Raw genomic sequence first — 54,307 nt, forward strand, 5'->3', positions numbered from 1 at the left:
CGTTACGGCCCCCCCCCCACCCCTCGCTCTGTGCGCGGCCGCCCCCTCCACCCCGCCGGGGGGCGCCCCCGCCCCCCCGGGGGGGGGCGGCCGCCGCCGCCGTTTCGTTCCGGCGGTTCGGCCGTCAGCTCGTGAGCTTCTCGATGATCAGCTCACGGGCCCGGCCGGCGTCGGCCTGACCGCGCGTCGCCTTCATGACCGCGCCGACGAGCGCGCCCGCCGCCGCGATCTTGCCGCCACGGATCTTGTCCGCGATGTCCGGGTTGGCGGCGATGACCTCGTCGATGACCGAGCCGAGCTGGCCCTCGTCGCTGACGACCTTCAGGCCGCGCTTCTCGACGACCTCGTCCGGCGTGCCCTCGCCGGCGAGCACGCCGTCGAACACCTGCCGGGCCAGCTTGTCGTTGATGCTGCCCTCGGCGACGAGCGCGCTCACCCGCGCGACGTCGGCCGCGGTGACCGGCAGCGAGGCCAGGTCGACACCCTGCTCGGTGGCCCGCCGGGACAGCTCGTTCATCCACCACTTGCGGGCCGCGGCCGGGTCGGCGCCCGCGCGCACGGTGTCCTCGATCAGGTCGAGGGCACCGGCGTTGACGATGTCCTGCAGCTCCTTGTCGGCGACGCCCCACTCGTCCTGCACCCGGCGGCGGCGGGCGGCGGGCAGCTCCGGAAGGCCGGCGCGCAGTTGCTCGACCCACTCGCGCGACGGCGCCATCGGCACCAGGTCGGGCTCGGGGAAGTAGCGGTAGTCCTGCGCCTCCTCCTTGCTGCGCCCGCTCGTCGTCGTGCCGGTGCCCTCCTGGAAGTGCCGGGTCTCCTGGATCACCTTGCCGCCCGCCTCCAGGACGCCGGCCTGCCGCTCGATCTCGAACCGGACGGCGCGCTCGACGGAGCGCAGCGAGTTGACGTTCTTGGTCTCGGTGCGGGTGCCCCACTCGGACGCGCCCTTGGGCATCAACGAGACGTTCACGTCGCAGCGCATCGAGCCCTGCTCCATGCGCACGTCCGAGACGCCGACCGCGCGTACGAGCTCACGCAGCTCGGTGGCGTACGCCCGCGCGACCAGCGGCGCCTTGTCGCCCGTCGCGACGATCGGCTTGGTCACGATCTCAACGAGCGGGATACCGGCCCGGTTGTAGTCGACGAGAGAGTGGTCGGCCCCGTGGATCCGGCCGGTGGCGCCGCCGACGTGCAGCGACTTGCCGGTGTCCTCCTCCATGTGGACCCGCTCGATCTCGATGCGGTACGTCTCCCCCTCGACCTCGACGTCGAGGTAGCCGTCGACGCAGAGCGGCTCGTCGTACTGCGAGATCTGGAAGTCCTTCGGCATGTCCGGATAGAAGTAGTTCTTCCGGGCGAAGCGGCACCACTCGACGATCGTGCAGTTCAGCGCCAGACCGATCTTGATGATGCCCTCGATCGCGGAGCGGTTCGTGACCGGCAGCGACCCGGGCAGGCCCAGGCAGACGGGACAGACCTGGGTGTTCGGCTCCGCGCCGAACTCGGTCGCGCACCCGCAGAACATCTTCGTCTTCGTGCCCAGCTCGATGTGGGTCTCGATGCCCAGCACCGGCTCGTATTTCGCCAGCGCCTCGTCGTACGGCACGAGCGTCGTCGTGTCAGCCATGCTGGTATCCCAGCCTCTCCAGTGCTTCTATCATCTCGTCCCACCAGTCCTTGAAGGCGGGAACCCTTCGCAGTACATCGATCTGGACGGTCGCGCCGACACGGATCACATAGTCGCGTACGCCATGCTCACCAGTGGCCTTCCGGCCGGCGACCTGCCGGACGATCGCCTCGAACTCCTCTTTCGGCCGGAGCACGGAGTGCACGCGCTCCGGTTCGAATCCGGGCTCGGGAAGCTTACGGACGCGGCTACGCATCAGACCGGCTCCTCGACCCCGGCCCGGAAGCGACGCAACTCGGACTCGGTGATCCGCGCCCAGCGCTCGCCAGACCCGCTCGCCGGGCCACCTGGCTCTCGCCTCCAGCGGGCGCGCGTCACATGACTCGCCACCCCGCCTTCCAGGACGGTGGTCGTGTCCAGGAAAACGACCCTGTCGCGCTCAACCGCATCGAGGATTACGGGAGAATGGCTGGTCACCAGGGCCTGCCTGAGCGGTACGGGCACCGTCACACCGGGTTCGAATTTGTGCTCCGGGTCCGCGTTGAGATCGGTGACCAACTCCTGCATCAGCCCCAGAAGATGCCGTAGGCGCTCTGGGAAGACGCCGTTCTCTGGCTCTTCCACCACCACAAAGCCCTTCTGCGGGTCGTGGATAGCCGCCAATATCGCGAGCATCCGGAGCGTGCCGTCTGAGGCGAACTCAGCCGCGATCGGTCCGGTGTATGGAGACGAGAACTCGAGTCTGACGTCCCGTCGGCGCTCATCCTCGACGATCTCGAATCCGCTGACCTCACGTACGAGCCCGACGAGGTGTGTCTCGATGTCGGCGACCACGCCGAGCGGCCGGTTCTCGTCCCCGGTGACGCGACTAAGCCAGCGCAGGAAGTTCGGCAGGTGACGTCCATGAACGTCCATGAACGCTTGGCCACCGACTTCGCTGGCCGCTCGAAGCGCCTCGCCTTCGAGATGAAGCGTTTGGACCGCGCTGAACTCCGCTCCAATCGACACCATGTCATCGAGCGCATCCGATGCCTGCCAGAACCTCAGCAGGGATTCATCACGAGCGCGGGAAGCGCCTTCGCCCAGGACGGGTTCTGGCGCATAGCGGAAACGGGCGCGCTGCCATTGCTCGGGTACGTTGAAGCGAGCGGGCCATGAATCCACCCGCCGATCCAGCGTGAGCAGTCGCTCCGCCTCGACCACCAGGCCTTCCAACTGACCGGGCGGCGCTCCCCACGACAGCTCGAGTTCGTACCGCCAGCGAGTTGATTGAGATCGGCGACCTGGTCGAATCTCATCCGATGCGCGCCCCAAGAGGAATTCAGCCGCGAAGCGGATCCTCTCGCAGCGAGACCCGTCCCCACGCTGCCGGAACAGTCCGCGTGCGTCACCGCGAACGGCAGCAACCGCGGCATCCAGCCCTTCGTTGGCCGCGAGCGCCAGGAAGGTCAGCGCTTCGACAAGGTTGGACTTGCCGCTGGCGTTGGTGCCGATGATGGCGAGGAACGGCGGCAGGTCCAGGCTGAAGTCCGAGAAGGACTTGAAGCCGTCGATCTCGATGCGGGTGATCATGCCGCCGTTCCTCCCCCCTACAGTTCGGGGGCCTTGGCCAGGAGCGGGCCGCCCCAGCGGTCCTGCAGGGCCCGCTCGACGGCCGCGCCGACGCGGTAGACCCGGTCGTCGGCGAGGACCGGCGCCATGATCTGCAGGCCGACCGGCAGGGAGTCCTCGTCCGCCAGGCCGCACGGCACCGAGATCGCGGCGTTGCCGGCGAGGTTGGACGGGATCGTGCACAGGTCGGCGAGGTACATCGCCATCGGGTCGTCGGCGCGCTCGCCGATCGGGAACGCGGTCGTCGGCGTCGTCGGCGAGATCAGCACGTCGACCTGCTCGAACGCGGCGTCGAAGTCGCGTGCGATCAGCGTGCGGACCTGCTGGGCCTTGCCGTAGTAGGCGTCGTAGTAGCCGCTGGACAGGGCGTAGGTGCCGAGCATGATCCGGCGCTTGACCTCCGGCCCGAAGCCCGCGGCGCGGGTGAGCGCCATCACCTCCTCGGCCGAGCGGGTCTCGTCGTCGCCGACGCGCAGGCCGTAGCGCATGCCGTCGAACCGGGCCAGGTTGGACGAGCACTCCGACGGCGCGATCAGGTAGTACGCCGGCAGCGCGTAGGTGAAGTGCGGGCAGGACACCTCGACGACCTTGGCGCCGAGCGACTCGAGCAGCTCCACCGCCTCGTGGAACCGCGCCAGCACGCCCGGCTGGTAGCCCTCGCCGCCGAACTCCTTGACGACGCCGACCCGCAGGCCCGCGACCTCGGCGCGGCGCGCCGCCTCGACGACGGGCGGCACCGGCTGGTCGATCGAGGTGGAGTCCATCGGGTCGTGCCCGGAGAACGCCTCGTGCAGCAGCGCGGCGTCCAGCACCGTACGGGCCAGCGGGCCCGGCGTGTCCAGCGAGGACGCGAACGCGATCAGGCCGTACCGGGAGGACCCGCCGTAGGTCGGCTTCATGCCGACGAGGCCGGTGACCGCGGCGGGCTGGCGGATCGAGCCGCCGGTGTCGGTGCCGGTCGCCAGGGGCGCCTCGTACGCGGCGACGGCCGCGGAGGAGCCACCGGACGAGCCGCCGGGGATCTTGTTCAGGTCCCACGGGTTGTGCGTGGCGCCGAACGCGCTGTTCTCCGTGGAGGAGCCCATCGCGAACTCGTCCATGTTGGTCTTGCCGAGGATGACCAGCCCGGCCTCGCGCAGCCGCCGCGTGACGGTCGCGTCGTACGGCGGGCGCCAGCCCTCCAGGATCTTGGAGGAGGCGGTCGTCGGCATGTCCGTGGTCGTGAAGACGTCCTTGTGCGCGATCGGCACCCCGGCCAGCGGGCCCAGCGCCTCCCCCGCCGCGCGGCGCTCGTCGACCGTGCGGGCCTGCGCGAGCGCGGTCTCCGGGTCGACGTGCACGAACGCCTTGACGGACTCCTCGACGGCGGCGATCCGGTCGAGGTGCGCCTGGGTGACCTCGACCGCCGACGCCTCGCCGGAGGAGAGCAGCTCGGCCAGCTCGGCCGCGCTCTTCTTGATGATTTCCATGCTCACGCCTCCTCGTCGAGAATCCGCGGGACCTTGAAACGCTGCTCCTCGGCGGCGGGCGCGCCGGACAGCGCCTGGTCGGGCGTGAGCGAGGGCCGCACTTCGTCGGTGCGGAAGACGTTGGTCAGCGGCAGCGCGTGCGAGGTCGGCGGAATGTCCTCGGCGGCGACCTCCTGGACGCGCGCGACCGCGGAGATGATGTCATCGAGCTGGGTGGCGAGGTGGTCGAGCTCGTCCTCGCGCAGCGCCAGCCGGGACAGCCGGGCGAGGTGCGCGACCTCATCGCGGGTGATGGCTCCGCCGCCGCGGGCCTGGCCCGCGGCGGCGGAGCCTTGGGCGGCGTGCTCGTTAAGCATGTCGAAACCGTTTCTGCGATCGATGGGTTCCCAGCCATCCTAGAGGGCGGCTGGAACCGGCCACGACCGGTTAACAAGCGGTTTACGCAGGCCTGGCGAGGAGGCGGCTCAGAGCGCCGCGCCCTCGGGCGCCTGGAGCTTCGTGACGTGCTCGCGCAGCCAGTCGGTCGCCTCCGCCGCGGTCATCGGCGGCTGGAAGTGGTAGCCCTGGCCGGCGTCGCAGCCCAGGTTGCGCAGGAGGTGCTCGGTCTCGGGGTTCTCGACGCCCTCGGCGACCGAGCGCAGGCCGAGCGTGCGGGCCAGATCGATGATCGACCGGACGATGACGGCGTCGTCGCCCGCCTCGCGGAGCCGGCTGACGAAGGAGGCATCGATCTTGATCTCCTCGACCGGCAGGCTCTTCAGCCGGACGAGCGAGGAGTAGCCGGTGCCGAAGTCGTCCAGGCTGAGCGGGATGCCCAGTGCGGCGAGCGCCTGGACGGTGTCGGCGGCGTAGGCCGGTTCGTTCATCAGGATCCGCTCGGTGATCTCCAGCTGCAACGCCTGTGGCGGCACCTCGTGCCGGAGCAGCCCGGCCGCGATCATCTCGGTGAGCGCCGAGTCGAGCAGGTCGCGGCCGGAGGCGTTGATGGCGACCTGGACGCGCAGCCCGGCCTTCCACCAGCGCGCGACCTGGGTCAGCGCGGCGTCCACCACGAAGTCGGTGATGCCGCGCATGAGATAGGTCTGCTCGGCGATCGGCAGGAACTGCTCCGGAGTCAGCAGACCCTTCTGCGGGTGCCGCCAGCGCAGCAGCGCCTCCATGCCGACCGGGCGGCCGTTGCCCAGGAACAGTTTGGGCTGGAAGAACAGCTCCAGCTCGCGGCGGTCGATGGCGCGGCGGAGCTGACCCTGGCGGCCGAGGCGTTCGGGCGAGTTGCGGTCCCGATCGGGTGAATAGATCTCAACCCCGGTGCGGTTTTCCTTCGCCACGTACATCGCGACGTCGGCGCGCTGCAGCAGCAGCTCGAAGTCGGGCGCGTGGTCGGGGTGGAGGGCGATGCCGACGCTGGCCTCCAGGTCGAACGACATCCCGTCGAGGCGCACCGGTTCGTTCAGCGCGGCCCGGAGCCGCGCCGCGACCTCGCGGGCGCCGCGCGCGTCACGCACGGTGGGCAGCAGGACCGCGAACTCGTCACCGCCGAGCCGTGCGACCAGGTCACCGGGCCGCACGCTGTGAGTGAGACGGTGCGCGACGAGCTGCAGGAGGCGGTCGCCGGTCGGGTGCCCGAGCGTGTCGTTGACCTCCTTGAACCGGTCGAGGTCGAGGAGGAACAGGCCGACCCGCCGGGGCGGCTCGTGGTCCCGGCCCCGCGCGGTGAGGGCCCGCTCGGCCTCATGGCGCGCCTGTGCAAGCGCTTCCTCGGTGCGCATGATGAGGAGCTTGCGGTTCGGCAGGCCGGTGAGGCCGTCGTGCAGGGCCTGGTACTCGCGGCTGACCGACACCGAGGCGTTGATGTAGACCGCGATGAACGGCAGGACGAACAGCGGGACGAACGCCGCCGACCAGCTCATCGCCACGACGACCAGGGGCGCCAACCCGAGCAGCGCGCTGTGCACGAGGAGTTGCAGGCCGAGGTTCCAGCGCATGGTCTTGAGCACGGAGGTGCGCTCGTGCAGCGCGATCGCGGCGTTGACCAGCACGAGGTTGACCAGGAAGTACGCGACCCCGGCCAGCAGCGTGACCGGCAGGTCGAAGGCGTGCGGCGTCCACGGGTCCGTCGGCGACGCCGTGACGCCGGACATCAGCAGCACCAGCCCCGCCGCGGCGAAGCTCAGGGTGTACTGCCCGACGTTGAAGGCGGTGCGGTGCAGGGCCCGCCGGCGCAGCATGCCGGTCGCCACCGTGGCGATGGCGTGCAGGAGCAGCGCGGTCGGCAGGCCGGCGTAGATCAGCGTGGCGAAGGTGAAGGTCGTGGAGACGGTCGCGCCGGTGGTCTCCGTGGAGCCCGGTGTGATGATCGGCTTGAGCTCGCCGGACACGATCAGCAACGCCAGGATCCAGAAGAGCGGGGCGCCGACCAGCGTCCGAAGGTCGCCGACGCTCAGGTAGGCGAGCGAGGTGGCAAGGGCCGCGACGCCGACCACCGTGACACAGACGACGTAGCTCCACAGCGGGGAGCCACGTCGCGGGACCGTGTCCCGCGTGTTATTCGGGTCCTTCATCACGTCCTCGGGGGGTTACACCCAAACCTTGCGCTTTGGGGGGAGGCGATGGTGTTTGGACGGACACAAGTAGTGCTGAGGGGAGACTACGACGTCCGAGCAACTTCGCGGAACCGATTGCGCACGTTGCGTTACGCCTGCACTCAGCCGCCGAACCACCCCTCAGTAATCAATCGATACCGTACAGTATCGCCTCGCAGGTCAGCATGACCAGATTCTGGGGACAATCACTCCTCTCCGACGGCCGCGATTTCCTTGGCCGCATCCGGCCCCTTCTCCAGCAGCACCTGGAAGCCCGCCTCGTCCAGCAGCGGAACCCCCAGCTTGACCGCCTTGTCGTACTTCGACCCCGGGCTCTCCCCGTAGACGACGAACCCGGTCTTCTTCGACACCGAGCTGGACACCTTGCCGCCGAGATTCTGCACGGCCTCGGTCGCGGAGTCGCGGCTGAAGCCCTCCAGCGACCCGGTGATGACGACGGTCACGCCCTCCAGCGGCCGCGGGCCCTCCGCGGCGCCCTCGTCCTCCATCCGCACGCCCGCCCGGCGCCACTTCTCGACGATCTCGCGGTGCCAGTCGACGGCGAACCACTCCTTGACCGACGCGGCGATCGTCGGCCCGACGTCCTCGACCGCCGTCAGCTCCTCCTCCGACGCCTCGGCGATCCGGTCCAGCGAACGGAACTCCCGCGCCAGCGCCTGGGCGGCCGTCGGCCCGACGTGCCGGATCGACAGCGCGACCAGCACCCGCCACAGCGGCTGCTTCTTGGCCTTCTCCAGCTCCTCGAAGAGCTTCTCGACCGTCTTCTTCGGCTCACCGGACTTGTTCGCGAAGAAGGTGACGACCTTCTCCTCGCCCGTCTTCTCGTCGATCTTCGGCAGGCCGGTGCGCTGCTCGCGGACCACCGACTTGATCGGCAGCAGTTGCTCGACGGTCAGGTGGAACAGGTCGCCCTCGTTCCTGACCGGCGGGTCCTCCGGCTCCAGCGGCTGGGTGAGCGCGGTCGCCGCGACGTAGCCGAGCGCCTCGATGTCGAGCGCGCCCCGGCCGGCCACGAAGTAGAGCCGCTCCCGGAGCTGCGCCGGGCACTCCTTGGCGTTCGGGCAGCGGATGTCGACGTCGCCCTCCTTCTGCGCGCGCAGCTCGGTGCCGCACTCCGGGCACGCGCTCGGCATGACGAACTCCCGCTCGGTGCCGTCGCGCAGGCCGTCCACCGGGCCGACGATCTCCGGGATGACGTCGCCCGCCTTGCGCAGGACCACCATGTCGCCGATCCGCACGCCCTTGCGCTTGACCTCGTCGGCGTTGTGCAACGTGGCGTACGCGACCGTGGAACCCGCCACCTTGATCGGCTCCATCACGCCGTACGGTGTCACCCGCCCGGTGCGCCCGACCCCGACCTTGATGTCGAGGAGCCGGGTGTTGACCTCCTCCGGCGGGTACTTGAACGCGATCGCCCAGCGCGGCCACCGGCTGGTCGAGCCCAGCCGCCGCTGCAGCGCGAGCTGGTCGACCTTGACCACGACGCCGTCGATCTCGTACGCGGGCTCGTGCCGGTGCTCGCCGTAGTACTCGATGAACTCCCGTACGTCGTCGAGGCCGTCGACGACCTTGTACCGGTCGCTGACCGGCAGCCCGAACGACCGCATGATCTCGTAGGAGTCCGACTGGCTGTCCGGCTGCCTACCACCGCGCCACGCGCCGAACCCGTGCACGATCATGCTCAGCGGACGCCGCGCCGTGACCCGCGGGTCCTTCTGCCGCAGCGAGCCGGCCGCGGCGTTGCGCGGGTTGGCGAACGGCGCCTTCCCCGCCTCGACCAGCCCCTCGTTCAGCTTCTCGAACGCCTCGACCGGCAGGTAGACCTCACCGCGCACCTCCAGCAGCTCCGGAACGTCGTCGCCCTCGAGCTGGAGCGGCACGGCGTCGATCGTGCGGATGTTGTTGGTGACGTCCTCACCCGTACGCCCGTCGCCGCGCGTCGCCCCCCGTACGAGCCGGCCGTTCTCGTACGTCAGATTGACCGCCAGCCCGTCGATCTTCAGCTCGCACAGGAAGTTGGCGACGGAGCCGACCTCCTTCTCCGCGCGGGTCAGCCACGCCGACAGGTCATCGGTGCTGAACGCGTTGTCCAGGCTCTGCATCCGCTCGAGGTGCTCGACCGTCGCGAAGTCGGTCGTGATCGGCGCGCCGACCTTCTGCGTCGGCGAGTCCGGCGTGACGAGCTCGGGATGCTCGTCCTCGATCGCACGGATCTCCCGCATCAGCCGGTCGTAGTCCGCGTCGCTGATCGTCGGGGAGTCGAGGACGTAATAGCGGTAGTTGGCCTCGTCGAGCTCCTGAGCCAGCTCCGCATGACGCTGCTGAACCGCGTCGGGTACGCCTGTCGCCACGTGTCTCTCCCTGCCTGCGACTGCCACTGCCTCTTAGTGTCTCGCGCGCCACCGACACTTCTGACCTGCGGTTCGGAGTCCGGCGCGGCCCCGCGCGCGGACTTCGTCCGCCTCCGTCACGCGGCCCCTAAGAGAAGATCGCCTGGCCGATCCGAGCAGGATGGCGGCGACGAAGGACCGCGCCGGCGAACCCGGCGAACGACCAGCCGGGCGAGAGCAGCAGTGTCCCCCAGGGACGCGGGTTCGAGCGGACCGGCACGCCGGATTCGCTCCGGACCCGTCTCGGCAGGGAAGCGGACGGCCCGCTCCTCGGACGACGCCGCGCGAAGACTCGGTAATCGCCGTCGCGAAGCGGGACAAACGACGCAGAAGCCCGGCCCGTCCCGCCGCCTTCGCCGAGCCTTCGGCTCGGACCACCGCAGGGAAGGCCGCCATCCCGGCGGGGCCGCCGCCGACCGGCGCCTGTACCACTCGGGACATGACGGGAAAATCGGAGAGCGCCGCGCGGGGCGCCCGTACGTTGGGTCCGTGACCAAACTGAACGAGACGGTGCGCGCCCTGATCGATGACGCGAACCCGGCGGTCCTGGGGACCATCAACACCGACGGCAGTCCGCAGACCTCGGTCGTCTGGGTGGGCCGGGACGGCGACGACCTGCTCATCTCCACCGCCGCGGGACGGCGCAAGGAGACGAACCTGCGCCGTGATCCACGCGCCAGCCTCACCGTCTTCGACCGGAACGACCCACTGCGGTACGCCGAGGTGCGCGGCACGGCCGTGATCACCGAGGACGTCGGCCGGCGGCTGGCCGTCGAGTTGGCCGAGCAGTACGAAGGGCCCGGCGCCGGCCAGGAGTACCTCGACCTGCCACCAGAGGTGATCCGCGTGGTCGTCCGCATCACCCCTCACAGGGTGGTCGGCACCGCCACCGACTGACCCGCGAGCCTCGACCGGCCCGATCACCTGTCCCCGGCTGCACGAAAGGCTCGGGGATCGCCGTCGCGAAGCGGGACGAACGAAGCAGAAATCGCCCCGCCCCGCCGCCTTCACCGAGCTTTCCGGTCGGCATCACGGCCGGGGAGGGGCGGCTGTGAGCGGCGGGCCGTCAGAAGATGAGCGCGAGCAGGTGGCCGAGAAGAGCGGACAGGGCGGCCAACACCAAGGAGGCGCCGAACAACGGGACGAAGATGGACAACAGCGTTCCCCAGGGCGGGGGGTTCTGCCGCAGCCGCTTCAAGCCGCCGACCTTGATGTTCTTCGGCGCCACGCAGAGCACGACGAGCAGGAACGCGGCGAGGGCGACGATTCCGAAGGCGGTCGCGAGGTTGGTCCCGGCGTTCGCCGCACCCGGCCGGACGTACCCGCCGTCGGTCTTGCGACGCACCGTGACGGGCTTGCCGACCTCGATCCGGGCGTCGCGGACCCGCGCGGACGAATCGACCGATCCGCCCTTGGCCGGCACGAACGTCCCCGTGCAGACGCGCGAGCCGTCCTTGCCGGATCCCGTGGCGTGGCACCGTACGGCCGTGAACGTGCCCTGGGTACCGGACAGCCCCGACGAGTAGCGGAAGTCGTCCAGCGGGAAGGTCAGCAGCCAGCCCGCGAGAGCGATGACTCCCATCGCGACGAGCACGCCGACCGAGACGAGCAGCACGCTCAACGGAGACCCCGCCGTGGCGTGCCTGATCCGCTTCTCCTTGGTCGCGGACCGCTTTCGCCGGGTGGCGGGCCTGGTCGTCTTGCGCGCGCCCGCCGCACCGCTCTTCTTCCGCGCGCCCGCCGCACCGCTCTTCTTGCGCCCGCCCGCGGCAGTGCTCCTCTTCCGCCCGGCGGCGGGCCGGCTCTTCGCTCCCCCGGCGCTGGAGCCGCGCTTCTTCCCCCCGTCGGCGGGCTCTTCCTCGGCGTCCCGTACCGCTCGCGACGGCGCCATGGCAGCTACCTCTCCCTGTTCTGTTGTGATCCGGCCGAACCTTCGTCGTCTGAGACGCGCGGTCGGTTCCGCTCAGTCCTCGGCGGTCTCGGCCAGGACCCGCGCCGCCTCGCCGCAATGTTTCAGCGCGGCCCGTACGTAGCCGGGGCTCGCTCCGGCCAGGCCGCAGGCGGGGGTGACGACGACGCCTTCGGCGAGGACCCGCGGGGAGAAGCCGAGCCGCCGCCACAGTTCCTGGACGCGGCTCAGCGACCGCTTCGGTGCCGGCAGGCGGGTGTCTGTACCGGGAACGATGCCGAGGAGGAACCCGGTGCCCGCCTCGACGGCCTCGCCGATCGCGTCCTCGTCCGCGCCGCGCAGCAACGCGGCGTCGACCGAGATCGCCTTCGCGCCCGCGCCCCGCAGCAGGCCGTACGGGGTGCGCGGCGCGCAGGAGTGCACGATCGGGAAGGCGTCCGTCGCCTCGATCACCCGTCGCAGACCGTCCTCGGCCAGCGGGGCCTCGACGGCGGGGAGCCGGGAGAACCCGCTCGCGGTCGGCACGGTTCCGGCGAGGACGCCGGGCAGGCCGGGCTCGTCGAGTTGCAGCAGGATCGTCGCGCGCGGGAGCCTGCGGCGTACGTCGGCGACGTGCGCGGCGACGCCCTCGGCGAGCGAGGCGATCAGGTCGCGTACGGCCCCGGGATCGCGGAGCGCTCGGTCGCCGTGCCTGAGCTCGATCGAGGCGGCGAGGGTCCACGGCCCGGCGATCTGGATCTTGAACGGCCCCTCGTACTCCCCCGCCTGCTCTTCCAGGGTGTCGAGGTCGCGGGCGAGCATGCTGTGGGCGCGGACCGTGTCCCGGCCCGGCCGGTCGGCGAACCGCCACCCTGACGGCTGCAGCGCGACGGCCAGTTCGACGAGCAGTCCGGCGGCACGTCCGATCATGTCCGCGCCGGGCCCGCGCGCGGGCAGCTCCGGGAGGTACGGCAGGTCGGGAAGCTCGCCGAGGACGATCCGCAGCGCCTCGGCGGGATCGTCGCCCGGGTGGGAGCCGACACCGGTCGCGGTCCCGATGGTCCACGGAAGATCAGGCACAGCAGAAGCCTAGAGCCTGAAGACTGGATCTTCGGCCGCCGCCGACCGCGTCCGCTCCCACGGCGGGGACGGCGGTCGGCCCGCGCGTCAGGCGGGCAGTGGCTGGAGGAGGCGGGCGGGTGTGACCTCCTCGGTGTGAATGACGACGTCGTTTCCCCGGCTTGCCGGGGAAACGCATTCCTCGTACCGGCGATTACTCACAACGACTGCGATCGACCGCAGATCACGTCCGGAGCGATGGCCTGGGCGCCGCCTCTTCGATGATCGGCTCCTGAGGTGCCGTCGACTCGATCGCCTGCTTCATCTCCATCGCGCCGCGTTCGACCCGGATCCCGATCTCGGGTTCGAGTGCGTGTGGCAGCACGTCGGTGGTGCCTCGACGTGCTCGCGCCACCTCGGCAGCGGACGAAGTGGTCTTGGACGAATCGGGTCTGTCCTACGGGCTTGACCTTGACGCTGCGTCAACCCTTCATTCTGGCTGTCATGAGCGCCCCACCGGCAACCGATCAGGCCCAGGGACCTGCGATCCATGTGCAGGGCCTGGAGAAGTCTTACAAGAAGCTATGTGTGCTGCGCGGCGTGGACTTCGACGTGAAGCGTGGCAGCGTTTTCGCTCTGCTCGGCTCGAACGGGGCGGGCAAGACCACGGTTATCAGAATCCTCTCCACGCTGCTGAAGGCGGACGCGGGCACGGTCAACGTGAACGGCTTCGACGTCACCGAGCAGCCGGCCAAGGTGCGGGAGTCCTTCAACCTCACCGGGCAGTTCGCCGCCGTGGACGAGATCCTCACCGGGCGAGAGAACCTCGTGCTGGTCGCGAAGCTGCGGCATCTCAAGAACCCCGGCGCAGTCGCAGACACCCTGCTGCAGCGTTTCGCGCTGACCGATGCGGCCACACGGAAGGTGGCGACGTATTCGGGTGGCATGCGTCGCCGCCTGGACATCGCGATGAGCCTTATCGGCAACCCGCCGGTGATCTTCCTCGACGAGCCGACGACCGGGCTGGATCCGCAGGCACGCGTCGAGGTGTGGCGAACCGTGAAGGAGCTCGCCGAGTACGGCACGACGGTGCTGCTGACGACCCAGTATCTCGACGAGGCGGAAGAGCTCGCAGACTGGATCGCGATCCTGCACAAGGGCCGGATCATCGTCAACGGCACCCTGGACGAGCTGAGGAGGCTCCTGCCGCCCGCCAAGGTCGAATACGTCGAGAAGCAGCCCACTTTGGAGGATGTCTTCTTCGCCGTTGTCGGCGAGAACTGGAAGAACGACGAGAACGTCATCGCCGATAAGAGTGACAAAGACCGCAAGGCCCCGTCGAAGGCGAAGGAAGAACGATGACCACGCACTTCTTCGGCGACACCGCCGTCCTCACCGGGCGTTCCCTCAAGCACGTCACTCGCAGCGTGGACACCATCATCACCACCGCGATCGTCCCGGTGGCCATGATGCTGATGTTCGTCTACGTGTTCGGCGGCGCGATCCGACACGGGTCGGGCACCTACGTGTCCTACATGCTGCCCGGCATCCTGCTCATCACGATCTCGTCGGGCATCTCCTACACCGCGTTCCGACTCTTCACGGACATGCAGGCCGGCATCTTCGAGCGCTTCCAGTCCATGCCGATCGTCCGCTCCGGCGTGCTGTGGGCGCACGTGCTGACCTCTCTGATCGCCAACCTCATCTCGCTCGCGATCGTCGTCGGCGTCGCCTTCCTCATGGGCTTCCGCACCGGTGCGAACGTGGGAGCCTGGCTCGCGGTCGTCGGCATCCTGATCCTGTTCACCCTCGCGCTGACGTGGATCGCCGTCATCCCGGGCCTCACCGCGAGCAGCGTGTCCGGTGCGAGCGCCTTCTCCTACCCGCTCATCTTCCTGCCGTTCATCAGTTCCGCGTTCGTGCCCACCGACACGATGCCCGGCCCGGTGCGCTGGTTCGCCGACCACCAGCCGGTCACGCCGATCGTGAACACGCTCCGCGACCTGTTCGGCCGGCATCCGGTCGGCGCGGACATCTGGACCGCCCTCGCCTGGTGCGTCGGCATCCTCGCCGTCGCCTACATCGTCGCCGGCATCTCCTACCGTCGCAGGATCTCCTGAGCCGGCGTCGACCGGGTCTGGGCGAGTCGAGGCAGGATCACGGCATGCTGACGATCGGTCAACTGGCGGCGTATGCCGGCGTCACGACGCGGGCGGTGCGGCACTATCACCAGATCGGCCTACTGCCCGAGCCGGAGCGGGACGCTTCGGGTTACCGGCGGTATGGCGCGAAGGCCGTCGTGGCCCTCATCAAGATCCGCACCCTCGCCAACGCCGGCGTGCCGCTATCTCAGATCGGTCAGATGCTCGAAGCCGACGCCTCGACCTTCGCCGAAGCGGTCCGAAGGATCGACAGCCACCTGCGCGACGAGATCGAACGGCTTGAGACCAGCCGCAGGCAGGTCGCGCAGCTCGCTGCCGGAGACAGTCTGGCGCTCCCACCAGAGGTGGTCTTCTATCTCGATCGGCTTCGAGAGATCGGGGTGTCAGAGCGGATGGTGGAGGCTGAGCGGGACGGGTGGATCCTGGTTGTGGCTCGCTGGCCCGATCGCGTCCGCGAGTTCATGCCCGGGAAACTCGCACAGCTCGATGACCCGCAACTCGTTCGGCTCTATGAGGTCCTGTCGGAGCTCGTGGAAAGCGACGAAGGTGACGACGACCCGCGTCTGCGGGAAGCCGCCGACATCATGGCCGCCATGGCCGAGCAGGCATACGCCGCCGGCGAGATCAACCTCGGCGAGATGGCGCACGACGATCTATCGTTCGACCTCCTGGACGCACTCGCCGTCGAGTCCGACCCGCGGGCTCAGCGGATGCTGGACCTGATGCGCGAGCGTGGCTGGGCCGGTTGGACCCGGCTGGAGCGGCTGGCGGAGCCGCCCGACTCCTGATCAAGCTAGTGCGGTGACCACAGACGTGCGCCTGGTCCGGTGGCACCCCGGCCTAACCCTCCCCTGCCCCAAGCGACTCGACGCCGCCACGTCAGCAGGGACAAATCCCTGCTGAGGTGACAGGGCCGATGACGAACCCGCCCCCGGCTGCGAAGGACACGACCGGCCACTCGCTCGCTCCCACCCACTCCCATGGTCCGCACGGCCGACGGCGCCGGCCCAAGACAGCGACGGGAACCTCAGCCGCGTCCGGCGAACGTCGTCGTCATCGCACTAGCGGGTTCAGGTGGAGGTCAGGTCCGGGAGCGAGTTCGCGCCCACGTAGTCGCGGAAGAGGACGATCCGGCCGTCGCGGATCCGGAAGACCTGGATGCAGGGCACCTCGAACGTCTCCCCCGTGGTGGTGAGCCTTGCGGCGGTGACCAGCTCGATGATCACCACCTCGGGGTCCGAGGTCCGATGGATCTGCACGGTACGCAGGTCGGTGATCTCGACCGGCATCCGGTCGGCGCGCGCCGAGAACTCCCGGATCGTCTCCCGGCCCTCCAGCCGAGCCGGAAAGCCGTCGACCGCGAACGGCATCTCCAGCACCGCGTCCTCCGCGAAGAGATCGGCGAACTCCGCCAAGTCGCCGGCGACGAGCAGACGCCGACGCCGCTCCAGGACCTCCAGTGGATCTTTCACGCCAAGCCTCCCATTGAACGATCGTTGAACGACTGGTTCAACGACTGTAGAACGAGCCTGGCCTGTTGTTCAACCGCCGTAGAATGATTTGTGTGAGCAGCCGGGCCGAACAGCGACGCAACACCGAGGCCCGGATCTTGACGCAGGCCCGCCGGCTGTTCGCCGAGACCGGCTACGACCGAACCACGATTCGTGCCGTGGCGACGGCCGCCGAAGTGGACCCGGGCCTGGTCATGCACTACTTCGGCAGCAAGGAGAAGCTCTTCGCGCGGGTCACCGAGGGCGGGACTCCCCCGATTCCCGGCGGCACGCCAGACCAGGTGGCCGAGCAACTACTCGCTCATCTCCGCAGTTCACTGGCGGACGAACCCGTCGAGTCGCTGGCCATCCTGCGGTCGATGCTCACCCACCCCGAGGCCACCCACGAGGTACGGGCCGCGTCCCGCGGCCACCGGGACCGGATCAGCGAGGCCATCCCCGACGATCAGGCCGACCTGCGCGCGGCCGTGGTCAGCGCGGTCCTGATCGGCCTCGCCGTCGGCCGGCACCTGATCAAGCTCGACCCTCTGGCCGACGCCGACCCGGATCAGATCGTCGAGATCCTGCGCCCCTCGATCCGCTCCCTCACCAAAGCCGACGACTGACCGACACCGACGTCCGCGAAGTCATCGCCACCGTGCCGTCGGCGTGGCCGGTTTCGATGCCCGTATCGTCGCTTTTTGCCCGTCAAGAGCGCCGGCAAGGTCCTTTGGCGCCTGGCCTCGACGCGGGCATGGGGGCTCGAGGGCGTGCAAGTGTTCGGTGAAACGGGGTCGGTTCGCCTTGGGAAAGGGGCGAAATCCTGCAACCCGGGCGGTCGCGGTCGGGTTCTCCGAGACTTTTGGACGTGGCGAAACTGGGGCCGCCGTCAACGCCCCAGATCGCCGTTGCTCGCGGCACCAAAATTCTCGGCGTTACGGGAAGGGCCGGGAGCGATGCCACCTCGACGCACTCGGTTGCCCCTCAGCCTCCGGTGGTCTAGCTGCTTCTACGCCATATGGTCATGGACCTTCGCTCGAGAGCCGTGTCACTTCGACGCAGTCGGTGGTTCCCCCAGCGCCGGTGCTGTAGCTGCTCTTACGCCATGCCGTCATAGATCTTCAGCCGCCCTCTTCAGAAGGTCACGAGTCTGGTCCTCATTCAACGCCTGGGCAGCGATCCGGTCGAATCGGACGGACACGGCGGCCGCCTCCGCCTGCTCGTCGATCATTCGTCCCACATCCAGCGTCGCTCCCGCGAACGCGGCCAAGTGCCGCCCCGGAAGCTCGAAGAAAGTGAACCAGCCATCGATACCGACATGTGGCGCGGCCGTCAGCGGGACTATCCGGAGGGATACGTGCGATAGTTCGCTGCACTCGATCAAATGCTCGAACTGCGCCTTCATGACAGATGGGGCACCCATCGGGCGTAATGCGGCCTCGTCGAGAACCGCCCAGATCAGCGGAGGTACGGGCCGCCGCTGGAGGATCGCTGCCTGATGCTTCAGCCGCCGCGCAAGGGCCGTGTCAAGGTCTTCCACGAGCCCGGCCGCATGCCCCGCGGACAGCAGTCCTCGCGCGTAATCCTCGGTCTGAAAAGGGATCGGGATGAAGCTGTTATGGAAGATCTTGAGCTGATCTGACTCGCGTTGGCATCGGTCTACGCGGGCCGGCCAGTCGGGGTTGTGGCTTAGTACTCCAGTGACACTTCGCGATCTTGAGGCGTTGGGGTCACATGGCAACGGCCACCGCGTGATCATTCGGAGTTTGTGAGGACAACGAAAGATCGTGCGGTGGCCGCGAGCCACAGCGTAGACCCTGACCGCTGGATGGTCATCTTCAACGAGCTGATGGCCCGGATCGCCGGCCGGTTCGGCCGCGTCGAGCCACGTCGCGCTGCCGGTGCTTACGTGCGCGGGCTGCTGGCCGACATCGACCGCAAGAACTGCTGGAACCTGGCCGAACATGCCGGGCTGACCGGACCACAAGCCCTGCAGCGGCTGCTGCGCACGGCCCGCTGGGACGCCGACGGCGTCCGCGATGACGTCCGCGATTTCATCGTCGAGTGGCTCGGTCCCGACGGTGTGCTGATCGTGGACGAGACCGGGTTCGTCAAGAAAGGCGCCGGTTCGGCCGGGGTGCAACGGCAATACAGCGGCACCGCGGGCCGGATCGAAAACTGCCAGATCGGCGTGTTCTGCGCCTACGCCACCCCGCGCGGCCGAGCACTGCTGGACCGGCGGCTTTACCTGCCCGAGCACACCTGGCTGGCCGACCCAGACCGCTGCCACGCCGCCGGCGTCCCGGACGAGGCGGCTTTCGCCACCAAGCCCGCCCTGGCCACCCAGATGCTCCTGGCCGCGATCGAGGCCGGGGTGCCGGCCAGCTGGGTGAGCGGGGATGAGGTCTACGGCCAAGACCCGCGCCTGCGCATCGCCCTGGAAGATCACCGGATGGGGTACGTGCTGGCGATCGCGGGCAACCGGCGGGTCGAACTCCAAGGCACCCAGGTGAGCGCGGCCGAGATCGCGACGCGAGTGTCTGATCGGCACTGGCACCGCTACCGTGCCGGTCAAGGCGCCAAAGGGCCCCGCTGGTACGCCTGGGCCTGGACACAGATCGACGAAAGCCACGCCCACGGATATCGGTGGCTGTTGATCAGGCGCAATCTGACCACCGGCGAGCTGGCGTTCTACCGCTGCTACGCGCCCACCCCGCAGCCGTTGATGGCCCTGGTCAAGATCGCCGGAATTCGATGGGCGGTTGAGGAGTCCTTCCAAGCAGCCAAGGGCCAGGTCGGCCTGGACCACTACCAGGTACGCGGCTGGACGGCCTGGCACCGGCACATCACCCTGGCCATGCTCGCGCTGGCCCTGCTGGCGGCCATCGCCGCCGCCCAGCCACCCAGCGACCAGGACCACATCCCGCTGACACCGCCCGAGATCCGCCGACTGCTCGCCGCACTCACGCTGACCCGGCACCGCTCCATCACAGATGTTCTGCGCTGGTCACACTGGCGCCGACGCCACCAGGCCATGGCCCGCCACTGCCACTACAAGCGCAGATCCGAACCATGATCGCGAAATGTCACTGGAGTATTAGGCGGGCGAAGCGGCGGAGGCGGGGGAAGAGGCCACCCGTGTCCCAGGCCTTGTCGAGGCGGTCGGCCTGGATGCGGGTGAGCTTGTTGCGGCCCGCTTCGGCGTTTGAAACCCCGTGTTTGTTGACGCCGATGATGTGTCCGACCTCGGTCTGCGACATTCCGCGCTTCTGGCGCTCGTAGCGCAGGTGAAAGGCGATGGCGTTCCAGAGGGACTCGTTGGGGTCGAGGTTCTCGGCCGCGGTCATCGCTGCCTCCGGGGGGTTCGAAGGTCGATTTGAATCTTCCTTGTCACTCAGAGTGAGGTCATTGTTACAGAACGAGCGCGCGATGCGCACGATCTCCGACGAGAAGACGGACACGACCATGACCGAGCGGGTTCCTCCAGCGGAAGAACGGATCTTCGCTTTCCGGCAGTTGCCGCCCGGGCCGACCGCGCCAGGCGAGGCGCGGGAGTGGTCGGCGAAGGTGCTGGCCCGGTGGGACCTGACCGGCCTCGCCGACGACCTGCAGACGGTCGTCACCGAGCTGGTCACCAACGCACTGCGTGCCGGGGCCGGCGCGGTCCACGCCCTCATCGAGTGGCGCTGGGGCACGGACACCGTGGAACTCCAGGTGTGGGACGACGCACCCGGACGGCCGCAACTTCGGCAACCCGACTTCGTCGCCGAGACCGGGCGCGGCCTGTTCATCGTCGAGGCGCTGTCCACCGCCTGGGGACATCATCCCGGCGCCGACGGCGGCAAGGTCGTCTGGGCGCGCTTCACGACGCCGGCTCGCCCGTGACGCGCGGCGCACGCCTCCGGCGACGGTAGTAGTGCACGGTCAGCAGGCCGAGCAACGGCCCCCAGGCGACCAGCGGGCCGTACGCGACGACGAGCACGACGGACTGCCATCCGTGCACGACGAGGCCGGTGCGGTGCGAGCCGTCGATCATCCGGCCGAGACCCGACATGACCAGGGCGTACGGGAAGATCAGTAGCGCGACGACGCCGAGGCCCGCCGGGATCACGGCGGCGAGGGTCGGCACACCGCCCATCGGGGAACCCCGGCCGCCGTCCGGCCGTGCAGCCGCGCCCGGGCGCGGCGAACGGTGTGACGTTCGGCCGCCGGTCAGGGTTCGGGATGCAGCATCAGCAGGACGGCGCGGTTGCGCGTCCCGGTTCCCTGGTACACGTGGGGGCTCGCCGCGTCGAAGCGGATGGAGTCGCCCGCCTCCAGCTCCGCGGCCGCGTCGGCGGGGCCGGCGGTGACGCTCCCCTCCGTCACGACGAGGCACTCCTCCACGCCGGGCAGGTGGGCGTCCGAGTGCTGCTCGGTGCCGGCGACCTCGATGTCGTACACCTCGACGGTGCCGCGGATCCTGATGCGGTGGAGCAGCCGGGCGCCGACGGCGTCGCCTTCGACGCGCAGCCGGTCGTCCGCCGACCGTACGACCTCGACGGCCGAGGCGGGTGCCTCCAGCAGCTCGCCGAGCGGCACCTTCAGCGCCGTGGCCAGCGCCCACAGCGTGCTCAGCGTCGGGTTGGCCTGACCCAGCTCGATGCCGTGCAGCGTCGTCTTGCCGATCCCGCCGGCCGCCGCGAGATCCGCCAGGGAGATGCCCGCCGCGGTGCGCAGCCTCCGCAAATTGCCGCCGACCACTTGCCCTACGTCCATACGTATCAGCATAGTGGTATGCCCGTACCGACATAGCGAACGGAGACCGTGCATGCCCGTCACCAGGCTCCGCGACATCCCCGGGATCGGCGTGGACGTCGTCGGGGACGCCGCCGACGCCGTCGCCGACCCGGAGTTCCTGCGGCTGGAGAACCTCGACACCGACCTCAGACCGCCCGCCGTCGCCCTCGGCGTCACCCGCGCGGCCGTCGACGACGACGCGGCCAACAGCTATCTGCCCTTTCAAGGGCACCGGTCGCTCCGGGCGGCGGCCGCCGCGCACGTGGGCCGGATCGCCGGGCGCGCGTACGATCCGGCCACCGAGTGCGTCAGCGTGGCGGGCGGGCTGAACGGCGTCCTCAACACGCTGCTGGCCACCGTCGAGCCGGGGCAGGAGGTCGTGCTGTGCGACCCCGTCTACGCCGGATTGGTGAACCGGGTGCGCCTCGCGGGCGGAGTCACGCGCTTCGTCCCGGCCGAGGCAACGGCGGAGGGCTGGTCCGTCGACCCCGAGCGGCTCGCGGCGGCCGTGGGCCCACGGACGGCGGCGGTCCTGATGATGAGCCCGGCCATGCCGACCGGCCTCGTGCTCGACGACCGGCACTGGGCGGCACTCGCGGACGCGTGCGAGCGTCACGGCGCCTGGCTGATCTACGACGCGGCCATGGAGCGCATCCGGTTCGACGGCCGGCCGCCGAGCCATCCGGCGTCCCACGAGGGGCTGGCCCGGCGGACCATCACCGTGGGGTCCGCCTCTAAGGAACTGCGGATGATCGGCTGGCGGGCCGGGTGGGTCGTCGGCCCGGCCGACATCCTCGCCGACGTCCGGCTGGTCGGCCTGACCAACGTCGTCTGCCAGGTCGGCCTCGCCCAGGACGCCGTCGCCGCCGCGCTGGACGCGCCGGACGCCGACGCCGACGTGGCCGCCGCCACGGCCGAGTGGGGGCGGCGCTGCGACACGGTGCTGCGCGAACTCGCCGCGTACCCGGTCGTCCGGCCGCAGGGCGGCTGGTCGCTGCTCATCGACACCGAGCCGCTGGGGCTGAGCCCGGCGGACCTGTCCCGGCGGCTGTTCGACCGGGCGAAGGTCGCGGCCACGCCCATGGACGGCTGGGGTCCCAGCGGGCACCGGTACCTGCGGCTCGTGTTCGCGAACGAGCCGGTCGAGCGCCTGACGGGTCTCGGCGACCGGTTCCGCCGGGCGCTCGGGTGACCGTCAGGCGATGAGCTCGGCCATCCTGTCGAGGCGGCGCAGCGTCTCGTCGGCGGGCTTGGTCGGCAGGAACAGCAGGATCTCGTCCACCTCGGCGGCGACCAGCCCCTCGACGACCTCCCGCTTGGCGGGCGTGGCGTACACGTGGACCGGCACATGGCGTCCGGCGCGCTCGCGCAGTTCCTTCACGCCCTTCGCGAGGGCGTCGGTGTCCCCGGCGATGGGCAGCCAGCCGTCGCCGTAGTCCAGGACGCGGTCGAACGTCTTCGGCCCCCAGCCGCCGACGAGGATCGGCGGGGTCCGTACCGGCTTCGGCCAGGAGTACGTCGGGTCGAAGTCGACGTACTCGCCGTGGAACTCCGCCTCGTCCTTCGCCCAGATCTCCTTCATCGCGAGGACCCGCTCGCGCATGAGCGCCATCCGGGTCTTCGGATCGGTGCCGTGGTGGCGCATCTCCTCGCGGTTCCAGCCACCGCCGATGCCGATCGCGGCGCGCCCGCCGGAGACCAGGTCCAGCGAGGCGACCTCCTTGGCGAACACGATCGGGTCGCGCTGCGGGATCAGCGCGACGCCGGTGCCCAGCGTCAGCCGCTCGGTCACGACGGCCGCCGCGGTGAGCGCGACGATCGGGTCCAGCGTGCGGTAGTAGACGCGCGGCAGGTCACCGCCGCCCGGGTACGGCGTCTCGCGGCTCACCGGGATGTGCGTGTGCTCGGCGACGTACAGCGACGCGAACCCGCGCTCCTCCAGTGCCCGGCCGAGCTCGGCCGGTCCGATGCCCTCATCGGTCACGAAGGTCGATACACCGAATCTCATTCTCCCGAGCCTACGCGCCCACCGGTCGCGAAGCCTTTCGTACGCGGGAGCGAGGAAGAGGGCCCGGCCGCGACGGCCGGGCGTGCCTGCGACCATCTACTTTCCTGTTGGGAAAGTATGTGGTACTTTCCCAACAGGAAAGTAAGTCGTACGGGAGGAAGCATGACTCCAGAAGACGCTCTGCGCGAGATCCGGGACCGCGAGGACCAGACCACCGACGCCGCTCTCGGCCCCGTCCCCCGGTGGTTTCTCCTCAGCGCCGCCATCCTGCTCTGCGTGTCGGGCGCCATCCCCGATTACGTGTCCGGCCCCCTGCCCTACCAGGCCGTCGCGATCGCACTCCTCGTCGTGCTCGGCGTGATCTCCAACCGGTCACGCCGCGCCCGCCTGCGCCGCTCCCGCTACACGAACAGGTCCGGGCTACTGCTGCTGCTCATGATCGCGGCCATGCTCGCCGTCTTCATCGGACTCCGCGTCGTCGCCGCGCTGGCGGACTTCGCGTACCCCGCGACCATCGGGGCGGTCGGCATGGCACTCACGTGGGCCGTGCTGACGCCGTGGTTGAATCGGGCGATGAAGGCGACGCTGCGCCGGGAGCTCTGATGGAGGAAGGCTTCGACGAGTTCATCCACGTGCCGGCGAGGCTGTCGATCCTGGCGCTCCTGGCCCCGGCCGAGTGGGTGGAGTTCCGGTTCCTCCGCGAGACCATCGGCACCAGCGACTCCGCCCTGTCCAAGCAGATCACCGCGCTGCAGGACGCCGGCTACGTCACCGTACGCAAGGAACGCTCGGGCACCGCCCGCCGGACCCTCATCCGGCTCACCGACCAGGGGCGCACCGCGTTCGCCGCCCACGCCGCGGCGCTGGAGCGCATCGTCGCGGCGGCCCGGCCGCGCACCTGAGAAACGCTCAGGCGCCGGCCTGAACGGTGCTCGCCGAGAACGTCGCCGCGATCGTCGCGGAGCCGAGCACCCGGTCGCCGTCGTACAGCACGGCCGCCTGGCCCTTGGCCACTCCGCGCGCCGGGGTGCGCAGCGAGATCCGCAGCACGTCCCCGTCCGGCACCGCCGAACAGTCGTACACCTCGCCGTGCGCCCGCAACTGCACCCGGCAGTCCTGCGGCGCGGTGAGCGGCTCGCCCAGCCAGACCGGACGCTCGCCGTGGATCTCGTGGACGTCCAGGGCCTCGCGCGGCCCGACCGTCACCGTGTTGGTCACCGGCGAGATGTCCAGGACGTAGCGCGGCCGGCCGTCGGGTGCCGGACGGCCGAGCCGCAGCCCCTTACGCTGGCCGATCGTGTAGGCGTACGCACCGTCGTGCTCGCCGAGGACCTCCCCCGACGCGTCCACGATCTGCCCCTTCTCCGCGCCGAGCCGGTCGGCCAGGAAGCGCTGGGTGTCGCCGTCGGCGATGAAGCAGATGTCGTGGCTGTCCGGCTTGTCGGCGACCGCCAGTCCGCGCCGCTCGGCCTCCCGGCGCACCTCCGCCTTGGTCGTGTCGCCGAGCGGGAACATGGCGTGCGCCAACTGCTCGCGCGTGCAGACGGCCAGGACGTACGACTGGTCCTTGCCGAGGTCGACGCTGCGCCGCAGCACCCCGTCGGCCAGCCGGGCGTGGTGACCGGTGCAGACCGCGTCGAACCCGAGCGCGAGCGCCTTGTCCAGCAGCGCCTGGAACTTGATCTTCTCGTTGCAGCGCAGGCACGGGTTGGGCGTACGGCCCGCGGCGTACTCGGCGACGAAGTCCTGGACGACGTCGCGGTCGAACCGCTCGGCCATGTCCCACACATAGAAGGGAATGCCGATCACGTCGGCCGCCCGGCGGGCGTCACGGGCGTCCTCGAGCGTGCAGCACCCCCGCGCGCCGGTGCGGTACGACTGCGGATTGGACGAGAGCGCGAGGTGCACGCCGGTCACCTCGTGACCGGCCTCGGCGGCACGAGCGGCGGCCACGGCGGAGTCGACACCGCCCGACATGGCGGCGAGTACGCGAAGAGTCATGACCTACACGAGGGTACGCGCTCACCCCCACCCACCGCTCAGCCGACGGTCCCCGAGCGTCCCGGACACGAATGGTCACCTTCGGTGATCGGGCGTAGGTGAGAACGGGCAAGATCTGGGTGCGGAATCGGGCGTGATTAGGCTGGAGAGGTCATTGTCGGCCGTACGATTGGCCGCACCATGGGAATCTTCCGACGCTCTCCAGGTACGCCTTCGCCCAACGCCGCCATCACCCGGTTCTGGGAGTGGTGGCCGGAGGCCCGGGAACGGCTGGACGACGGCGTCCCCGAGGCACTCGCCGAGCAGATCAGCGCGCACGTCGAGGCGATGCACCCCGACCTGGAGTGGGAGATCGGGCCGGGGCCGAGCCTGACGGTGAGCGGCGGCGGGGTCGGCGAGCTGCGCGGGCTCGCCGAGCGCTGGTTCCGGGCGGCGCCCGACGACGGCTGGCAGTACCGCCCGGCGCGGTCCGCCGATCCGGCCATGCTGGAGGGCAAGCTCCAGCTCGAAGACCACGAGTTCGACCTGAGCTATGTGCGTATGGGCCTGCGCGCGGACGCCCGGCGGGCCCGCGTCGACATCACCGCGTACCACCCGGACTTCCTGTTCGTACCGGAGGAGACGCAGCTCGCCCTCACGTACCGCGTGCTGGACTGGGCGCTGGGCGAGGACGACGTCGCCCGGTGGACCGGCGACGTCACGGTGGTGACCGATGAGCCGATGGACGCGCTGCCGCCGTCGATGCTGTCCGCGGTGGTCGAGCAGGTCGCGGCGCCGTTCGGCGACCCGGCGTGGCTGACCGGTGAGGGCCGCACCCCGCTGGGCCACGCGGCGCGGGTGGCCGTGCGCTTCCCGCTGCACCGGCAGGACCACCCGCTGTGCGACCTGTACGTCGCGGTGGCGCTGCCGTACGCGAACGCGAATCCGGACCGGCTCCCGGTCGAGCCGTCGGCGTCGGCGCTCCGGGACTTCGAGAAGTCGATCGAGGCGATGGGCGAGCGTGTCCTGCTGGCCGCGCACGAGAGCGGCGACGGGCGGCGGGTGTTCCACCTGTACGTCGACCCGGAGTCCGGCGCGGTCGCCGAGCTCGACCAGCTCGCGGCGGCCTGGTCGGAGGGCCGGGCCAAGGTCTCGTCCCAGCCGGATCCGGCGTGGGAGGTCCTGGAGCCGTACCAGCCGTAAGGTTCTGGCCGCATCCGGCCATCTCCGGCCGCGTACGCGAGCGTAGGCGGGTGCGTCCCAGTAAGTCAGAATCCACCCGGGGGATCTGGCGTAAAGGGGGCGCGCATGGCCGACATGGTGTTCTTCACCGACAACTACCAGGACCGTTCGACGAACGAGGGCTACCAGTTCGAATTCTTCTGCGGGCGCTGCGGCAACGGCTACACCTCGCCGTTCCAGCATTCCGTGACCGGCTTCGGCGGACGGCTGCTGCAGATGGGCGGTGACCTGCTCGGCGGTGAGGTCGGCAACAAGGCGTCCAACCTGGGCTTCGACGCCCAGTGGCTGCGGAGCGGCGTACGCGGGTCGACGCGGGACAAGGCGCTCGCCAAGGCCGTGGAACAGATGAAGCCGAACTTCACCCAGTGCCACCGCTGCGGGCAGTGGGTCTGCAACCAGATCTGCTGGAACGCCGAGCGCGGGCTCTGCACGACGTGCGCGCCGCGGCTCGATCAGGAGATCGCGGGGATGCAGGCGGCGGCCCAGGTCGACCAGCTTCGGGGCAAGATCGCGGCGCAGGACTGGACGAAGGGCGTCGGATACCAGGAGCAGGCGACGGGGCTGTGCCACAGCTGTCACCAGGAGTCGGGCGGCGGGAAGTTCTGCCGGAACTGCGGCACGCCCCAGGCCGCCGCGCCGACGGCGCTGAAGAAGTACTGCACGAACTGCGGCAACCAGCTCGGCGACGCGAAGTTCTGTTCGGAGTGCGGCTGGCCCGCGGGCTGACGGCAGGCCGCGTGAGACCGCGCCGGGCACTCGGGCGCGGTCAGGCGGCGCCGGCGCGGCGGGCGCGCTCGACGACGGGGCCGATGACGTCGGCGACGGCGTCGATGTCGGCCTGCGTGCTCGTGTGGCCGAGGGAGAACCGCAGCGAGCCCCGTGCCCGCGGCAGGTCGGCGCCCATCGCGAGGAGCACGTGGCTGGGTTCGGCGACGCCGGCCGAGCACGCCGAGCCGGTCGAGCACTCGACTTCCCGGGCGTCGAGCAGCATCAGCAGGGCGTCGCCCTCGCAGCCGGGGAAGGACAGGTGGGCGTTGCCGGGGAGCCGGTTCTCGGGGTCGCCGTTGAGGACGACGTCGGGCACGGCCGCGCGGACGCGCTCGATGAGGTCGTCGCGGAGCCGGGCCAGGCGCTTCGCCTCGGCGGTCCGCCGGGAGACGGCGACGCGCATCGCGGCGGCGAAGCCGGCGATGGCGGCGGCGTCGAGGGTGCCGGACCGTACGTCGCGTTCCTGGCCGCCGCCGTGCAGGACGGGAACGGGGTCCAGGCCCTTGGCGAGCAGCAGGGCGCCGGCGCCGACCGGCCCACCGATCTTGTGTCCGGTGACGGTCATCGCGTCCGTGCCGAACGTGATGGGGAGCTGCGCTACCGCCTGAACGGCGTCGGTGTGGAACGGAATGCCGTGCTCGTGGGCGATCGCGGCGAGCTCGGCGATCGGCTGCACCGTGCCGATCTCGTTGTTGGCCCACATGACGCTGACGACCGCCACCGTGCCGGGGTCGCGGTCGATGGCGGCGCGCAGGGTGTCGGGCCGGACCCGGCCGTCGGCGTCGACGGCCAGGTGCTCGACGCTCGCCCCCTCGCGGTCGGCCAGCCACTGTGCCGAGTCGAGCACGGCGTGGTGCTCGATCGCGCTGACCAGCACCCGGGTCCGGGTCGGATCGGCGCTCCGGCGGGTCCAGAAGATCCCTTTGAGCGCGAGGTTGTCGGCCTCGGTGCCGCCACTGGTGAAGACCACCTCGCTGGGCCGGGCGCCCAGCGACTCGGCGATGATCTCGCGCGACTCCTCGACGACGCGCCGGGCGCGGCGGCCGGAGGCGTGCAGCGAGGAGGGGTTGCCGATGCGCGCGAGCTCCGCGGTCATCGCCTCGATCGCCTCGGGCAGCATCGGCGTGGTCGCCGCGTGATCTAGGTACACCATCGCGCCATCAGCCTATCCGCGCCGCCGTCGGCGGGCCACGGCGGTGGGGCCGGACGCCCGGGACAGCGGCGCGGACGGACGCCGTACGGTGGCGGCGCGGACGGGCGCCGTACGGAGGCGGCGCCGCAGCGGTCAGAGGCTCAGGCCGCCGTCGCAGGTGAGGACCCTGCCCGTGACGAAGCCGGCGCCCATGAGATAGCGGACCGCGTCGGCGACGTCCTCGGGGCGGCCGACCCGGCGGACGGGCGTCTGCTCGGCGTAGGCGGCGAACCGCTCACGCCGCTGCTCCTCGGGCAGGAAGGACCACCAGGGTGTGTCGATCACACCGGGCGAGACCGCGTTGACGCGGATCGGCGCGAGCTCGGCGGCCAGCGGCGGCACGGCCCGCTCCAGTGCTCCGTTGACCGCCGCCAGGCCCGCCGTGCCGGGCATCGAGCCCTGGGCGCTGGCGGCGGTGATGAACGTGATCGACCCGTCCTCGGCGATCGTGTCGAGGGCCGCCTGCGCCGCGGTGAGGTGCGGGAAGAACTTGCCCTCGAAACCGGCCCGCAGGTCGTCCATCTTCAGGTCCCGCAGGGCGCCCGCGCCGCTCGCCCCGCTCAGCGCGAGCACCAGGTGGTCGAACCGGCCGTGCCGCCCGAAGAACGCCCGGACGTCCTCCGCCGACCGCCCGTCCACGGCCTCCGCGACGGCGACCTTCGCCGCGGCCACCTTCAGCTTCTCCGGGTCGCGCCCGGTCACGAGCACCTCGTCACCGTTCGCGGCACAGCTCTCGGCGATCGCCAGTCCGACGCCCGACGTACCGCCCAGCACGACTACGCGCATCATGTCTCCAAGTTTCTAGACGCTTCGTCTCGAAATATATTCCGAGACGGGCCGTCTTGTAAAGTGGGGGCATGGTCGACGGCACGCGACGTCCCGGCCGCCCGCGCAGCGAGGCGGCCCGGCTGGCGATCCTCAAGGCGACGCACGACGAACTCCTCGAGCGCGGCTACGGGGGGCTGACGATGGAGGGGATCGCGGCGCGGGCGGGGGTCGGCAAGCAGACGATCTACCGGTGGTGGCGGTCCAAGGCGGACGTCGCGCTGGACTCACTGCTCAACGTGGCGTCGGAGGGCATCCCGATCCCCGACCAGGGCGACCTCGAAGCCGACCTGAGCGCATTCCTCCGCCGTACGTTCGGGATGCAGGAGTCGGAGGGGCCGGTGCTGAAGGGCCTGCTGGCCCAGTCGCTGCTCGACCCGGAGTTCGCCGACGCCTTCCGCGACCGCTTCCTCGCCGGCCGCCGGGCCGCCCTGAACACGGTGCTGAAGCAGGCCGTGGCGCGCGGCGAGATCCCCGCCGAGGCGGATCTGGGCCTGCTGCACGACGTGGTGTACGGCGTGCTCTGGTACCGCCTGTTGTTCCGCACCGCTCCGCTGGACGACGGCGCGGCGCGGGGCATCGCGTCACTTATCGCCGGGTCTGTCCGTCATCGGGAATAACTGTACCGTCCGGACGGTATAGTAGGACTGTCATGAAACGAGATGCCCTCCTCGATGCCGCCGAGGCCCTGCTGTGCGAGCAGGGCACCCAGGCGCTCACGCTGTCCGCGGTCGCCGAGCGCGCCCAGGTCAGCAAGGGCGGGCTGCTCTACCACTTCCCCAACAAGGAAGCCCTGATCAGAGGGCTGGTGGAGCGGCTGATCGAGGAGTTCGACGCGCTGATCGCCTCGTACGAGACCGGTGGCCCCGGGGCGTACACCCGCGCCTTCGTCGAGGCGAACTTCGCCGTCGTCATGGACCGCGACCAGTCGCGGCTGCTGCGACGATGGGCGACGGTCAGCGCGGCGGCGGCCGACCCGGCCCTGCTCGCCCAGATCCGCGAGGCGATGCACCGCTGGCACGACCGGGATCCGGCCGACGACCCGGATCCGATCGCCGCGCAGATCGCGCGGCTGGCGGCAGAGGGGCTCTGGGAGGTCGTGATGCACGACCCCGGCCTCTATGACGAGGCGCAGCTGGAGACGCTGCGCGAACGGCTGCTCGGCTCGCTCTAGCGGCCGACCGACCACGAACGACCACACCGGCGCCCATCGAGGGGTGCCGGTCCTTTCCGTGCGCACCACGGCAAACAGAGAGAGGTGAAATCATGACGTCTCGCGTCCTCGTCCGGGCCCGCCTGGGCACCGTGCTGACGTTCGCCCTGGCCGGCATGCTCTGCGGAGTCTGGGTGTCACGGACGCCGGCCCTCGCGGACAAGTTCGGGATGAGGGAAGGCGACGTCGGGATGGCCATCCTCGTCTGGGGGATCGGCGCGATCATCGCGATGCAGGGGCTGCGGGGCGTCATGGCGCGGCTGGGCGGTACCGCGGTCCTGCGGGTCGCCGCGCCGCTGACGGCGGTCAGCGTGGCGCTGGTCGGGCTGGCGCCCACCCGGCCGCTGCTCTACGTCGCCGTCGCGCTGTTCGGCATGACGTTCGGGCTGACCGACATCGGGATGAACGCCCAGGGCAGCGCCGTGGAACGGTCCTACGGCCGGCCGGTCATGAACAGCATGCACGCCGGTTGGTGCGCCGGCGGCATCTCCGGGGGTCTGATCGGCTCCTTCAGCGCCTCGGCCGGGCTGTCGTTCGGCGAGACCCTCATCGGCGGGGCGATCATCGCCCTCCCCCTGACGATCGTCCTGGGCCGTACGTACATCGACGACCGGGCGCCCGCGGCGAGCGGCCGGAGCCGCGCGCGGCTGCCGCTCGTCGTCTACCTCATCGGCGCGCTGGCGTTCGTCGCCTTCATGATGGAGGGCACGATCGCGGACTGGAGCGGGCTGTTCCTCAACCGGGAGCTCGGCGCCACGCAGTCGGTGGCCGCCCTGGCCTACCCGCTGTTCGAGGCCGCCATGCTCGGCGGCCGGCTCGTCGGCGACCGCGTCCGCGCCCGGCTGGGCACCCGCCGGATGCTGACGTACGCGGGGCTGGGCACGGCGGCCGCCGTCTCGATCGTCGTCCTCGCCCCGGCGACGCCGTTCGCGCTCGTCGGGTTCGGGCTGGCCGGACTGATGGTCTGCACCGTGGTGCCGACGACGATCTCGGTGGCCGGCTCGGTGGTGCCCGGCCGGTCCGCCGCGGCGGTCGGCCAGGTCGGCGCGATGGGCTACGGCGGCCTCATCCTGGGACCCGTGGTGATCGGCTTCCTGGCGGACGCCGCCTCGCTGCGGGTCGGGCTCGGCCTGGCGGTCGTGCTGGCGCTGCTGATCGCGGCCAGCGCCCGGTTCGTCCCGGCACGCCGCTTCATGGTCGTGGCGACCGAGCCGGACGCGGAGCCCGAGAAGGTCCGCCTGGCGGCCTGACCGGCGCGCGGACTCGCCGAGACAGGACGCGGTGAATGATTTACATCAGATAGCTGAAGATCGTAAGTTCTCTTCCAGAGCCTGAGGAGAGCTACATGATCCTTCGCCGCGTCCTGTCTCTCACCACCGCCGCGCTGCTCGGCGGCGCACTCGCCGCCGGGCCGCTGACCACCCCCGCCACCGCCCGGACCACGACCTCCTGCCCCGCCCCGGCCACCGCGAACCGCCAGTTGCGAGGCGTGTGGATCGCCTCCGTCACCAACATCGACTGGCCGTCCGCGCCCGGCCTGTCCGTCGCCCGGCAGCAGGCGGAGTACGTCCGCCTGCTGGACAACGCCGTGGCCCGCCACCTGAACGCGGTGTTCGTGCAGGTACGGCCGACCGCCGACGCGTTCTGGCCCTCGCCGTACGAGCCGTGGTCCCAGTACCTGACCGGCACCCAGGGCAAGAATCCGGGGTACGACCCCCTCGCCTTCCTCGTGCGGGAGGCGCACGCGCGCGGCCTGGAGTTCCACGCCTGGATGAACCCCTACCGGGTGTCGATGAAGGCCGACCCGAGCTCGCTGTCACCGAACCACCCGGCCCGCCGCCATCCCGACTGGACGCACCCTTACGCCGGCAAGCTCTACTACGACCCCGGCATCCCCGACGTCCGTCACTTCGTGGAGCGGGCGATGCTCGACGCGGTACGCCGCTACGACATCGACGGCGTCCACTTCGACGACTACTTCTACCCCTACCCGAGCGGCACCGCGGACTTCCCCGACGACGCGACGTTCGCCAAGTACGGCTCCGGGTTCACCGACAAGGCCGCGTGGCGGCGGCACAACATCGACCTGCTGATCCAGGAGATGGACCGCCGGATCCACGCCCTCAAGCCGTGGGTGAAGTTCGGGGTCAGCCCGTTCGGCATCTGGCGCAACAAGAGCTCCGACCCCGCCGGCTCGGACACGAACGGCCTGGAGTCCTACACCGCGATCTCGGCCGACACCCGCGGCTGGGTGAAGAAGCGGTGGATCGACTACCTCGCCCCGCAGATCTACTGGTACATCGGGTTCACCGTCGCCGACTACGCCAAGCTCGTCCCCTGGTGGGCCCGCCAGGTCGACGGCACCGGCGTGCAGCTCTACATCGGCCAGGCCGACTACCGGCAGGGCGCCGCCGGGCAGGCCGCGCCGTGGCAGGACCCGGCCGAGCTGTCCCGGCACCTCGCCTTCAACCGGGCGTATCCGCAGGTGGCCGGGGACATCCACTTCAGTGCCAAGGACATGGACGCCGACCGGCTCGGCGCGGTGAGCCGGATGGTCGCCGACCACTACGCCCGCCCGGCGCTGGTGCCGCTCATGCCGCGGCTCGGCGGCCACGCTCCGCACCGGCCGCGGCCCACGGTCGAGGGCTCCGTGGTCGCCTGGCGCCCGGTCCGCGGGGCCGTGCGGTACGCCGTCTACCGGTTCGACGGCCCGGCCACCGGGTGCGGCCTCGACGAGGCCCACCGGATCGCCGTGACCGGCGGTACGTCCTTCACCGACGGCACCGCCGAGCCGGGCGGGGCGTACGTCTACGTCGTCACCGCCCTCGACCGCCTCTGGCACGAGAGCGCGGGGACGCCCACCAGGCGCCGGTGACACGACACCGCCGTGACCTCCCGATCCGGAGGTCACGGCGGTGCGTGCCGATCAGCTGACGGTGGAGACGGTCACGTCACCGGCCTTGACGAAGTAGGCGCGGTGACCGAACTGGATCTCGTAGTACTTCGTCGCGTCCTTGTACACCACGTGCTTGGCGCTGTCGTAGGTGACGGAGTGGAAGTACTCCCCGGTCTCGGTGCCGAGGAGGGCGTACTTCTGTCCAGCGGCGACCGTGTACTTCAGCGGCTCGGCGACCCGGTCCGCCGGCGGAGTGACGGAGAGCTTCGCCGGGTAGGCCATGCCCCAGATCCGCGCACCCTTCTTCAGGGTGACGATCTGCCCCGGCGCGGCGACGGCCCTCCGAAGGGCCTTGGAGTTGTAGAACCACGCCTTCTGCCCGAGGTACCAGATCGCCGTCCAGCCCCCCTTCTTCTCGGCGACCGCGTAGATCTGGCCGGTCGACGCCCGCGCGGAGTGGTCGTAGACGCTCATCGTCGCCTTGCCGCTGCCGGGGTGCGCGCCGACGTCCTTGACCAGCGGGGCGGTCTTGCTCGGCGCGGAGCGCAGAATGATCGACGCGCCGCCGTGCGACGGGCACTTCGCCGTGGGGTGGGCGGAGTCACAGCCGGTGTAGGCCCACGTGTTCTTGGCATAGTCCGGCAGAATCATCACCCGGCTCTGGAACGTGGCCGCGCCCTTCAGCGGCTTGCCGAGCAGGGCGAAGTAGTGCGCCCAGTCCCAGTACGGGCCCGGGTCCTGGTGCATCTCGGAGACGGCGCTCATGGCCCGGCCGGGCACGTTGTCATGGCCGAGGATGTGCCCCCGGTCCAGCGGGACGCCGTAGGTCGCGGCCAGGTGGGCGACCAGCTTCGCCGAGGCGCGGTACATCGCCTCGGTGAACCACGTGCCCTTGGCGACGTAGCCCTCGTGCTCGATGCCGATCGACTTGGAGTTGACGTACCAGTTCCCGGCGTGCCGGGGGACGTCCTTGACCCGCACGTGCTGGGCGACGTGCCCGTCCTTCGACCGGATCGTGAAGTGCCACGCCAGGTAGGTCGGGTCCTGCACCGACTTCACCGCCGACGCGTACGACGACTCGGTGTCGTGGATGACGATGTAGTCGATCTTCTGCTGGGCGGGCCGGTTCGCCGTCTCGTGGTTGCCGTACTTGCTGGGGTCCTTCGAGTCCAGTTGCTTGTAGGGCGCCGGAATCCACTCGCACTTCAGGCTCGCCGGGCAGTCGGTGGCCGCAGCCGTGGCGCTCACGCCCTGGGAGGCCGCCGGGGCGGCCTTCGGGTCGGCGGCGAGCGTGACCCGCTGGCCGTCGTCCGTGGTCCGGGTCTCGCCGGAGCGGATCACCGAGAAGACCTCGTCGGCGAACCAGGCGCTCCCGCCGTAGCGGGTGACGGCGGCGTACCACTGCGCCGGGTCGACGCCGAGCGGCCTGTGCGCGTCGCGCTGGTACTTCGCCAGCAGCGCCGCACCGCCCGCGATATTGGCGGCCGGGTCGGTGCGCAGCTTCGCCGCGTCGACGCCGGTCAGTTCGGCCGCCTCCGGCAGGGTCTGGGGCTCCGAGGCGGCGGCGACCTGGGTCAGGTGCATCGGGCCGTACCCGCCACTCACGCTCGGCAGGCCGTCGTTGGCGTCCCAGCGCGACTCCAGGTACGACACGCCGAGCAGGACGCTCTCCGGCACCTCGTACCGCTTCGCCGCGGCGGCGAACGCCGCCTGCCGCGTCGGCGAGGACGAGGACTGCAGACCCGCCGACGACGAGGACGAGGACTGCTGGACATAGACGGCGCCGGCGGCGACGGCCGCCACGAGGGCGGCCCCCGCCCCTATCGCGCGACGTCGGTTGGACATTCGACGGTTCCCCCAAGATCAAATCGACTCGGGGAAGAGTGCTCCGACCCGTCAGTCCGCGTCAACCGAAACGTCAGAATTCGTCGCTCTTCAGCGGACGCCGTACGCGCGGATCAGCGTCTGGTCGACCTGATCCGGCACGTCGTCCGGCGTTTCACGACCCTGTCCAGGCGGCCGGGCTCTCCCCGTCCCGGGCCAGGAGGATGTAGCCGCCGGCCCGGGCGACCTCGTGGTAGTTCGCGTTGGGATGGAGGTGGTGCGCGAAACCGAGCGGATCCCCGTCGTCCGGCGACCGCAGCCGGAACGTGAAGTAGTCCGGGGTGACGCCCTTGGCGGCGCCGATCCAGTAGACCGTCGTGCGGCGGGTCAACCGGCTGATCGGCAGAATGTCGCTCTCGACGGTCGCGCCGTCCGGGATCTTCCGGAGCAGCCTCTTCACGGCGACGGTCCGGGCGTCGACCCGGTACGTCCCCCAGTGCAGGAGCGCTCCCAGCGGAAGGGTCGTCGTGAGCGCGAGCGCGGCGACCGCCACCGCGGCCGGGAGCCGGGCCGCGTACTCCCGTGCCCAGCGCGGCCCGTCCGTACGCGCCCGGGTCCACGCGACCGCGTCCACGAGCGCGAGGAGGACGACCGGCATCAGCACGGCGCTGTAGTGCCAGTCCAGACCCCAGTAGTGGGCGTCCTTCGAGGCCAGGCGCCAGCCGATCGTCGGCACCGCGACGAGGAGGAGCGGGGACCGCAGCGCGTACAGGCCGCTGGTGGGCACCAGGATCCACAGCACGGCGCGGACCGCGATGCCGGGCGGCACGTGGCGGGCGCCGGACACGCCATGGCCGGTCAGCTTCTGCCAGTACCCGTAGTCGCCGCCGTGGTTGAACGCCGGGATCATCACCAGGAGGGCGAGGACGGTGCACGCCACCCCGAACGCGACGAGCGCGACCGCGCACGGGAGGACCCGGGAGGCGGCGGGGTCCCGCCGCGCCCGCAGGGCGACGACGAGGCCGACCGCCGCGGCCGTCAGACCCATGTCCTCCTTGACGAGGACGAGCGGGAGCGCCCACGCCATCGCCGCCCACCACCGCCCGCGCAGGGTCGCCTCCAGCGACAGGGCGAGCAGCGGCATGGCGAACGCGATTTCGTGGAAGTCGAACTCGATCGCGCGCTGGACGCCCCAGGACAGCCCGTAGGCGACGCCGATCGCCAGGCCCCGCCCGCGCCCGAGAAGGCGCGCCGCGACCCGGGTGATCGGGATGGCGGCGGACGCGAACAGCGCCGCCTGGACGACGAGCAGGGTGACCGGCGTCGGGAAGATCCGGTAGAACGGGGCGAGCAGCGCGATGATCGGGCTGAAGTGATCGCCGAGGATGTTCGCGCCGGGGGCCTTGATGTCCACGATCGGGGCGCGCAGGTGCGCGTAGCCGCGGACGGCCTGCTCGAAGATCCCCAGGTCCCAGGACAGCGTCGCCATGCGGCGATACCGCGCGAGCGACAACGCCGCGTACGCGAGGAGGAAGGCGCCCGCGAGCCGGTACGGATCCCATCGCGGTTCCGCCCAGGAGCGGCGAACTGCCCGGACATAAGTGATCATTCCGCGAAATGTTACGGGGGCGGCCGGACAGGTCCGGGGTGAGCGCACGCACTGCGCGGGCCGGTACCCGAGCGGAAGGAGAGAGGCTTGGAACCTCTCGACCACAGGAAGCGAAGATTCGCGGAGATCTACGCGGCCTGTCACGACCCCGTTCTCGGCTACGTCATGCGCCGCACCGAGAACGGGCACGACGCCGCGGACATCCTCGCCGAGACCTTCCTGATCGCCTGGCGGCGGCTCGACGACGTGCCCGCCGGGGACGGGGCGCGTCCCTGGCTGTACGGCGTGGCGAGGCGGGTTCTCGCCAACCACCGCCGCGGGGAGCGGCGGCGCACCGCTCTCGGCGACCGGTTGCGGGCCGAACTCGGAGCCGCCGCCCCGCCGGCCGAGGACCGCGAGTCGTCCGGCGCCGTCGCGGAGGCGTTCCGCGGCCTGTCCGAGGACGACCGGGAGCTGCTGTCCCTCGTCGGCTGGGAGGACCTGGACGCCGGGCAGATCGCGACGGTCCTCGGCTGCTCGCGCAACGCCGTACGGATCCGGCTGCACCGCGCGCGTAAGCGGTTCGCCCGCGCACTGGCGGACCGGAGGGCCGGGGAGTCCCGGGAGACCAGCGCGGAGACCCACCGCCACCGCGCTCGCTTCGCGAAGAAGGAACACGTATGAACCACAAGGAGCTGATCGGACGCCTCGCGCCCATCACGGACGAGGAGGCGGCCCACATGGTGAGCCCGGGGACCAAGAACGACCTGGCAGAGCGGATCACGTCCACCGCCGCGCCGGAGAGAGCGGCGGCACGGCGCCGCCGGGGCCTGATCATCGGTCTGCCGCTGGCCGCTGCGGGGATCGCCGCGTCCGTCGTCGCCGCGTCCGTGCTGTCCGGTTCACCGCACCCGGGCGAGCAGGCGTCACACGCGCCGCAGAGCGTCTCGCCGAAGGTCCAGCTCGCGGCGCTGACCTTCTCCACCCAGGGCCGGTACCTGGTCGTCAAGGTCAAGGACCCGCTCGCCGATCCGGCGCGGTACCGCAAGGAGTTCGCCGCGCATGGGATGAACATCGACCTGAGACTCGTCCCCGTGTCGCCGTCCATCGTCGGAACGGTGGTGATGTCGGAGGGTGGGATCAAGGACATCACCGCGCGGGGCAAGTGCGTCACCGGTGGCGGCGGCGCCGAGTGCCCGGTCGGCGTGAAGATCCCGATCGGCTACAAGGAACACGCGACGGTCGTGTTCGGCCGGGCGGCCCGGCCCGGCGAGCACTACGACTCCACCACTTTCGCCGACGCGCCCGGTGAGGTGATGCACGGGCTGGCCTACCGCGGCCGCACGGTCGCCGAGGTCCTGGCGATGCTGAAGAAGCGGCACGTCACCGTGCCGCAGTACCGGTACGAGGCGGCCAACGGCGACAACCGGCCGTACCAGAACGGCGTGCCGCCGGAGAAGGTCGAGCCGGGATGGTTCGTGCACGACGCCTCTCCGTGGGCGCCGGGCCAGGTCATGCTGTTCGTCGGCCCGACCCGCCAGGTGCACCAGGGCACGCCGTCGCCCAGGGCGTCTCTTCCCACCCGCACCGCGCCCGGTGCGCCCGTCGCGACCCCGACCACGACCGCGACCGCGCGCTGACGCTTCCTGAACGCGGCGACGCCCCGCACGGCGACGCCCCGGCGGGAGATCCGCCGGGGCGCCGTCGCGCGCGAGGTCACTTGCGCTTGGTGATCTCCTCGGTGAGCTGCGGGGCGACCTGGAACAGGTCGCCGACGATGCCGTAGTCGACCAGCTCGAAGATCGGCGCGTCCGGGTCCTTGTTGATCGCGACGATCGTCTTGGAGGTCTGCATGCCGGCCCGGTGCTGGATGGCGCCGGAGATGCCGACCGCGACGTACAGCTGCGGCGACACCGTCTTGCCGGTCTGGCCCACCTGGAAGGTGTGGGGGTACCAGCCGGCGTCGGTCGCGGCGCGCGAGGCGCCGACGGCCGCGCCGAGCGAGTCGGCCAGCTCCTCAATGAGCTTGAAGTTGTCGGCGCCGCCGACACCCCGGCCGCCGGAGACCACGATCGCGGCCTCGGTCAGCTCCGGGCGCTCGCCCTTCTCCTGCACGACCTTCTCGACGACCTTGGCCGCCTTGGCCGCGTCGGACAGCGTCACCGACACCTGCTCCTCGGCCGGCGTCGACGGCGCGGCCTCGGGGGCGGTGGAGTTCGGGCGCACCGCGATGATCGGCGTGCCCTTCGACACCTTGGCGTGCGAGACGATCGCGCCACCGAAGATCGAGTGCTCGCCGACGAAACCGTCCGCCACGTCGACGACGTCGGTGAGGACGCCGGACTCGGTCTTGACCGCGAGACGTCCCGCGATCTCCTTGCCCTCGCCCGTCGCGGCCACCAGGACCGCGGCCGGTGACGTGTCGGCGACGAGCTGCGCCAGCAGCTCGGCCTTCGGCGCGACGACGTAGGAGGTCAGCTCCTCGTCGGCGGCGACGTAGACCTTGGCCGCGCCGTACTCGGCGAGCTTGTCCTTGGCGCCCTCGTAGCCCGGGCCGACCCATACCGCCGCGGCGTCGCCGTGCCGGCGCGCGAGCGTCAGCAGCTCGAAGGTGACCTTCTTGACCTCTCCGTCGACATGGTCGACGAGGACGAGAATCTCCGCCATTTCCCCGCCTCTCAGATGAACTTCTTGGACGCGAGGAACTCGGCGACCTTCACGCCGCCGTCGCCCTCGTCCTTGACGATCTGGCCCTTCTCGCGCGGCGGCGCGTCGGCGAAGTCGACGACCTCGGTCGAGGCTCCGGCGAGCCCGACCTTGGCGGCGTCGATCTCGGCGTCGGCGACGGCGAGCTTCTCGACCGGCTTCTTCTTGGCCGCCATGATCCCCTTGAACGAGGGGTACCGCGGCTCGTTGATCTTCTCGACGACGCTGACGACGGCGGGAAGGCTCGCCTCGACACGGTCGAAGCCGTAGTCCGTGAGCCGCTGCGCCTTGAGCGACGAGCCGTCGATCTCCACCTTGTTGGCCAGCGTCACCTGGGGCACGCCGAGCCGCTCGGACAGCATCGCGGCCAGCAGGCCCGTACGGGCGTCGGTCGACTCCGAGCCGAGGATGACGATGTCGAAGCCGATCTTCTTGAGCACCTGCGCGAGCGCGTAGGAGGTCGACAGCGCGTCCGAGCCGTGCAGCGCCTCGTCCGACACGTGAACGGCCTTGTCGGCGCCCATGGCCAGGGCCTTGCGGATCGACTCCGACGCCTTCTCGGGACCCATGGTGAGGACGGTCACCTCACCGCCGTGGGCCTCCTTGATCGTCAGAGCCTCCTCGACGGCGTACTCGTCGAGCTCGTTGATGACGCCGTCGGCGGCCTCACGGTCGAGGGTCTTGTCGTCGGACCGCAGCTTGCGTTCGGTCGCCGTGTCGGGAACCTGCTTCACGCAGACGACGATGTTCATCGGATACCTCCGAGGAGACCCCCGCCTTCAGGCGGGGAGGAATCGGGCCCCTGCGGAGCAGGGCAACGACCGGAAATCCACCTGGGCGAATTTCCGCAATTTTCTGCATGTGCTTGATGACGAGAGGTAGCGTATCTGCCGTCCGGCAGACGAGAACCAAGCCTGCCGGACCTACCGCCGGGCTGGCGGAATGTCAGGTCTGTGGAGCCTGTGTAAGACCGATGGGCGGCACTCCGTCCCTCGCCGGTGATCCGGGTCGGCAACGGGCCGTGAAGCAGAAAGCTCAACCCGCGAGGGTTGAATCCCCCTGCTTCATCTGGGAGAGAAGTCAACTACGCGCTCCTCCGGCACGACGGGCGCCGTCCCCTGCGGGCGACGCGGGCTGACGCGTTGGACGGCCCCAAGCCTGCCAAACACCCGAAGGTGGTTCGGCAGCGGGGCGTCCTCTCGCGCCGGTCCGATGTTACCCGTGAGTAGCGACTGCGCAAAGTCTGCTCCCCCCGATTAGGGGGTGGTGACCGGCCACCACGCCGGGAACGGGATTCCCACCACTGCCAGCGCCAGCGCTCCGGCGGCCAGGACCGCCAAGACCAGCCGGGCCGCGCGGCGCTCACCGCCGTAGCGTGCGCGCACGACCGCCGCCACCACCATGAGCACCCCGAGGGGCAGCGCCATGGCCCGTTCGCGCGGCACGACCGACCACCAGGTGATTCCCAGCACCGCGCCGTAGCCCACCACCATCGCCACGACGAGCGCCACCAGCCGGACCACCGTCTGCGCCGGAACCGCGACGAGCGCGGCGAGCACCGACCCGAGGCGGGCGAGCCGGCCGACCCGTGCCGCCGTCCGGCGCCGGGCTCGAGCCACGGCGTCCCACGTGTAGCCGGCGGCGCAGGCCGACAGGATCGTCGCGACGGCCAGGACCGGCAGGACGTAGCAGGCGGCCGGAACGGCGAGCGCCGCCGTTCCCCGCAGCAGGCGCGCCGGCAGACTTCGGCGCCGGCCCTTGGACCGGGGCTCGACGGGCCGCTCCCCCACCGGGAACTCCTCCGGGCCTGGAGGCTCGCCCGCCATCGGGGCGGCGGGAGCGTCCGGGACGGCGGCCGCCTCGACGACCGGATCACCCGAGGCCCGATCCGCTTCCGGGATCCGGTCCGCCGGCGCCGAACCGGCCGGCGCCCGACCCGCCGAGGCCCCACCGTCCGGCGCCGGGGCGGCCGCCGTCGGCGGCCGGTCGGGTACGGCGGTCGGCCGGGGCCGGTTCCGTACCACCGCGAGCGCCTCCAGGAGGTCGCCGGTACCGGGACGCGACTCCGGGTCGAGCGCCAGCGCGGCCTCCAGCGTCGCCCGCAGCCCGCCCGGCACGCCGCGGAGGTCGTGCCGGCCGCGCAGCACGCGGGAGAAGATCGCCTGTGCCGGCCCCGGCCCGTACGGCGATCGGCCGGTGGCCGCGAACGCGACCGTGCCCGCCCAGGAGAAGACGTCGGCGGCCGGCCCGGCCCGTTCCCCGTCGAGGATCTCCGGGGCCAGGTAGCCGGGCGTGCCGATCGCCGTGCCGGTACGCGTCAGCCGGGTCGCGTCCAGCACGTGCGCGAGGCCGAAGTCGATGACGACCGGATCGCGGTCCACGAGGATCACGTTGGCCGGCTTGAGGTCACGGTGGACGACCCCGGCCGCGTGGATCACGTGCAGCGCGCGGGCCAGCCCGCGCGCCACCCTCAGCAGCGCCGCGCCCCGGATCGGGCCGTCCCGGCGCACGCACAGGTCCAGGGAGCGGCCCTGGACGTACCTGGTGACGACGTACGGACGGCGGCCGGTGAAGTCCGCGTCGACCACCTCGGCGACGTACGGGCTGCGGACCCGGCGCATCGTCGCGACCTCGCGTTCGAGGCGCCGCCGCGCCAGTGGGTCGCGGGCGACGGCGGGATGCAGGACCTTGACCGCGACCGTGCTGCCGTCCGGGGCCAGCGCGAGGTGCACCTCGCCCATGCCGCCGACACCGATCTCCTCGAGGAGCCGGTAGGGGCCGAGACTCTCGCGCAGGGACGTCATGGGGGGTTCCGCGGTCGACGGGTTACCGCATGATCGTAAGTGTTCGGCCCGGCGGGCCCCCGGTCACGACACGCGCTGTTGGATCGAGGTCTGGAACCGGGAGAGCTCCTGGGCGATGGTGTTCTCCAGCTCGTACATGGGGGCGAAGGTCGGCCTGAGCACGATCGCCGCGGCCAGGACGGCGAGTGTCACCACGCACAGGAGCGCTCCGATCACCGCGATCCGGCGCGGTCCCGAGGCGAGCGCGACGAACACCTGCACGAGGTGCCGGCGCGGCGCCCGGACACCCGGGGCGGCCAGCAGGACGTACGCCGCGACCCCGGCGCCCCAGGCCGCCGCGACCAGCGGCGCGACCTGGACATCGACGGCCGCCGCCGCCATGATCGCCATCGGCACGGCGACCGCGAACACCGCGGCGTAGGGCACGGTGAGCAACGTCCCCGCGACGCCGCGGATCAGGTCCAGCGGGGCGGTCAGCGGGCCGACCGTCAGCCGCAGCGGCGTCGCGGGATGCCGGCGCGCGTGCGCCTGCCCGGCCCGTAGGTACGACGCGCCCGCCAGCGCCAGCAGGAGTCCGAAGAACGGCGTGATGACGGCGAGCCCGAACACGCTCGCGACGACGAGATACGTGAAGAGCCGTGACCAGCCCTCGACGACGGCGTCGACGGTCTCCTGGGCCTCCAGCGGCGGGTCGGAGACCGCGCCGGATGTCTCATCCCACGTCATCGGTGCGCGGCGCGTGACCCCGGCCACCGGGCCGGAGAGGAACGCCGTTCCCTCCTCGGAAAAAAGTCGCTGGGGTCCCCGCATCGGGCGGACGTGAAGGCGATGCCACACTACCGCGCCGCGGGGTCCGACCGGCGCGACGCGGCCGACACGCCGCGCGTGTCCGTGAACCCGCGCCGCCGTCGTCCGCCCGGCACCGGGGCGCGCCGCGGGTATCCGTGACCCCGCGCCGAGGTCGTCTGCACGGCACCGGAACACGCCGCGGGTATCCGGGAACCCGCGTCGAGGTCGTCCGCCCCGATCGGGGACCCGGCGCGCGTCAGTGGTGCAGGAGCGTGGCGATCCGGTCCGTGAGATCGGCGATGGCACCGGCCCGGTCGCCGATCGGCCACCATCGCGGCCGGACCAGCCACCCGGCCGCGACCGCGAGCGAGGTGAACCCGGCCAGGCACAGGCCCACCGACGCGGCCTGCCGGGGCCTCTGGGCCAGCGCCGACAGCAGCCGGACCAGCTGGCGGCGCGGCGCCATGACGCCGGGACCCGCGAGCGTCACGCCGGCGAACACCGCCGCGCTCCACCGGGCCACGGCGTCCGGCCAGGAGACGCCATGCGTGGCGGCCCAGACGAGCAGCGCCAGGGCGGTCACCGCCGCCGCCACGCCCGCGTACACCAGGGCGGGCACCAGCGCTCCGGTGGACCGGCTCAGCGACTCCGGAACGCGCAAGGGCGCCAGCGCGAGGTCCTCTGCCCCGCGGACCGGCGTCCGGCGGGAGCGGACGGCCGAGTCCCCCGCCCGCAGGTACCAGGTGCCCGCCACCACGACGGGCAGGCCGACGACCGGGACCACGGCGCAGACCGCCACGGCCGTGAGGATCACCAGGTAGGCGAGCAGCTTGTACCAGCCGAGCGCCACACGTGGCGCCGGATGCGGCGGGATCGATCCGGACGGCGGACCCGCCGAGGGCCCGGAGGCGCGCGACGCCGCGAAGGGGCCCGACGGCCGGGAGTTCGGCGGCGTCCCCGGGTGGCCCGCGGCGTCGGCGGCCGGGCCCATGGCCTTCGCGCCGATGGGCGGTGGGGCGCCGAGGTCGAGCACCCGCACCCGGCCCGCCAGTTCCGTGGCGGCCGGCCTGGCCTCCGGGTCGCGGGCGAGGGCCGTGCGCAGCAGCGGTTCGAGGGACGACGGGACGCCGTCGAGATCGGGGTTGCCTGTGAGGATGCGGGCCAGCACCGCCTCCAGCGAGCCGCCGCCGAACGGCGCGCGCCCGGTCGCGGCGAACGCGACGGTCGCCGCCCACCCGTAGACGTCGACCGCGGGGCCCGGCGGCCTGCCGTCGATGATCTCCGGCCCGAGGTAGCCCGGCGTGCCGACGACCATTCCGGTCTGGGTGAGCCGGGTGGCGTCCATCCCGTGGGCGATGCCGAAGTCGATCACCACCGGCGCCCCGTCGACCATCATGACGTTGTTCGGTTTGAGGTCCCGGTGGACGACGCCCGCCCGGTGGATGGCGACCAGCGCCTCGGCGAGGCCGACCGCCACGCGCGCCAGCGGTCCGCCGGACAGCGGCCCGGCCGCCCGGACGACGCCGTCGAGCGGGTGGCCGTCGATGAAGCGGGTGACGATGTAGGGGCGTTCGGCCGCGACGTCGGCGTCGAGGACCTCGGCGACGTACGGGCTCCGCACCCGCCGCATCGTGTCGACCTCGCGGGCGAGCCGCCGCCGGAAGGTCGTGTCCTCGGTGTACTCCGCCCGCACGATCTTCAGGGCCACCTCGCGGCCGAGGTCATCGACCGCCCGATGGACGACGCCCATGCCGCCCTCGCCGAGGGTCGCCACGACCCGGTAGGGGCCGACCTTCTCCACCGGGGCGTCCTCCACTGGCATGGTTCGATCTTCCTTGGTCGGGTGCCGCCCGGGTCAGCCGCCGAGCAGGCTCCGGATTCCGGAGCGCACGTGGGCGAGGTTCCGCGTGAACGACCCGCCGGCGAACGGCCGCAGATCCGGCGTCTGGCTGAGCGCGAAGGACACGATCAGGAAGACGACGAACCCTATGACGGCCAGCGCGATCAGCGCCTGGTCGCGTCGCGGCAGCACGGCGCCCCAGAACCGGGCGAGCTGCCGGCGCGCGGGCTCGCTGCCCGGCCCCAGGCACTGCACGATCACGAACGCCGCCGCGCCCAGCGCGACCGCCCGCGGGATCGGCAGCGCGGACTTGGCGACCAGTCCGATCAGCAGCACGACGGTGCCGGCCATGATCGCCAGGGGGCTGACCAGCAGCATGCCCAGCGCCGCCCGGACCGCCGTGAACGGCGACTTGACGATCACCGCGGCCAGGTCGCCCGAGCGCGGTCCGCGCCGGGTGCGCTTGGAACTGAGCTCCTTGTGGCCGCGGTCGGCGGTCCGCAGGACCAGCAGGACGGCCAGCACGACGATCAGCGCGATCGTGGGCGTCACGAGAGACAGCCCGACCCCGCCGACGAGGAGCAGCAGGCTGAGGAAGCGGTAGACGCCGTACGGCTTCGGCTCGTCCGGCCGCGGCGGGTTCGGCGTGCGCTGCGGCTTCGGCGGACGCTGCGCGTATCCGGGCGCGTCCTCCCGCCCCTGCGGGTCATACGGGGAACGGGCGTACGGCTGCGGGGGTGGCGGGGGCGGCGCCGGCGGCAGCTGGCCCACGAAGTCGCGCGGGCGGGCCGGGGCTGGCGGCGGCGGGGCCGAGACCGCGGTGAGCCGCTTGGTCTGGGACGACGGCGGGTCCAGCCGGGTGGCGTCGACGTCGATGCGCCTGGTCAGCTCGACGAGGGCGTGCGCGGTGGGCCGCTCGGCCGGGTTGCGCGCCATCGCCGCCCGGACGACCGGGAGCAGCGCCTCGGGCACGCCGTCCAGGTCCGGCCGGCCCTCCATGATCTTGTAGAAGATCGACTCGAACGTGCCGCCGCCGAACGGCGCCCGCCCGGTCGCGGCGTACGCGATCGTGCCGGCCCAGGCGTGGACGTCAGCGGGCGCGCCGGCGTCCTCTCCCTCGATGATCTCGGGCGCGAGGTAGCCGGGAGTGCCGATGACGAGCCCGGTCGCGGTCAACCGGGTCGCGTCGACGCCCTGCGCGATGCCGAAGTCGATGACGACCGGCTCGCCGTTCTCCAGGAACATGACGTTGCCCGGCTTCAGGTCCCGGTGCACGATGCCGGCGTCGTGGACGGCGGTCAGCGCGACGGCCAGCCCCGTCGCCAGCCGCTGCAGCGCCTCGCCGCGCAGCGGGCCGTCGTCGCGGACCGTCTGCTCCAGGGTCCGGCCGGGGACGAACTGGGTGACGACATAGGGCGGCTCGGCCGTGACGTCCGCGTCGACGATCTCCGCGACGTGCGGGTTGTGCACCCGGCGCATGGAGTCGACCTCGCGGGCGAGCCGCCGCAGGGCCGTCTGGTCGGAGGCGACGCCGGGCCGCAGGACCTTCACGGCGACCTTGCGGCCGAAGGGGTCGGTGGCGAGATGCACGACCCCCATCCCGCCTTCCCCGATCTTCTCGATCAGGCGGTATCGGCCGATGCTCTCGCCGGACGTCTCTACCCCCTCCATAGAAGCGTCACGATACCTGGGCATGTGTCACCTCACCGCCTCCCTGGCGGAACCGGTCACCAAGCCGGAACCGGCCGCCGCTCGGCCAGGCTGCCCACCAGCCGGGACGCGGCCGGGCGCTCGGCCGGGTCGCGGGACAGGGCCCGGCGCAGCAGCGGCAGCAGCGGCTCGGGTACGCCGTCCAGGTCGGCGGCCCCGCGCAGCACCCGGAAGCAGACGCCGTGCAGCGACCCGGCCCCGAACGGCGGCCGGCCCGTCGCCGCGAACGCCACGGTGGCGGCCCACGAGAACACGTCGGACGCCTCGCTGCAGCGACCGCCGTCGATCAGCTCGGGCGCGACGTAGCCCGGCGTACCGGTCAAAACGCCCGGCTGTGTGACCTCCTCGGTCCCGGCGTCCCGCGCGATGCCGAAGTCAATGATCTTGGGTACGCCGCCGAGCACCATGACGTTGCCGGGCTTGAGGTCCCGGTGCAGCACACCGGCCCCGTGCACGGCCGCCAGGCCCCGCGCGAACCGCTCCGCGAAGCCCCGCAACGCCTCCTCCCACAGCGGCCCGTACGTCGTCACCAGGTCCCGGAGGGGCACCCCCGGGACGAACTCGGTGACGAGGTGGGGGCGGTCGCCGTCCAGGCAGGCGTCGAACACCTCGGCGACGTACGGGCTGCGCACCCGCGCCATCGTCCGGGCCTCACGCGCCAAGCGGCGGCGGACGGCCGGATCGTGCGCGAAATCACGCCGCGGCTCCTTCACCGCGACCGTCCGCCCGAACGGGTCCGTGGCGCGGTACACCACGGACGTGGCCCCCTCGCCGACCCGCTCCCGCAGCTCGTACGAGCCGAGTGGCGCAACTCCCGTCGCGTTCATGCCCGGTTTGACGCTGGATGCGCTCCGGAGGTTCCGTACGGCGCCGGCCCGAGGGGTCACCGGGGCTCAGCGGGCGAGGCCCTCGATGACCTCGGCCGAGGTTAGCGCGGCGAGCGCCGCGCCGGGCACGACCAGCTTGGAACGCCGCACCCCGCTGCCGACGACGACCTGCGGGGTCTCGACGACGGCCCGGTCGACCAGGACCGGCCACTCGGCGGGCAGGCCGAACGGCGTGATCCCGCCGTACTCCATGCCGGTCTCGGCCACGGCCTGCTCCTGCGGCGCGAACGACGTCTTCCGCGCGTCGAGCCGGCGCCGTACGACGCCGTTGACGTCGGCGCGCGTGGTGGCGAGCACCACACAGGCCGCGAGCCGCACCTCGCCGCCCCGCTTGGCGGCGACGATCACGCAGTTGGCCGACGCGTCGAGCGGAGTGCCGTACCGCTCGCAGAACGCGGCGGTGTCGGAGAGCTCCGGGTCGATCTCGGCCACCTGGAAGGCGTCCTCGCCCTTCCAGGCGCGGAGCGTGTCGACCACGGGCGCGGCGAGCAGATCGGTACGGTCAAGGGCGGGCTCGAGCGAAAGTCCCCACATGGCACGTCACCCTACCGACGTCACCCGTAGTGCTGGCCGGTGCAGCCGACGCTGCCGCCGATCGAGGCCATGATGCCGAGCACCCCGACGATGTCGGCGTAGTCGTCGGTCGTGAACTCGACCGACCGGGGGCCGAGCCGCTTGATGCCCGGGATCATGGCGCAGGACTCCGCCATCGCGGTGGACGCCCAGTCGATGCCCAGCGTGTACGGGGACGGCACCGTGTACGGGCGGCGGCGGCTCAGGTCCCCGAGGGCGCGGTCGGCCGCCTCCCGGATCAGGGCCTGCGCGCGGACCGGCGGCAGAAGCTGCGCGGAGTAGCGGTCGATGCCCTTCTTCACCGCGACCGTCTCGACGTCGCCGAGCACCTCGCGGGCCTCCGCGCACGCCGCCTCGTCGCCCGCCACCAGCGCGACCGGCACCCCCATCGACCCGGCCAGCGCGGCGATCAGCCGGATCTCGCCGCAGATCTCGCCGTTCAGGTAGAGGTTCTGGATCTCATAGCCCATCCACGTGTGGTTGAGCACGCCGTGCGGCACGCCCGCGCGGGCGTGGTAGCCCACGAACATCGCCGCGGCGTGGCCGGTGTCGAGCCCCTGCCCCATGCGCAGCGGGCGGTGCGGCCCGCGGATCAGCGTGCACCGCTCGTCGATGAGGTCGGCGCGGATGTTCTTCGTGCTGCCGTGCGCGTCGGTGACGATCACCTCGTCAGCGCCGGCGTCGAACGCTCCGGCCACCGCGGCGTTCGCGTCCGCGGTCATCAGCTCGCAGCCGCGCTCGTAGCCACGCCCGCCGGCCCGCATCTCATCCGGATCGGTGAGCCCGGACACGCCCTCCATGTCGACCGAGACGAACACCCGCACTGACGACTCCCTTCGCGAAGACGGCAGCCTCGACCGTACCTCGTGGGCGTGCGCCGCGGTCAGCCGCCGGTGACCAGACGGCGTAGCGCCTCGGCGGCCCGGGCGTCCGCCTCGGCCTGGGCGATGAGCGACTCGGTGAGAGCGTGCACCCAGACGTCGAGCGTCACCTGCTCGCGGGACAGGACGACGCCGCGTACCTCGCGGTGGATCTCGCCCGTCGGCCGCCCGCCGTTCCCGGCCGTGAGGAACAGCGTGCGCTCGCCGAGCCGGACCACGATCCGGTGGGCCCGCCCGTCGCGGCCGCGCAGCCGGTCGCCCAGGCTCCGCTCGTAGTCGACGGTCACGCAGCCCGGCGGCAGCGCGTCGGCGAGCGTGCCGGTGAGCACGCGGGCGTACGTCCCGAGGTCGGCGGTGTCGCGGCGCAGCGCGGCGGCCACCATGTCGAAGTCCATGGCCATCAGTGAATCAGCGGTCCAGCCCGAGCACCATCTGCGGCTTGGCGATGACGTGGTCGGCGCGGAGCGGCCGGACGGCCGTGCCGATCGCGAAGAACTCCATCGTGTGGCCGCCCCACTGATGGTGGAACTGGTCGAGGTAGACGCCGACGATGCCCTCGGCGCGCAGGGCCTGCGCCTCGGCCTGCATGCGGGTCATCGCCAGCTCCCGCGCGTCGTACAGCGCCTGGGTGAACTCCGGGATCTCGACGTTCTGCCCCAGGTTGCCGAGCACCGAACCGAGCCGGCGGTGCGCGACGTGGTAGACGCAGGTGCCCATCACCATGCCCAGCGGCGCGTACCCGGCCTGGATCAGGGTCCAGAAGTCCTGGCCGTTCAGGTCGGAGGTGAACGGCTGGTTCTTGTTGTTCCGCCAGTTCTGGGAGGTGTCGTCGGCCTTGACCGCGGTGCCGATGGCGATGAACTCGGCGATGTCGCTGCCGAAGTCGCGGAACTCCACGCGCAGCCGGACGCCGACGATGCCGTCCGCGCCGAGCTGGTCGGCCTCGGCCTCCATGCGGGTCATCGCCAGCTCCCGCGCGTGGTACATCGCGCCGGAGAGCTGGTCCAGCTCCATGTTCTTGCTCCACCGGCCGATCTGGATGCCGACGTGGTAGATCGAGCTGCCCAGCACCAGCCCTAGCGGGCGGAACCCGGCCTCCCGGACGAGCAGGAACTCGTTCACGGACAGGTCGCTGGTGAACAGCGCCCCGGGCGCCCCTGGGCGCAGCTCGGCGAGCCGGGTCATCGCGTCGGCGGGAACTCCCTGGGCGACGGGATCGGTCATCTGCTCACAACCTCATGATCGTCAACGGTCGGACGGGGCGGTGGGGGGTGCGGAACTCGGCGATCGCGGTACCGAGAATCGTCGTCTCGACGACGTGGTCGTGCTGGTGGTCGGCGACGGTGCACGGGCGTTCCTCGACCCGCAGGTCGATGTCGGACACCACGACGCCGTCGGCGCCGGTGCGCTTCGCGTCGGTGCGCAGGCGTTTGCGGGCGTCGCGTCGGGTGACCGCCATGAGCTCGGTCCAGCCGCCGACCTCCTGCGCGGGGGCGAACCTCCCGGCCGTCCGGTTCGTCCGCCAGTCGTCGTGACGGATACCGACGGAGGCGCCGATCGCGAGGTCGACCGGCACCCAACCGGTCTCGATCAGCTTCGCGAACTCCTGGCCGCTGACGTGGGACAGGAAGACTCGGCCCGGCCGGACGGGCCCGGCGGCGCGCACGGCCGTGCCGATCGCCTGGAACTCCAGGTGGTGGGCCGCCCCCTGGAACGGCGCGATGGTCAGGTCGACGGCGACGACACCGTCACCACCCAGCGCGGCGCACTCGGCCGCCATCCGGTTCATGGCGGTGCGCCGGGCGCGGTAGAGGGTGTCGATGTAATCGCGGAAGCCGCCGAACGCCTTCGGCGCGCTCGACGTGACCGTGGCGCCGAAGCCGCCGAGAAGGGCGGGCACGTAGCCGCAGTTGACCGAGACGCGGTAGAACCGGCCCAGGTTGTGGACCGTGCTGCCCATGACCTGCCCGACCGGCTCGAACCCGACGGACCGCAGCCCGGCGAACTCATCGACGGTGAGACCGGAGGTCCACGTGCCGGACCGCCGGGCCTGGCCGAGCCTCGCCTGTGCCGCGGGCGGCAGTGACTCGTTCGACACCCTGCCCCCTTACTCGTTCACGTGTCGTGTGACGTCAGACGGGGCCGCAGGGTTCCCTCAGCGGCCTGCGACGTCCAGGCGGGCCGCAGAGACTCCGTCAGCGGCCGGTGAACCGCGCCTTGCCGGGGCCCTCCTCGACGAAGCTGCGCATGCCGTTCTTCTGGTCCTCGGTGGCGAACAGGCCCGCGAACTGCAGCCGCTCGATCTCCAGCCCGGTGGCCAGGTCGGTCTCCAGGCCGGCGTCGATCGCCTGCTTGGCGGCGCGCAGCGCGACCGCCGGTCCCGTGGCGTACCGCGCGACCAGTTCGGTGGCGGCGGCGTACACCTGATCGTCCGGCACGACCCGGTCCACCAGGCCGATCGCCAGGGCCTCCTCGGCGCCGACGTGCCGTCCGGTGAAGATCAGGTCCTTGGCGCGGGACGGGCCGATCAGCCGGGGCAGCCGCTGGGTGCCCCCGGCGCCGGGGATGACGCCGAGCTGGATCTCCGGCTGGCCGACCTTCGCCGACTCGCCGGCGACGCGGAAGTCGGCGCACAGCGCGAGCTCCAGGCCACCGCCGAGGGCGTAGCCCGTGATCGCGGCGACGACCGGCTTGCCGATCCGCGCCACGGCGTTGAGCGCGTCCTGCAGCCCCCGGGCGTGCCCGGTGGCCCGGGCGTACGGCAGGTCGGCCATCTCCTTGATGTCCGCTCCGGCCACGAACACCCGCTCGCCGCCGTACAGCACGACGGCCCGGACGGCCGGGTCGGCGTCCACGGCCCGCGCCGCCTCGGCCAGCTCGGCCACGACCTGCGCGTTCAGGGCGTTCACCTTCGGCCGGTCCAGCCGGATCGTGGCGACGGCCCCCTCGACCTCCACGCGTACGAACTCGCCCACGGCGCCTCCCTCATCGACTGCGGTGCGTCGTGAGCGTAACGTCCGCCGGCCCGCGGATGGTCCTCCTCGCATGCGGGAACGGCGAGCAGTGTCCGGGCCGTTTGGTAGCTTCACCTGGTCCGCAGCGTCATCCCGGGGGGCGATCATGCTCGTCGCGCACGCCACCTGGCACGGTGGTGCGCTCTGCCTGTGGGCGGAGGACTCCGCGCTCCCCGCCACCACGCGCCTGCGGGTCTCCCCCAAGCCGCACCCCTTCGCGACCTCCGACTTCGAGGGCACCTCCTACGCGGCCGTGACGCGGGGCGCGCCGCGGATCGAGCCGACGCTGATCCTCCCCGGATCCGCCACCGGGCCGCTCCCCTCACCCGAGCTGGCGCGCGAGCCGGCGTCCGGACGGCCCAAGCCGCACCCCTGGCGGGTTCCGGCGCTCGTGCTGGACCCGTTCGCGGCGATGACGCTGCTGCACCTGGCCGGCGACGCCGAGGACGTCGTACGCGGCGCGGACCTGCGGTTCTTCGCGCACGTCGCCGAGGAGGCCGTCCACCTCGCCGCCCGGGGCCGGGTCCTGCCCGCCCTCGTCCGGGAGGACGGCGACCCGACGGCCCGGTGGCGGCCGGTGATCACCGGCGACGACGCCGCGCGGTTCCGCGAGCTCGCCGCCGCGATGCCGCCCGCCTGCCGGGCCGCGGACGAGGGCCTGCCCGCGTCCGGCGTCCTGCTGGACGCGCTGTCCGGCCTGGTCGACGCGGCCGTCCGCGGCGTCGTGCCGCACCCGCTGCTGCCCGAGCGCACGGGGCGGGTCCCCGACCGGCTGCCGCTGACCGAGCGCTGGGCCGCCGCGCTCACCGGGCCCGATCCAACGGTGTCCCGTGAGCCGGGCGACGACCCGGACGCGCTCGCCGCCGAGCTGGACGACTGGGCCGCCGCGGCCCGAAAGTCGACCGGCCCGCTCCGTGTCTGCTTCCGCCTCGTCGAGCCCCCGGCACCCGAGGGTGAGGTCGCCGTGCAGGGGCCGTGGACCGTCGATTTCGCGGTGCAGGGCACCGACGACCCCAGCCTGTACGTCCCGGCCGCCGCCCTCTGGACGGGCGAGGTCACCTCGGTGCCGAACGCCGAGGAGACCCTGCTCACCGGCCTGGGCCGGGCGCTGCGCCTCTACCCGGACCTCGCCCAGGCCCTGCGGATCGCCACGCCGACCAGCGTCACGACCGACGCCGAGGGCGCGTTCCGGTTCCTCCGCGAGGCCGCGCCGCTGCTGTCCGCCGCCGGCTTCGGCGTCCAGCTCCCGCAGTGGGCGGGCCGCGCCCGGCTGGGCATGAAGCTCACGACCCGGACCAAGACGACGACCGAGGGCGGCGGGGCGGCCACCTCCTCGGGCTTCGGCCTCGACAGCCTGGTCGACTTCCGGTGGGATCTGGCCATCGAGGGCGAGGACGTCACCGAGGAGGAGCTGGCCGAACTGGCCCGGCTCAAGGCCCCGCTCGTACGGCTGCGCGGGAAGTGGGTGGAGCTCGACGAGCGCCAGCTCGCCTCCGCCCTCGACTTCCTTCAGCAGCGCCGCACCGGCGAGATGACCGCCGCCCAGGCCGTCCGCGCCGCGATCCACGCGGGCGACGACGCGCTGCCGCTGCTCCAGGTCGACGCGGACGGCCCGCTCGGCGACCTGTTCTCCGGCGAGGCCGACCGCCGCCTGGAGCCCGTCGGCACCCCGGACGACTTCGAGGGCACCCTCCGCCCCTACCAGGAACGCGGCCTCGCCTGGCTGTCCTTCCTCGACAACCTCGGCCTCGGCGCAATCCTCGCGGACGATATGGGACTCGGCAAAACCGCCCAGACCCTTGCTCTACTCGTAAATCGGACAAAAACCGGCCCGACGCTGCTGATCGGGCCGATGTCGCTGATCGGGAACTGGCAGCGGGAGGCGGCGCGGTTCACGCCGAAGCTGCGGGTCTACGTGCACCACGGCGGGGGGCGGCACCGGGGTGAGGAGCTGGTGAAGGCGGCGGCGGAGGCCGATCTGGTGCTGACCACCTATGGCACCGCCGCGCGGGACCACGAGGCGCTCGCCGCGATCGAGTGGGATCGGGTCGTGTGCGACGAGGCGCAGGCGCTGAAGAACAGCGGCACCCGGCAGGCGCGGGCGGTCCGGAGCATCCCGGCGCGCAGCAAGCTGGCGCTGACCGGCACGCCGGTGGAGAACCACCTGACCGAGCTGTGGTCGATCATGGAGTTCGCCAACCCCGGCGTGCTCGGGCCGCGCCAGTACTTCCGCGAGCGGTTCGCGGTGCCGATCGAGGCGTACGGCGACGAGGAGGCCGCCGCCGCGCTGCACCGGGCGACCGGCCCGTTCATCCTGCGTCGCCTCAAGACCGACAAGACGATCATCACGGACCTGCCGGAGAAGCAGGAGATCAAGGTCTGGTGCAACCTGACGCCCGAGCAGGCGTCGCTGTACCAGGCGACCGTGGAGGACATGCTCGACCAGATCAGCAGCAGCGAGGGCATGGAGCGGCGCGGTCTCGTGCTGG

General features: G+C 71.4%; 54 protein-coding genes (1 of these 54 cut by a window edge). 19 read left to right on the forward strand and 35 right to left on the reverse strand.

Annotated features, from left to right (window positions below; genetic code table 11):
• Positions 1-124: 124 nt before the first annotated feature.
• The 7 genes from gatB to ligA form a co-directional block, all read right to left on the reverse strand.
• On the reverse strand, positions 125-1,627 hold the full coding sequence (gene gatB / locus AB0K82_RS15460; protein ID WP_364397206.1) for an Asp-tRNA(Asn)/Glu-tRNA(Gln) amidotransferase subunit GatB: 1,503 nt from the start codon (positions 1,625-1,627) through the stop codon (positions 125-127).
• Positions 1,620-1,883, reverse strand: coding sequence for a hypothetical protein (locus AB0K82_RS15465; RefSeq protein ID WP_364397209.1), 264 nt, complete (start codon positions 1,881-1,883; stop codon positions 1,620-1,622). Before AB0K82_RS15465 ends, gatB begins: the two co-directional genes overlap by 8 nt.
• Positions 1,883-3,199 carry an AAA family ATPase gene (locus tag AB0K82_RS15470; protein ID WP_364397212.1) on the reverse strand — a complete coding sequence of 439 codons (1,317 nt, stop codon included), beginning with the start codon at positions 3,197-3,199 and terminating at the stop codon, positions 1,883-1,885. Before AB0K82_RS15470 ends, AB0K82_RS15465 begins: the two co-directional genes overlap by 1 nt.
• Before the next feature lie 17 nt (positions 3,200-3,216).
• Positions 3,217-4,707 carry an Asp-tRNA(Asn)/Glu-tRNA(Gln) amidotransferase subunit GatA gene (gatA, locus tag AB0K82_RS15475; protein ID WP_364397215.1) on the reverse strand — a complete coding sequence of 497 codons (1,491 nt, stop codon included), beginning with the start codon at positions 4,705-4,707 and terminating at the stop codon, positions 3,217-3,219.
• Positions 4,708-4,709: 2 nt separating this feature from the next.
• Positions 4,710-5,063 (reverse strand): Asp-tRNA(Asn)/Glu-tRNA(Gln) amidotransferase subunit GatC, encoded by a 354-nt coding sequence (gene gatC, locus AB0K82_RS15480; RefSeq protein WP_364397217.1) that lies wholly within the window; start codon positions 5,061-5,063, stop codon positions 4,710-4,712.
• A gap of 108 nt (positions 5,064-5,171) precedes the next feature.
• Positions 5,172-7,268, reverse strand: a complete 2,097-nt coding sequence (locus AB0K82_RS15485) for an EAL domain-containing protein (RefSeq protein WP_364397220.1) — start codon at positions 7,266-7,268, stop codon at positions 5,172-5,174.
• 227 nt (positions 7,269-7,495) lie between these two features.
• Positions 7,496-9,661: an NAD-dependent DNA ligase LigA gene (gene ligA, locus AB0K82_RS15490; RefSeq protein WP_364397223.1), complete on the reverse strand. Its 2,166-nt coding sequence runs from the start codon at positions 9,659-9,661 to the stop codon at positions 7,496-7,498.
• 528 nt (positions 9,662-10,189) lie between these two features.
• On the opposite strand from ligA, the gene AB0K82_RS15495 reads away from it, so the two are divergent.
• Positions 10,190-10,597, forward strand: a complete 408-nt coding sequence (locus tag AB0K82_RS15495; RefSeq protein ID WP_364397226.1) for a PPOX class F420-dependent oxidoreductase — start codon at positions 10,190-10,192, stop codon at positions 10,595-10,597.
• Positions 10,598-10,766: 169 nt separating this feature from the next.
• On the opposite strand, the gene AB0K82_RS15500 is transcribed toward AB0K82_RS15495, so the two are convergent.
• From AB0K82_RS15500 to AB0K82_RS15510, 3 genes are all read right to left on the reverse strand, one after another.
• Complete coding sequence (locus AB0K82_RS15500; protein WP_364397228.1) at positions 10,767-11,591, reverse strand: hypothetical protein; 825 nt, start codon at positions 11,589-11,591, stop codon at positions 10,767-10,769.
• A 72-nt stretch (positions 11,592-11,663) separates the two neighbouring features.
• Positions 11,664-12,668, reverse strand: a complete 1,005-nt coding sequence (locus AB0K82_RS15505) for a methionine synthase (protein ID WP_364397231.1) — start codon at positions 12,666-12,668, stop codon at positions 11,664-11,666.
• Positions 12,669-12,891: 223 nt separating this feature from the next.
• Positions 12,892-13,062 (reverse strand): hypothetical protein, encoded by a 171-nt coding sequence (locus AB0K82_RS15510; RefSeq protein WP_364397234.1) that lies wholly within the window; start codon positions 13,060-13,062, stop codon positions 12,892-12,894.
• Between the two features lie 50 nt (positions 13,063-13,112).
• Between AB0K82_RS15510 and AB0K82_RS15515 the strand changes: the two genes are divergently transcribed.
• The 3 genes from AB0K82_RS15515 to AB0K82_RS15525 are packed head-to-tail and all read left to right on the forward strand — an operon-like array spanning position 13,113 to position 15,597.
• A complete protein-coding gene (locus AB0K82_RS15515) occupies positions 13,113-14,009 on the forward strand; it encodes an ATP-binding cassette domain-containing protein (RefSeq protein ID WP_364397236.1) in 897 nt (298 codons plus the stop codon).
• Positions 14,006-14,767 (forward strand): ABC transporter permease, encoded by a 762-nt coding sequence (locus AB0K82_RS15520; protein WP_364397239.1) that lies wholly within the window; start codon positions 14,006-14,008, stop codon positions 14,765-14,767. The genes AB0K82_RS15515 and AB0K82_RS15520 overlap by 4 nt, the downstream gene beginning before the upstream one ends.
• Positions 14,768-14,811: 44 nt before the next feature.
• The gene (locus tag AB0K82_RS15525) at positions 14,812-15,597 is read left to right on the forward strand and encodes a MerR family transcriptional regulator (protein ID WP_364397241.1); all 786 of its coding nucleotides are present in this window, start codon (positions 14,812-14,814) and stop codon (positions 15,595-15,597) included.
• Positions 15,598-15,879: 282 nt separating this feature from the next.
• Here the strand turns inward: AB0K82_RS15525 and AB0K82_RS15530 are convergent, their stop codons facing one another.
• Entirely contained in the window at positions 15,880-16,281 is a 402-nt protein-coding gene (locus tag AB0K82_RS15530) for a nuclear transport factor 2 family protein (protein ID WP_364397244.1), read from the reverse strand.
• 92 nt (positions 16,282-16,373) lie between these two features.
• Here AB0K82_RS15530 and AB0K82_RS15535 point away from each other — a divergent pair, with 92 nt between their 5' ends.
• Entirely contained in the window at positions 16,374-16,925 is a 552-nt protein-coding gene (locus tag AB0K82_RS15535; protein ID WP_364397247.1) for a TetR family transcriptional regulator, read from the forward strand.
• 396 nt (positions 16,926-17,321) lie between these two features.
• On the opposite strand, the gene AB0K82_RS15540 is transcribed toward AB0K82_RS15535, so the two are convergent.
• Together AB0K82_RS15540 and AB0K82_RS15545 are read right to left on the reverse strand one after the other, a co-directional pair.
• Positions 17,322-17,414 (reverse strand): DUF397 domain-containing protein, encoded by a 93-nt coding sequence (locus tag AB0K82_RS15540; RefSeq protein WP_364397250.1) that lies wholly within the window; start codon positions 17,412-17,414, stop codon positions 17,322-17,324.
• Complete coding sequence (locus AB0K82_RS15545; protein ID WP_364397253.1) at positions 17,411-18,265, reverse strand: DUF5753 domain-containing protein; 855 nt, start codon at positions 18,263-18,265, stop codon at positions 17,411-17,413. The genes AB0K82_RS15540 and AB0K82_RS15545 overlap by 4 nt, the downstream gene beginning before the upstream one ends.
• On the opposite strand from AB0K82_RS15545, the gene AB0K82_RS15550 reads away from it, so the two are divergent.
• Positions 18,149-19,375 carry an IS701 family transposase gene (locus tag AB0K82_RS15550; protein ID WP_364397255.1) on the forward strand — a complete coding sequence of 409 codons (1,227 nt, stop codon included), beginning with the start codon at positions 18,149-18,151 and terminating at the stop codon, positions 19,373-19,375. The genes AB0K82_RS15545 and AB0K82_RS15550 overlap by 117 nt on opposite strands.
• Positions 19,376-19,385: 10 nt before the next feature.
• Here the strand turns inward: AB0K82_RS15550 and AB0K82_RS15555 are convergent, their stop codons facing one another.
• Positions 19,386-19,646 (reverse strand): helix-turn-helix transcriptional regulator, encoded by a 261-nt coding sequence (locus AB0K82_RS15555; RefSeq protein ID WP_364397257.1) that lies wholly within the window; start codon positions 19,644-19,646, stop codon positions 19,386-19,388.
• 82 nt (positions 19,647-19,728) lie between these two features.
• Between AB0K82_RS15555 and AB0K82_RS15560 the strand changes: the two genes are divergently transcribed.
• A complete protein-coding gene (locus AB0K82_RS15560; RefSeq protein ID WP_364397259.1) occupies positions 19,729-20,184 on the forward strand; it encodes an ATP-binding protein in 456 nt (151 codons plus the stop codon).
• On the opposite strand, the gene AB0K82_RS15565 is transcribed toward AB0K82_RS15560, so the two are convergent.
• Both AB0K82_RS15565 and AB0K82_RS15570 read right to left on the reverse strand, forming a co-directional pair.
• On the reverse strand, positions 20,162-20,437 hold the full coding sequence (locus AB0K82_RS15565) for a hypothetical protein (RefSeq protein ID WP_364397262.1): 276 nt from the start codon (positions 20,435-20,437) through the stop codon (positions 20,162-20,164). The genes AB0K82_RS15560 and AB0K82_RS15565 overlap by 23 nt on opposite strands.
• Positions 20,438-20,511: 74 nt before the next feature.
• Entirely contained in the window at positions 20,512-21,057 is a 546-nt protein-coding gene (locus AB0K82_RS15570) for an XRE family transcriptional regulator (RefSeq protein WP_364397264.1), read from the reverse strand.
• Positions 21,058-21,109: 52 nt separating this feature from the next.
• On the opposite strand from AB0K82_RS15570, the gene AB0K82_RS15575 reads away from it, so the two are divergent.
• A complete protein-coding gene (locus tag AB0K82_RS15575) occupies positions 21,110-22,270 on the forward strand; it encodes a pyridoxal phosphate-dependent aminotransferase (protein ID WP_364397267.1) in 1,161 nt (386 codons plus the stop codon).
• Between the two features lie 3 nt (positions 22,271-22,273).
• On the opposite strand, the gene AB0K82_RS15580 is transcribed toward AB0K82_RS15575, so the two are convergent.
• Positions 22,274-23,086: an LLM class F420-dependent oxidoreductase gene (locus tag AB0K82_RS15580; protein ID WP_364397270.1), complete on the reverse strand. Its 813-nt coding sequence runs from the start codon at positions 23,084-23,086 to the stop codon at positions 22,274-22,276.
• A gap of 162 nt (positions 23,087-23,248) precedes the next feature.
• On the opposite strand from AB0K82_RS15580, the gene AB0K82_RS15585 reads away from it, so the two are divergent.
• Both AB0K82_RS15585 and AB0K82_RS15590 read left to right on the forward strand, forming a co-directional pair.
• Positions 23,249-23,689 (forward strand): hypothetical protein, encoded by a 441-nt coding sequence (locus tag AB0K82_RS15585; RefSeq protein ID WP_364397272.1) that lies wholly within the window; start codon positions 23,249-23,251, stop codon positions 23,687-23,689.
• Entirely contained in the window at positions 23,689-23,988 is a 300-nt protein-coding gene (locus tag AB0K82_RS15590) for a transcriptional regulator (protein ID WP_364397274.1), read from the forward strand. The genes AB0K82_RS15585 and AB0K82_RS15590 overlap by 1 nt, the downstream gene beginning before the upstream one ends.
• A 7-nt stretch (positions 23,989-23,995) precedes the next feature.
• On the opposite strand, the gene mnmA is transcribed toward AB0K82_RS15590, so the two are convergent.
• Positions 23,996-25,087: a tRNA 2-thiouridine(34) synthase MnmA gene (gene mnmA, locus AB0K82_RS15595; RefSeq protein WP_364397277.1), complete on the reverse strand. Its 1,092-nt coding sequence runs from the start codon at positions 25,085-25,087 to the stop codon at positions 23,996-23,998.
• Between the two features lie 180 nt (positions 25,088-25,267).
• Between mnmA and AB0K82_RS15600 the strand changes: the two genes are divergently transcribed.
• Both AB0K82_RS15600 and AB0K82_RS15605 read left to right on the forward strand, forming a co-directional pair.
• Positions 25,268-26,269: a DUF695 domain-containing protein gene (locus AB0K82_RS15600; RefSeq protein WP_364397280.1), complete on the forward strand. Its 1,002-nt coding sequence runs from the start codon at positions 25,268-25,270 to the stop codon at positions 26,267-26,269.
• Between the two features lie 105 nt (positions 26,270-26,374).
• A complete protein-coding gene (locus tag AB0K82_RS15605) occupies positions 26,375-27,034 on the forward strand; it encodes a hypothetical protein (protein ID WP_364397282.1) in 660 nt (219 codons plus the stop codon).
• 40 nt (positions 27,035-27,074) lie between these two features.
• On the opposite strand, the gene AB0K82_RS15610 is transcribed toward AB0K82_RS15605, so the two are convergent.
• Both AB0K82_RS15610 and AB0K82_RS15615 read right to left on the reverse strand, forming a co-directional pair.
• A complete protein-coding gene (locus tag AB0K82_RS15610) occupies positions 27,075-28,229 on the reverse strand; it encodes a cysteine desulfurase family protein (RefSeq protein WP_364397284.1) in 1,155 nt (384 codons plus the stop codon).
• Between the two features lie 132 nt (positions 28,230-28,361).
• A complete protein-coding gene (locus AB0K82_RS15615; RefSeq protein WP_364397287.1) occupies positions 28,362-29,057 on the reverse strand; it encodes an SDR family oxidoreductase in 696 nt (231 codons plus the stop codon).
• 68 nt (positions 29,058-29,125) lie between these two features.
• Here AB0K82_RS15615 and AB0K82_RS15620 point away from each other — a divergent pair, with 68 nt between their 5' ends.
• From AB0K82_RS15620 to AB0K82_RS15635, 4 genes are all read left to right on the forward strand, one after another.
• Entirely contained in the window at positions 29,126-29,713 is a 588-nt protein-coding gene (locus tag AB0K82_RS15620; protein WP_364397289.1) for a TetR/AcrR family transcriptional regulator, read from the forward strand.
• A 32-nt stretch (positions 29,714-29,745) separates the two neighbouring features.
• Complete coding sequence (locus AB0K82_RS15625; protein ID WP_364397290.1) at positions 29,746-30,267, forward strand: TetR/AcrR family transcriptional regulator; 522 nt, start codon at positions 29,746-29,748, stop codon at positions 30,265-30,267.
• Positions 30,268-30,359: 92 nt separating this feature from the next.
• Positions 30,360-31,556, forward strand: a complete 1,197-nt coding sequence (locus AB0K82_RS15630; protein ID WP_364397293.1) for an MFS transporter — start codon at positions 30,360-30,362, stop codon at positions 31,554-31,556.
• A gap of 95 nt (positions 31,557-31,651) precedes the next feature.
• Entirely contained in the window at positions 31,652-33,181 is a 1,530-nt protein-coding gene (locus AB0K82_RS15635; RefSeq protein ID WP_364397295.1) for a family 10 glycosylhydrolase, read from the forward strand.
• A gap of 51 nt (positions 33,182-33,232) precedes the next feature.
• Here AB0K82_RS15635 and AB0K82_RS15640 read toward each other — a convergent pair whose 3' ends face one another.
• Both AB0K82_RS15640 and AB0K82_RS15645 read right to left on the reverse strand, forming a co-directional pair.
• Complete coding sequence (locus AB0K82_RS15640; RefSeq protein ID WP_364397297.1) at positions 33,233-35,047, reverse strand: N-acetylmuramoyl-L-alanine amidase; 1,815 nt, start codon at positions 35,045-35,047, stop codon at positions 33,233-33,235.
• Positions 35,048-35,201: 154 nt separating this feature from the next.
• Positions 35,202-36,635 carry a DUF2079 domain-containing protein gene (locus AB0K82_RS15645; RefSeq protein WP_364397299.1) on the reverse strand — a complete coding sequence of 478 codons (1,434 nt, stop codon included), beginning with the start codon at positions 36,633-36,635 and terminating at the stop codon, positions 35,202-35,204.
• 87 nt (positions 36,636-36,722) lie between these two features.
• Between AB0K82_RS15645 and AB0K82_RS15650 the strand changes: the two genes are divergently transcribed.
• Positions 36,723-37,298 carry a sigma-70 family RNA polymerase sigma factor gene (locus AB0K82_RS15650; protein WP_364397301.1) on the forward strand — a complete coding sequence of 192 codons (576 nt, stop codon included), beginning with the start codon at positions 36,723-36,725 and terminating at the stop codon, positions 37,296-37,298.
• Complete coding sequence (locus tag AB0K82_RS15655; RefSeq protein WP_364397304.1) at positions 37,295-38,254, forward strand: hypothetical protein; 960 nt, start codon at positions 37,295-37,297, stop codon at positions 38,252-38,254. Before AB0K82_RS15650 ends, AB0K82_RS15655 begins: the two co-directional genes overlap by 4 nt.
• Positions 38,255-38,330: 76 nt before the next feature.
• On the opposite strand, the gene AB0K82_RS15660 is transcribed toward AB0K82_RS15655, so the two are convergent.
• The 13 genes from AB0K82_RS15660 to AB0K82_RS15720 form a co-directional block, all read right to left on the reverse strand.
• Positions 38,331-39,281, reverse strand: a complete 951-nt coding sequence (locus tag AB0K82_RS15660; RefSeq protein ID WP_364397306.1) for an electron transfer flavoprotein subunit alpha/FixB family protein — start codon at positions 39,279-39,281, stop codon at positions 38,331-38,333.
• Positions 39,282-39,292: 11 nt separating this feature from the next.
• Positions 39,293-40,072: an electron transfer flavoprotein subunit beta/FixA family protein gene (locus AB0K82_RS15665; RefSeq protein WP_364397309.1), complete on the reverse strand. Its 780-nt coding sequence runs from the start codon at positions 40,070-40,072 to the stop codon at positions 39,293-39,295.
• Positions 40,073-40,576: 504 nt separating this feature from the next.
• Positions 40,577-42,124 carry a serine/threonine-protein kinase gene (locus AB0K82_RS15670; RefSeq protein ID WP_364397312.1) on the reverse strand — a complete coding sequence of 516 codons (1,548 nt, stop codon included), beginning with the start codon at positions 42,122-42,124 and terminating at the stop codon, positions 40,577-40,579.
• Between the two features lie 63 nt (positions 42,125-42,187).
• Positions 42,188-42,934, reverse strand: a complete 747-nt coding sequence (locus tag AB0K82_RS15675) for a hypothetical protein (RefSeq protein WP_364397315.1) — start codon at positions 42,932-42,934, stop codon at positions 42,188-42,190.
• 235 nt (positions 42,935-43,169) lie between these two features.
• Positions 43,170-44,735 (reverse strand): protein kinase, encoded by a 1,566-nt coding sequence (locus tag AB0K82_RS15680; RefSeq protein WP_364397318.1) that lies wholly within the window; start codon positions 44,733-44,735, stop codon positions 43,170-43,172.
• A 33-nt stretch (positions 44,736-44,768) separates the two neighbouring features.
• The gene (locus AB0K82_RS15685; protein WP_364397321.1) at positions 44,769-46,448 is read right to left on the reverse strand and encodes a serine/threonine-protein kinase; all 1,680 of its coding nucleotides are present in this window, start codon (positions 46,446-46,448) and stop codon (positions 44,769-44,771) included.
• Between the two features lie 32 nt (positions 46,449-46,480).
• On the reverse strand, positions 46,481-47,290 hold the full coding sequence (locus AB0K82_RS15690) for a serine/threonine-protein kinase (protein ID WP_364397324.1): 810 nt from the start codon (positions 47,288-47,290) through the stop codon (positions 46,481-46,483).
• Positions 47,291-47,356: 66 nt separating this feature from the next.
• A complete protein-coding gene (locus AB0K82_RS15695) occupies positions 47,357-47,884 on the reverse strand; it encodes a YbaK/EbsC family protein (RefSeq protein WP_364397327.1) in 528 nt (175 codons plus the stop codon).
• A 20-nt stretch (positions 47,885-47,904) separates the two neighbouring features.
• The gene (locus AB0K82_RS15700) at positions 47,905-48,747 is read right to left on the reverse strand and encodes a M55 family metallopeptidase (RefSeq protein ID WP_364397330.1); all 843 of its coding nucleotides are present in this window, start codon (positions 48,745-48,747) and stop codon (positions 47,905-47,907) included.
• A gap of 59 nt (positions 48,748-48,806) precedes the next feature.
• Positions 48,807-49,199, reverse strand: coding sequence for a hypothetical protein (locus AB0K82_RS15705; protein ID WP_364397333.1), 393 nt, complete (start codon positions 49,197-49,199; stop codon positions 48,807-48,809).
• 13 nt (positions 49,200-49,212) lie between these two features.
• Positions 49,213-50,028 (reverse strand): heavy metal-binding domain-containing protein, encoded by an 816-nt coding sequence (locus tag AB0K82_RS15710; RefSeq protein WP_364397336.1) that lies wholly within the window; start codon positions 50,026-50,028, stop codon positions 49,213-49,215.
• Positions 50,029-50,032: 4 nt separating this feature from the next.
• A complete protein-coding gene (locus AB0K82_RS15715) occupies positions 50,033-50,902 on the reverse strand; it encodes a heavy metal-binding domain-containing protein (RefSeq protein WP_364397339.1) in 870 nt (289 codons plus the stop codon).
• Between the two features lie 97 nt (positions 50,903-50,999).
• Positions 51,000-51,779 carry an enoyl-CoA hydratase-related protein gene (locus AB0K82_RS15720; RefSeq protein ID WP_364397342.1) on the reverse strand — a complete coding sequence of 260 codons (780 nt, stop codon included), beginning with the start codon at positions 51,777-51,779 and terminating at the stop codon, positions 51,000-51,002.
• Positions 51,780-51,924: 145 nt separating this feature from the next.
• Between AB0K82_RS15720 and AB0K82_RS15725 the strand changes: the two genes are divergently transcribed.
• Positions 51,925-54,307, forward strand: partial view of an SNF2-related protein gene (locus AB0K82_RS15725; protein WP_364397345.1) — the 5' portion only. It continues 617 nt past the right edge of the window; the window shows 2,383 of its 3,000 coding nt (coding positions 1-2,383); it begins with the start codon at positions 51,925-51,927; the stop codon falls past the right edge of the window.

This window comes from Actinoallomurus sp. NPDC052274 (genome assembly GCF_040679475.1).
Classification (GTDB): domain Bacteria; phylum Actinomycetota; class Actinomycetes; order Streptosporangiales; family Streptosporangiaceae; genus Actinoallomurus; species Actinoallomurus liliacearum.

What these genes read in the sequence shown, in the direction of transcription:
- gatB (WP_364397206.1), bottom strand. Translation starts at nt 1,627, where the DNA reads ATGGCTGACACGACGACGCTCGTGCCGTACGACGAGGCGCTGGCGAAA.
- AB0K82_RS15465 (WP_364397209.1), bottom strand. Translation starts at nt 1,883, where the DNA reads ATGCGTAGCCGCGTCCGTAAGCTTCCCGAGCCCGGATTCGAACCGGAG.
- AB0K82_RS15470 (WP_364397212.1), bottom strand. Translation starts at nt 3,199, where the DNA reads ATGATCACCCGCATCGAGATCGACGGCTTCAAGTCCTTCTCGGACTTC.
- gatA (WP_364397215.1), bottom strand. Translation starts at nt 4,707, where the DNA reads ATGGAAATCATCAAGAAGAGCGCGGCCGAGCTGGCCGAGCTGCTCTCC.
- gatC (WP_364397217.1), bottom strand. Translation starts at nt 5,063, where the DNA reads ATGCTTAACGAGCACGCCGCCCAAGGCTCCGCCGCCGCGGGCCAGGCC.
- AB0K82_RS15485 (WP_364397220.1), bottom strand. Translation starts at nt 7,268, where the DNA reads ATGAAGGACCCGAATAACACGCGGGACACGGTCCCGCGACGTGGCTCC.
- AB0K82_RS15500 (WP_364397228.1), bottom strand. Translation starts at nt 11,591, where the DNA reads ATGGCGCCGTCGCGAGCGGTACGGGACGCCGAGGAAGAGCCCGCCGAC.
- AB0K82_RS15520 (WP_364397239.1), top strand. Translation starts at nt 14,006, where the DNA reads ATGACCACGCACTTCTTCGGCGACACCGCCGTCCTCACCGGGCGTTCC.
- AB0K82_RS15525 (WP_364397241.1), top strand. Translation starts at nt 14,812, where the DNA reads ATGCTGACGATCGGTCAACTGGCGGCGTATGCCGGCGTCACGACGCGG.
- AB0K82_RS15540 (WP_364397250.1), bottom strand. Translation starts at nt 17,414, where the DNA reads ATGACGGCATGGCGTAAGAGCAGCTACAGCACCGGCGCTGGGGGAACC.
- AB0K82_RS15550 (WP_364397255.1), top strand. Translation starts at nt 18,149, where the DNA reads ATGGCCCGGATCGCCGGCCGGTTCGGCCGCGTCGAGCCACGTCGCGCT.
- AB0K82_RS15545 (WP_364397253.1), bottom strand. Translation starts at nt 18,265, where the DNA reads ATGTTCGGCCAGGTTCCAGCAGTTCTTGCGGTCGATGTCGGCCAGCAG.
- AB0K82_RS15555 (WP_364397257.1), bottom strand. Translation starts at nt 19,646, where the DNA reads ATGACCGCGGCCGAGAACCTCGACCCCAACGAGTCCCTCTGGAACGCC.
- AB0K82_RS15560 (WP_364397259.1), top strand. Translation starts at nt 19,729, where the DNA reads ATGCGCACGATCTCCGACGAGAAGACGGACACGACCATGACCGAGCGG.
- AB0K82_RS15565 (WP_364397262.1), bottom strand. Translation starts at nt 20,437, where the DNA reads ATGGGCGGTGTGCCGACCCTCGCCGCCGTGATCCCGGCGGGCCTCGGC.
- AB0K82_RS15570 (WP_364397264.1), bottom strand. Translation starts at nt 21,057, where the DNA reads ATGGACGTAGGGCAAGTGGTCGGCGGCAATTTGCGGAGGCTGCGCACC.
- AB0K82_RS15575 (WP_364397267.1), top strand. Translation starts at nt 21,110, where the DNA reads ATGCCCGTCACCAGGCTCCGCGACATCCCCGGGATCGGCGTGGACGTC.
- AB0K82_RS15580 (WP_364397270.1), bottom strand. Translation starts at nt 23,086, where the DNA reads ATGAGATTCGGTGTATCGACCTTCGTGACCGATGAGGGCATCGGACCG.
- AB0K82_RS15585 (WP_364397272.1), top strand. Translation starts at nt 23,249, where the DNA reads ATGACTCCAGAAGACGCTCTGCGCGAGATCCGGGACCGCGAGGACCAG.
- AB0K82_RS15590 (WP_364397274.1), top strand. Translation starts at nt 23,689, where the DNA reads ATGGAGGAAGGCTTCGACGAGTTCATCCACGTGCCGGCGAGGCTGTCG.
- mnmA (WP_364397277.1), bottom strand. Translation starts at nt 25,087, where the DNA reads ATGACTCTTCGCGTACTCGCCGCCATGTCGGGCGGTGTCGACTCCGCC.
- AB0K82_RS15600 (WP_364397280.1), top strand. Translation starts at nt 25,268, where the DNA reads ATGGGAATCTTCCGACGCTCTCCAGGTACGCCTTCGCCCAACGCCGCC.
- AB0K82_RS15605 (WP_364397282.1), top strand. Translation starts at nt 26,375, where the DNA reads ATGGCCGACATGGTGTTCTTCACCGACAACTACCAGGACCGTTCGACG.
- AB0K82_RS15610 (WP_364397284.1), bottom strand. Translation starts at nt 28,229, where the DNA reads ATGGTGTACCTAGATCACGCGGCGACCACGCCGATGCTGCCCGAGGCG.
- AB0K82_RS15615 (WP_364397287.1), bottom strand. Translation starts at nt 29,057, where the DNA reads ATGATGCGCGTAGTCGTGCTGGGCGGTACGTCGGGCGTCGGACTGGCG.
- AB0K82_RS15620 (WP_364397289.1), top strand. Translation starts at nt 29,126, where the DNA reads ATGGTCGACGGCACGCGACGTCCCGGCCGCCCGCGCAGCGAGGCGGCC.
- AB0K82_RS15625 (WP_364397290.1), top strand. Translation starts at nt 29,746, where the DNA reads ATGAAACGAGATGCCCTCCTCGATGCCGCCGAGGCCCTGCTGTGCGAG.
- AB0K82_RS15630 (WP_364397293.1), top strand. Translation starts at nt 30,360, where the DNA reads ATGACGTCTCGCGTCCTCGTCCGGGCCCGCCTGGGCACCGTGCTGACG.
- AB0K82_RS15635 (WP_364397295.1), top strand. Translation starts at nt 31,652, where the DNA reads ATGATCCTTCGCCGCGTCCTGTCTCTCACCACCGCCGCGCTGCTCGGC.
- AB0K82_RS15640 (WP_364397297.1), bottom strand. Translation starts at nt 35,047, where the DNA reads ATGTCCAACCGACGTCGCGCGATAGGGGCGGGGGCCGCCCTCGTGGCG.
- AB0K82_RS15645 (WP_364397299.1), bottom strand. Translation starts at nt 36,635, where the DNA reads ATGATCACTTATGTCCGGGCAGTTCGCCGCTCCTGGGCGGAACCGCGA.
- AB0K82_RS15655 (WP_364397304.1), top strand. Translation starts at nt 37,295, where the DNA reads ATGAACCACAAGGAGCTGATCGGACGCCTCGCGCCCATCACGGACGAG.
- AB0K82_RS15660 (WP_364397306.1), bottom strand. Translation starts at nt 39,281, where the DNA reads ATGGCGGAGATTCTCGTCCTCGTCGACCATGTCGACGGAGAGGTCAAG.
- AB0K82_RS15665 (WP_364397309.1), bottom strand. Translation starts at nt 40,072, where the DNA reads ATGAACATCGTCGTCTGCGTGAAGCAGGTTCCCGACACGGCGACCGAA.
- AB0K82_RS15670 (WP_364397312.1), bottom strand. Translation starts at nt 42,124, where the DNA reads ATGACGTCCCTGCGCGAGAGTCTCGGCCCCTACCGGCTCCTCGAGGAG.
- AB0K82_RS15675 (WP_364397315.1), bottom strand. Translation starts at nt 42,934, where the DNA reads ATGCGGGGACCCCAGCGACTTTTTTCCGAGGAGGGAACGGCGTTCCTC.
- AB0K82_RS15680 (WP_364397318.1), bottom strand. Translation starts at nt 44,735, where the DNA reads ATGCCAGTGGAGGACGCCCCGGTGGAGAAGGTCGGCCCCTACCGGGTC.
- AB0K82_RS15685 (WP_364397321.1), bottom strand. Translation starts at nt 46,448, where the DNA reads ATGCCCAGGTATCGTGACGCTTCTATGGAGGGGGTAGAGACGTCCGGC.
- AB0K82_RS15690 (WP_364397324.1), bottom strand. Translation starts at nt 47,290, where the DNA reads ATGAACGCGACGGGAGTTGCGCCACTCGGCTCGTACGAGCTGCGGGAG.
- AB0K82_RS15695 (WP_364397327.1), bottom strand. Translation starts at nt 47,884, where the DNA reads ATGTGGGGACTTTCGCTCGAGCCCGCCCTTGACCGTACCGATCTGCTC.
- AB0K82_RS15705 (WP_364397333.1), bottom strand. Translation starts at nt 49,199, where the DNA reads ATGGACTTCGACATGGTGGCCGCCGCGCTGCGCCGCGACACCGCCGAC.
- AB0K82_RS15710 (WP_364397336.1), bottom strand. Translation starts at nt 50,028, where the DNA reads ATGACCGATCCCGTCGCCCAGGGAGTTCCCGCCGACGCGATGACCCGG.